Annotated in this window: 42 protein-coding genes, 2 tRNA genes and 1 riboswitch (1 of these 45 cut by a window edge); of the genes, 22 read left to right on the plus strand and 22 right to left on the minus strand. The window is 71.0% G+C overall.

Annotation, left to right across the window (positions count from 1 at the left end; all coding sequences use genetic code 11):
- The first annotated feature begins 204 nt into the window (after nt 1–204).
- The 3 genes from BJ981_RS21170 to BJ981_RS21180 all read left to right on the plus strand — a co-directional run bounded on the left by BJ981_RS21170 (nt 205) and on the right by BJ981_RS21180 (nt 4,473).
- Nucleotides 205–1,779, plus strand: coding sequence for an NsdA family TPR-like regulatory protein (locus BJ981_RS21170; RefSeq protein WP_184613022.1), 1,575 nt, complete (start codon nt 205–207; stop codon nt 1,777–1,779).
- Nucleotides 1,776–2,279 carry a GNAT family N-acetyltransferase gene (locus BJ981_RS21175; protein WP_184613023.1) on the plus strand — a complete coding sequence of 168 codons (504 nt, stop codon included), beginning with the start codon at nt 1,776–1,778 and terminating at the stop codon, nt 2,277–2,279. The genes BJ981_RS21170 and BJ981_RS21175 overlap by 4 nt, the downstream gene beginning before the upstream one ends.
- Before the next feature lie 175 nt (nt 2,280–2,454).
- On the plus strand, nt 2,455–4,473 hold the full coding sequence (locus BJ981_RS21180; protein ID WP_184613024.1) for a tetratricopeptide repeat protein: 2,019 nt from the start codon (nt 2,455–2,457) through the stop codon (nt 4,471–4,473).
- Between the two features lie 9 nt (nt 4,474–4,482).
- On the opposite strand, the gene BJ981_RS21185 is transcribed toward BJ981_RS21180, so the two are convergent.
- The 3 genes from BJ981_RS21185 to BJ981_RS21195 all read right to left on the minus strand — a co-directional run bounded on the left by BJ981_RS21185 (nt 4,483) and on the right by BJ981_RS21195 (nt 5,632).
- On the minus strand, nt 4,483–4,935 hold the full coding sequence (locus BJ981_RS21185) for an NUDIX hydrolase (protein WP_184613025.1): 453 nt from the start codon (nt 4,933–4,935) through the stop codon (nt 4,483–4,485).
- Between the two features lie 57 nt (nt 4,936–4,992).
- Entirely contained in the window at nt 4,993–5,409 is a 417-nt protein-coding gene (locus BJ981_RS21190) for a hypothetical protein (RefSeq protein ID WP_184613026.1), read from the minus strand.
- 61 nt (nt 5,410–5,470) lie between these two features.
- The gene (locus BJ981_RS21195) at nt 5,471–5,632 is read right to left on the minus strand and encodes a hypothetical protein (protein ID WP_184613027.1); all 162 of its coding nucleotides are present in this window, start codon (nt 5,630–5,632) and stop codon (nt 5,471–5,473) included.
- 227 nt (nt 5,633–5,859) lie between these two features.
- On the opposite strand from BJ981_RS21195, the gene purU reads away from it, so the two are divergent.
- A complete protein-coding gene (purU, locus tag BJ981_RS21200) occupies nt 5,860–6,708 on the plus strand; it encodes a formyltetrahydrofolate deformylase (protein WP_184613028.1) in 849 nt (282 codons plus the stop codon).
- Nucleotides 6,709–6,714: 6 nt separating this feature from the next.
- On the opposite strand, the gene BJ981_RS21205 is transcribed toward purU, so the two are convergent.
- A complete protein-coding gene (locus BJ981_RS21205; protein ID WP_184613029.1) occupies nt 6,715–8,787 on the minus strand; it encodes a prolyl oligopeptidase family serine peptidase in 2,073 nt (690 codons plus the stop codon).
- A 367-nt stretch (nt 8,788–9,154) separates the two neighbouring features.
- On the opposite strand from BJ981_RS21205, the gene BJ981_RS21210 reads away from it, so the two are divergent.
- Nucleotides 9,155–9,664 (plus strand): HNH endonuclease, encoded by a 510-nt coding sequence (locus BJ981_RS21210; protein ID WP_184613030.1) that lies wholly within the window; start codon nt 9,155–9,157, stop codon nt 9,662–9,664.
- A gap of 63 nt (nt 9,665–9,727) precedes the next feature.
- Nucleotides 9,728–9,931 carry an FmdB family zinc ribbon protein gene (locus tag BJ981_RS21215; protein ID WP_184613031.1) on the plus strand — a complete coding sequence of 68 codons (204 nt, stop codon included), beginning with the start codon at nt 9,728–9,730 and terminating at the stop codon, nt 9,929–9,931.
- A gap of 18 nt (nt 9,932–9,949) precedes the next feature.
- Here the strand turns inward: BJ981_RS21215 and BJ981_RS21220 are convergent, their stop codons facing one another.
- The 3 genes from BJ981_RS21220 to BJ981_RS21230 all read right to left on the minus strand — a co-directional run bounded on the left by BJ981_RS21220 (nt 9,950) and on the right by BJ981_RS21230 (nt 13,354).
- The gene (locus BJ981_RS21220; RefSeq protein WP_184613032.1) at nt 9,950–10,426 is read right to left on the minus strand and encodes a helix-turn-helix transcriptional regulator; all 477 of its coding nucleotides are present in this window, start codon (nt 10,424–10,426) and stop codon (nt 9,950–9,952) included.
- Between the two features lie 116 nt (nt 10,427–10,542).
- Nucleotides 10,543–12,381 (minus strand): dihydroxy-acid dehydratase, encoded by a 1,839-nt coding sequence (gene ilvD / locus BJ981_RS21225; protein ID WP_184613033.1) that lies wholly within the window; start codon nt 12,379–12,381, stop codon nt 10,543–10,545.
- A 205-nt stretch (nt 12,382–12,586) separates the two neighbouring features.
- A complete protein-coding gene (locus BJ981_RS21230) occupies nt 12,587–13,354 on the minus strand; it encodes a nuclease-related domain-containing protein (protein ID WP_239139779.1) in 768 nt (255 codons plus the stop codon).
- 203 nt (nt 13,355–13,557) lie between these two features.
- On the opposite strand from BJ981_RS21230, the gene BJ981_RS21235 reads away from it, so the two are divergent.
- The gene (locus BJ981_RS21235; protein WP_184613035.1) at nt 13,558–14,976 is read left to right on the plus strand and encodes an amidase; all 1,419 of its coding nucleotides are present in this window, start codon (nt 13,558–13,560) and stop codon (nt 14,974–14,976) included.
- Between the two features lie 3 nt (nt 14,977–14,979).
- On the opposite strand, the gene BJ981_RS21240 is transcribed toward BJ981_RS21235, so the two are convergent.
- The 4 genes from BJ981_RS21240 to pepN all read right to left on the minus strand — a co-directional run bounded on the left by BJ981_RS21240 (nt 14,980) and on the right by pepN (nt 21,151).
- Entirely contained in the window at nt 14,980–15,960 is a 981-nt protein-coding gene (locus tag BJ981_RS21240) for a hypothetical protein (RefSeq protein WP_184613036.1), read from the minus strand.
- Between the two features lie 13 nt (nt 15,961–15,973).
- Nucleotides 15,974–17,833, minus strand: coding sequence for a DUF2207 family protein (locus tag BJ981_RS21245; protein WP_184613037.1), 1,860 nt, complete (start codon nt 17,831–17,833; stop codon nt 15,974–15,976).
- A 15-nt stretch (nt 17,834–17,848) separates the two neighbouring features.
- Complete coding sequence (locus BJ981_RS21250; protein WP_204070745.1) at nt 17,849–18,409, minus strand: LemA family protein; 561 nt, start codon at nt 18,407–18,409, stop codon at nt 17,849–17,851.
- 174 nt (nt 18,410–18,583) lie between these two features.
- Nucleotides 18,584–21,151, minus strand: a complete 2,568-nt coding sequence (gene pepN / locus BJ981_RS21255) for an aminopeptidase N (RefSeq protein ID WP_184613038.1) — start codon at nt 21,149–21,151, stop codon at nt 18,584–18,586.
- A 360-nt stretch (nt 21,152–21,511) separates the two neighbouring features.
- Here pepN and BJ981_RS21260 point away from each other — a divergent pair, with 360 nt between their 5' ends.
- Nucleotides 21,512–22,168, plus strand: coding sequence for a mycothiol-dependent nitroreductase Rv2466c family protein (locus BJ981_RS21260; RefSeq protein WP_184613039.1), 657 nt, complete (start codon nt 21,512–21,514; stop codon nt 22,166–22,168).
- A gap of 128 nt (nt 22,169–22,296) precedes the next feature.
- Nucleotides 22,297–22,743 (plus strand): hypothetical protein, encoded by a 447-nt coding sequence (locus tag BJ981_RS21265; protein WP_184613040.1) that lies wholly within the window; start codon nt 22,297–22,299, stop codon nt 22,741–22,743.
- Nucleotides 22,744–22,746: 3 nt separating this feature from the next.
- Here BJ981_RS21265 and def read toward each other — a convergent pair whose 3' ends face one another.
- On the minus strand, nt 22,747–23,235 hold the full coding sequence (gene def, locus BJ981_RS21270) for a peptide deformylase (protein WP_204070747.1): 489 nt from the start codon (nt 23,233–23,235) through the stop codon (nt 22,747–22,749).
- 136 nt (nt 23,236–23,371) lie between these two features.
- Between def and BJ981_RS21275 the strand changes: the two genes are divergently transcribed.
- Entirely contained in the window at nt 23,372–23,839 is a 468-nt protein-coding gene (locus BJ981_RS21275) for a ribose-5-phosphate isomerase (protein ID WP_184613041.1), read from the plus strand.
- Between the two features lie 59 nt (nt 23,840–23,898).
- Here BJ981_RS21275 and BJ981_RS21280 read toward each other — a convergent pair whose 3' ends face one another.
- Nucleotides 23,899–24,096 (minus strand): hypothetical protein, encoded by a 198-nt coding sequence (locus tag BJ981_RS21280; protein WP_184613042.1) that lies wholly within the window; start codon nt 24,094–24,096, stop codon nt 23,899–23,901.
- Nucleotides 24,097–24,146: 50 nt separating this feature from the next.
- A complete protein-coding gene (locus BJ981_RS21285; RefSeq protein ID WP_184613043.1) occupies nt 24,147–25,400 on the minus strand; it encodes a GNAT family N-acetyltransferase in 1,254 nt (417 codons plus the stop codon).
- 119 nt (nt 25,401–25,519) lie between these two features.
- Here BJ981_RS21285 and BJ981_RS21290 point away from each other — a divergent pair, with 119 nt between their 5' ends.
- A complete protein-coding gene (locus tag BJ981_RS21290; protein ID WP_184613044.1) occupies nt 25,520–26,635 on the plus strand; it encodes a PP2C family protein-serine/threonine phosphatase in 1,116 nt (371 codons plus the stop codon).
- Nucleotides 26,636–26,642: 7 nt separating this feature from the next.
- Here BJ981_RS21290 and BJ981_RS21295 read toward each other — a convergent pair whose 3' ends face one another.
- Nucleotides 26,643–27,248, minus strand: a complete 606-nt coding sequence (locus BJ981_RS21295; protein WP_184613045.1) for a response regulator transcription factor — start codon at nt 27,246–27,248, stop codon at nt 26,643–26,645.
- Between the two features lie 249 nt (nt 27,249–27,497).
- On the opposite strand from BJ981_RS21295, the gene BJ981_RS21300 reads away from it, so the two are divergent.
- Complete coding sequence (locus BJ981_RS21300; protein WP_184613046.1) at nt 27,498–28,805, plus strand: M50 family metallopeptidase; 1,308 nt, start codon at nt 27,498–27,500, stop codon at nt 28,803–28,805.
- Nucleotides 28,806–28,890: 85 nt separating this feature from the next.
- Here BJ981_RS21300 and BJ981_RS21305 read toward each other — a convergent pair whose 3' ends face one another.
- From BJ981_RS21305 to BJ981_RS21315, 3 genes are all read right to left on the minus strand, one after another.
- Entirely contained in the window at nt 28,891–29,835 is a 945-nt protein-coding gene (locus BJ981_RS21305; RefSeq protein WP_184613047.1) for a coiled-coil domain-containing protein, read from the minus strand.
- Between the two features lie 34 nt (nt 29,836–29,869).
- Nucleotides 29,870–30,006: riboswitch (cyclic di-AMP (ydaO/yuaA leader) on the minus strand.
- 67 nt (nt 30,007–30,073) lie between these two features.
- Nucleotides 30,074–31,153, minus strand: coding sequence for a galactose-1-phosphate uridylyltransferase (gene galT, locus BJ981_RS21310; RefSeq protein ID WP_184613048.1), 1,080 nt, complete (start codon nt 31,151–31,153; stop codon nt 30,074–30,076).
- The gene (locus BJ981_RS21315) at nt 31,150–31,950 is read right to left on the minus strand and encodes a DeoR/GlpR family DNA-binding transcription regulator (protein WP_184613049.1); all 801 of its coding nucleotides are present in this window, start codon (nt 31,948–31,950) and stop codon (nt 31,150–31,152) included. The genes galT and BJ981_RS21315 overlap by 4 nt, the downstream gene beginning before the upstream one ends.
- Before the next feature lie 174 nt (nt 31,951–32,124).
- Here BJ981_RS21315 and BJ981_RS39680 point away from each other — a divergent pair, with 174 nt between their 5' ends.
- Nucleotides 32,125–32,202 (plus strand): 50S ribosomal protein bL37, encoded by a 78-nt coding sequence (locus tag BJ981_RS39680; RefSeq protein WP_372437254.1) that lies wholly within the window; start codon nt 32,125–32,127, stop codon nt 32,200–32,202.
- A 16-nt stretch (nt 32,203–32,218) separates the two neighbouring features.
- Here the strand turns inward: BJ981_RS39680 and BJ981_RS21320 are convergent, their stop codons facing one another.
- Together BJ981_RS21320 and BJ981_RS21325 are read right to left on the minus strand one after the other, a co-directional pair.
- Nucleotides 32,219–32,809 carry a TIGR03086 family metal-binding protein gene (locus BJ981_RS21320; RefSeq protein ID WP_239139780.1) on the minus strand — a complete coding sequence of 197 codons (591 nt, stop codon included), beginning with the start codon at nt 32,807–32,809 and terminating at the stop codon, nt 32,219–32,221.
- Nucleotides 32,810–32,900: 91 nt separating this feature from the next.
- Nucleotides 32,901–34,256: a dihydrolipoyl dehydrogenase family protein gene (locus BJ981_RS21325; RefSeq protein ID WP_184613050.1), complete on the minus strand. Its 1,356-nt coding sequence runs from the start codon at nt 34,254–34,256 to the stop codon at nt 32,901–32,903.
- Nucleotides 34,257–34,469: 213 nt separating this feature from the next.
- On the opposite strand from BJ981_RS21325, the gene BJ981_RS21330 reads away from it, so the two are divergent.
- Nucleotides 34,470–35,126 (plus strand): class I SAM-dependent methyltransferase family protein, encoded by a 657-nt coding sequence (locus BJ981_RS21330; RefSeq protein ID WP_184613051.1) that lies wholly within the window; start codon nt 34,470–34,472, stop codon nt 35,124–35,126.
- A gap of 139 nt (nt 35,127–35,265) precedes the next feature.
- Here the strand turns inward: BJ981_RS21330 and BJ981_RS21335 are convergent.
- Nucleotides 35,266–35,336: transfer RNA gene (locus tag BJ981_RS21335), tRNA-Gly, on the minus strand.
- A 90-nt stretch (nt 35,337–35,426) separates the two neighbouring features.
- Here BJ981_RS21335 and BJ981_RS21340 point away from each other — a divergent pair.
- Nucleotides 35,427–35,500, plus strand: a tRNA-Pro gene (locus BJ981_RS21340).
- Between the two features lie 276 nt (nt 35,501–35,776).
- Here the strand turns inward: BJ981_RS21340 and BJ981_RS21345 are convergent.
- Nucleotides 35,777–36,193 (minus strand): ATP-binding protein, encoded by a 417-nt coding sequence (locus tag BJ981_RS21345; protein WP_239139781.1) that lies wholly within the window; start codon nt 36,191–36,193, stop codon nt 35,777–35,779.
- Nucleotides 36,194–36,555: 362 nt separating this feature from the next.
- Here BJ981_RS21345 and BJ981_RS21350 point away from each other — a divergent pair, with 362 nt between their 5' ends.
- The 7 genes from BJ981_RS21350 to BJ981_RS21380 form a co-directional block, all read left to right on the plus strand.
- The gene (locus BJ981_RS21350) at nt 36,556–37,425 is read left to right on the plus strand and encodes a Sco1979 family transcriptional regulator (protein ID WP_184613053.1); all 870 of its coding nucleotides are present in this window, start codon (nt 36,556–36,558) and stop codon (nt 37,423–37,425) included.
- A 207-nt stretch (nt 37,426–37,632) separates the two neighbouring features.
- Nucleotides 37,633–39,006, plus strand: coding sequence for a trigger factor (gene tig / locus BJ981_RS21355; protein WP_184613054.1), 1,374 nt, complete (start codon nt 37,633–37,635; stop codon nt 39,004–39,006).
- A 183-nt stretch (nt 39,007–39,189) separates the two neighbouring features.
- A complete protein-coding gene (locus BJ981_RS21360; RefSeq protein ID WP_184613055.1) occupies nt 39,190–40,764 on the plus strand; it encodes a Na+/H+ antiporter in 1,575 nt (524 codons plus the stop codon).
- A 116-nt stretch (nt 40,765–40,880) separates the two neighbouring features.
- Entirely contained in the window at nt 40,881–41,525 is a 645-nt protein-coding gene (locus tag BJ981_RS21365; RefSeq protein WP_184613056.1) for a ClpP family protease, read from the plus strand.
- A gap of 11 nt (nt 41,526–41,536) precedes the next feature.
- On the plus strand, nt 41,537–42,181 hold the full coding sequence (locus BJ981_RS21370) for an ATP-dependent Clp protease proteolytic subunit (protein ID WP_184613057.1): 645 nt from the start codon (nt 41,537–41,539) through the stop codon (nt 42,179–42,181).
- Between the two features lie 180 nt (nt 42,182–42,361).
- Nucleotides 42,362–43,645 carry an ATP-dependent Clp protease ATP-binding subunit ClpX gene (gene clpX / locus BJ981_RS21375; protein WP_184613058.1) on the plus strand — a complete coding sequence of 428 codons (1,284 nt, stop codon included), beginning with the start codon at nt 42,362–42,364 and terminating at the stop codon, nt 43,643–43,645.
- 242 nt (nt 43,646–43,887) lie between these two features.
- A protein-coding gene (locus tag BJ981_RS21380; RefSeq protein ID WP_184613062.1) for a valine--tRNA ligase crosses the window boundary here: on the plus strand, nt 43,888–45,207 show its 5' portion. 1,281 nt of this gene lie beyond the right edge of the window; the window shows 1,320 of its 2,601 coding nt (coding positions 1–1,320); its start codon is at nt 43,888–43,890; its stop codon lies off the right edge, out of view.

The following is a 45,207-nucleotide window of genomic DNA, read 5'->3' on the forward strand; positions in this document are numbered from 1 at the left end:
TTTCAAGTGGGTTGAAAGAACGTCCCCGGCGGGGGACGATTCTATGCCAGCAGCTTCTAACGTCCTTTCACGGGCGGTCATAACTGGTCCATCATTCTCAATAGACGCAGCGTAACCCGGCAGTGATGCTGCGTCATCACAGGTGTAGGGACCGGTCGGGATATGTGACCAGCATGAGCGGCTGGCCGCAAGGGAGGGGCCGGGATGTCCGGCAGACAGCACAAGGAAACGGAGACGGCCCGGCGCGCCCGGGCCCGCGGCCTCGCGGTCGGCCGTAGCACGGCCCGAATCGCCGAGGAGATTTATGAAGAGTGTTCCCCCCATTTCGGGACAACTCGAATCAAATCACACCGTCTCGCGCACGGGGTCGCCCTTGCCGATGTGATCGAACAGGTGCGCGCCCTGTTCGATCGTGACGGCAAGCCCGCTCCCGGCATCGGGGAAACGCTTCTCAGCGCGTACGAAAGCGGGCTGAAGCGCCCCGGGCCCGAGTACCTCCACTATCTGTGTTCCGTCTACCGGGTCGAGCCGGCCGCCCTCGGATACGACGGCCCGTGCATCTGTGGCCATGGCCACCGAATGCCGGGCGTCGTGCGGGGCGGCCTCAAAGAGGTCAAACCCGAAAATTCCCCCGATACGCGTGAGCTGTGGACAAAACCGCTCAGCGACTCCTCCGCGGACGGGGGTGAGGAGGACGAGAACGTGTTACGTAGGACGCTGCTGGCGATGATCGCCGGATCGACGCTCCCGCTGAACGACTCCGTGCTCGGCGCGGCCGACAACATCCGCAGGCGCATGGACGAGACCCTGGTGTCGACCACCGTGTCCCCGGCGATGCTCGATCACTGGGAAGAGGCGGCTGCCTCTTTCGGACGGCAGTACATGAACACCCCGCCGCTCCGCCAGCTCTGCGACGTGCTCCTGGAGTTCAGCACCGTCCGGCAGGCGATGGAGCGCCACCAGCCGATCGACCTCCAGGAGCGGCTGTGCGCCCTGGCCGCCCGTCTGGCGGGGCTGGCCGGCATCATCATGATCGACCTGGGCGACCAGCGCCTGGCCCGCTCGTTCTTCCGCACCTCCCGCACCGCGGCGGACGAGACGGGCGACCGCGCGCTGCGCGCCTGGGTCACCGCCCGCGAGGCCCTCGTGCCCCTGTTCTACGGAGACCCGCGCGAGGCCCTCAACCTGGCCAAGAAGAGCCGCGACCTCGCCGGCCAGACCCCGTGCGCGGCCAAGGCCATGGCCCCCGTCGTGGAGGCCAGGGCGCTGTCCATGCTCGCGAACGCCGGCGGCAAGAAGGACGTGGTCGACCAGGCCAAGCGCGCGCTCGCCCGGGCCCGCGCGGCCTTCGCCCAGATGACCCCCGCCCAGCAGGAGGACACCGTCTTCGGCTACACCGAGCGGCAACTCTACTTCCACCAGGGCGACGCGCTCACGCGCCTCGGCCAGACCGTCGAGGCCGACCTGATCCTGGAGCAGGCGCTGGAGAAGTACGACGGCGACCTGCTCGACCAGACGCTCATCAGGTTCGACCAGGCGCACTGCCGGCTCCTCGAAGGCGACGGCGCGGAGGCGCTGCGGCTCGGCCAGAAGGCGGTCCAGCAGGTCGGGGAGGACTTCCGCACGGACATCATCGTGCGCCGCGCCGCCGACCTCGCCCGCGCGATCGAGGCCAAGTGCGGCGCCGTGGACGGGTTGCGCGACTTCGTCGACCAGCTCGCGAAGCTCACCCCCCCGGCCACGGACGCGTCCTCCGCTGCCGCGGAGGTCGATGCATGACGCTTGTGCTCAGGCGGTATCGCTGGTCGGATCGGGACGCCGTCTGGGAGCTGCACCGCACCTGTCTCGCCCAGGTCGGGATCATCCTGGGGGACGGGGTCTACTACGAGGACGACATCCCTCGGATCACCGAGATCTACCTGGCCGACCGGGGCGAGTTCCTGGTCGGCGAGGTGGAGGGCGCCGGCATCGTGGCCATGGGCGGCCTGCGGCGCGTCGACGACGAGACCGCCGAGCTGTGCCGGCTGCGCGTGCACCCCGACTTCCAGCGGCGCGGGTTCGGCACGCGGATCATCGACGCGCTGGAGGCGTCGGCCCTGCGCCTCGGCTATGGCAGGCTGCGCGGGGACACGACGCTGTCCCAGGGCGCGGCGCTGGAGCTATATCGGAAGTACGGCTGGCGTGAAGTGCGCCGCGAGGAGAGGGGCGGGCAGGTGGTCGTTTACGGCGAGAAGACGCTGGCGCCGGACCGGTCATCGCAACTTACCGGTAAGGCGTAATATATGCACTATATCCGGGTGATTTCGACCGTAATGCTTGCGGATTTATAGATGTGTTCCATAATTAGGTCTTTGTAGCCGGAGACCTGATGAGAGGGCACCCGATGAAGAAGATCGTCGTCCGCAAGCCTGGCATGGTCCATCTCACCGGCAGCGCCAGCGCGATCCACAAGGGGTGAGGGCCCGTCCCGGTCACCTCTGGGTCCACGGCGGAACCTCGCGGGACCGCCGGAGGGTCCTGGACGGGCTCGGGCTGCCCGGATGGCCGGTCCCCGTGCTGGACGCGCACCGGCGGCCGCGCGGGCCGTACGGCTTCGGGGGAGCGCTGCTCCAGGCCCTGGTGCCCGCGGCCCTCGCCCGCGCGCCCGGCGTCGTGGCGGCGCACGACATCGAGATCCGAGCGGCGGCACCCGATCTGCGCGACCGGGTGCCCGCCCGCCGTGCCCCGCTCTACACCCGGCTGCCGGACGAGGAGCGCATCCTCGTGCCCGCCCCGCGCCGCACGCTGCGGATCGCGAACGGTATCGCCGAACTCATCCGGGACTGCGGCGTACGGCTCCGGACGGTCGTGGCGGACAACGTGGACGAGGCCGACGAGACCGATCGCGAACTTCTCCAGACGCTCGCGCGGCGTTTCGATCCGGACCGTGTGACGATTGTCGCGTGCTCGTATGAAGCGCCGCCGGATTGGTTTATGGGACATGCGATAAAAGCCGATTTATCGGTCGAGGGGAAATCGGGCGATCTCGCGGGCCGATATGTCGCCTCCGACGGCGCCCTGGACGATCCGCGCGCCCTCGCCGCCTACCACGCGCTGTCCCCGGAGGAGCGCGCCCGCCTGCACGACGGCCGTGCCGACCTGCTGGCCGCCACCGGCGGGCGGTCCTCCCATCTAGGGGCGATTCCCTACCACCGCGAGCACGGGAGCGACCCCTCCGGAGCCGGCGTCGAGGCGCTGTGGGCGGCCCTCGACCACTGCCTCGGCGAGGGGTTCCTGGACGCCGCCGCCGATTTCGGGCTGCGCGGGCTGGCACTGGCCGAACCCGCCACGGGCCGCTGGTGGAACCTCATCCAGGGCGCGGCCACCGCGCTGGCCGGGATCGGCCGCAGGGACGAGGCGCGGGACCTGTACGAGCGGGCCCGCCGCACGAGCCTGGACCCCGAGGTCCACTCGGCGTCGGCCTACGGCGCCGCGATGCTGGACGCGCGGCACCCCGACCCCGCGCGCCGCGACATCGGCCGAGCCCAGGGCTGGGTCAACGAGGCCATCGCGATCTCGACGCTGCTGCCCGACCGGACCGTGCGGGCCTTCAAGCTCGGCTTCGACCTCAACGGCAAGGCCCTGATCGAGATGCGCGCCGGCCGGCCCGACCAGGCGCTGACGCTGGTGGAGTCGGCCATCAAGCTCGCCGAGACGGACCTGCCCCCCGGCAGGCACCTCGTCCACCGCATGATCCTGCACGCCAACCGCGCGCAGCTCCTCGGCGTGCTGGGGCACCCGGAGGAGGCCCTGGAGGACCTGGACACCGCGGTGGCCATGGACCCCGACTACCCGGACTACCACCTGGACCGCGGCAACCTGCTGTTCCAGATGGGCCGCACGGACGACGCGCTCGCCGACTACGACGCCGCGATCCGGCTCAGCCCGCCCCTGCCCGAGGGCCACTACAACCGCGCGCAGGTCCTGCTGGCCGTGGGCGACCTCGGACGCGCCCGCGCCGACCTGGACCGTGTGCTGGAGCTCGACCCCGCCTACCTGGACGCCTACATCAACCGGGCGGGCCTGCTGGCCGAGCTCGGACTGGACGAGGCCGCCAGGGCCGATGTCACGGCCGGGCTCTCCCTGGCCCCGGGCAACCCGCACCTGCTCTGCGTGCTCGGCCAGCTCGAAACCTCGGCGGAGGACTTCACCCGGGCGCGCGAGGCTTTCGACGCGGCACTGGCGTCCGCGCCCGCCCTCGTCGCGGCCTGGGCGGGCCGCGCGGGCCTGCGATACGAGACCGGGGACCTCGACGGCGCGGTGGCGGACCTGTCCCGCGCGATCGAGCTGGGCGAGGACGCTGCCCTCTATTTCAACCGGGCCGTCGCGCGCAGAGGGCTCGGCAGGGAGGCCGAGGCGCTGGCCGACCTGCGCCGCGCCCACGACCTCGACCCGGAGGACCAGGACGTCGTCACGGCCCTGCGCGAGGCCTGAACCGGCCGGTCACCCCTGCGGGTCGCACAGCAGGCGCGTGACCTCCACGAGAGTGGGCGGTTCGAGGGCATCGGGCAGGGCCGCGATCTCGTCCAGGGTGTGCCAGGCGTGACCGAGGAGGGTGTCCCGCTCCTCGTGGGTCAGCGTGGCCGGGGCGACCCGCGGGGTGCCGGCGAAGCGGGCGAGGTAGAACGGCTCCACCTTGACGTAGTGGACGCCGAGCCAGTGGTAGTCGCGCTCGACCGGCACCCACATGTCGATCACCGCGTCGCCGGGGAGGCCGGTCTCCTCCGCGAGTTCCCTGCGCGCGGCCTCTAGCGGAGTCTCCCCGGGATCGATCCCGCCGCCCGGCGGCTCCCAGAACGTCCGGCCGCTGACGACGTCATGCCAGTGGAGCAGCAGCACCCGTCCCCACCCGTCCACGCACACCACCCGCGCGGCCGGCCGGTCGCTGATCCCCATTCGCCCCTCGCTCACCTAGACCGCCCAGCCGCCCTCTCTCTGACGGCCGTCACCACGCTACGGCGTGGGTTCGTCGGAGATGTCGGGCCAGGTGTTGGCGTTGACGATCTCCCAGAAGTCCGAGTCCCGCGCGCCGCGCCGGGTGCGGCGGGGTGTTTCCCGTGCCTCCAGTTCGGCGGCGATGGCGCGCTGCTCCTCGTAGGCGCCCTTCATCGCGTCGAGCCACTCCACGGGATCCACGCCGGCCCGTCTGGCGGATCTGAGGGCCATGTCGGCGTACTGCTCCGGGGTGGCGTTGAAGGCCCAGCCGGTGCGTTCGAGCAACTGCTCGTCGGTGAGTTCGCCGCGGCGCCAGGCGATCGCCTCGGCGAGGTGTTCGGCGACGAAGACGGCGTTGACATAACCGGGGAGCATCGCCGCGAGGGCGACCGCCGCTCTTTTCTCCCCCGGTGACAGAGTGTCCCACTTCAGCACCCGCGGCTCCTCCCTCTCCTCCGGGCGCCACTGTACGTCCCGGCCGCGTCCGCCGCGAAGATCAGTCGCTCCGGACCAGGTCGGCGAGGTCGAGGTGCCGGGACAACTCGGCCACATCGGTGTAGTAGGCGACGTACTCCCGCCCCCTGCGCACGCGCAGCCAAGGCCGGTTGCCGAGAACCAGGGCCTCGACCTCGAATCCTCTGCTGTCGACCCATTTCACGTCATAGAGGCTATGAAGCGGTAGGTCAATAGGGCGCCATGGGTGGTGTGGATTTGTCCCTCGGTCCCCTCGGACGACGGCGATCCGCCCTCCCGGGGTGTCCGGACGCCGCGCCGCGCTCCGGATACGGGCGGACGAGAGGTGCGTGGCCGCCCGGCCCGGAAGGGGACGCCCGCGGGGCCGGGGAGCGGTAATCTGCTCACGCGAAGACGAAAGGGTGAGACCCGGTGAGCGCGGAGTTCGTACTGACCTTGTCGTGTCCGGACCGGCCGGGCGTGGTGGCCGCCGTCTCCGGGGTCCTGGCCGCGCACGGCTGCAACATCACCGAGAGCCAGCAGTTCGGCGACCCGTTCGCCGGGCGCTTCTTCATGCGCGTCCAGTTCACCTCCACCCTCCCCGAGGACGAGCTCCGGGCGGCGTTCGCCGCGCTGGTCCCCGAGCTGGCGATGGAGTTCCGGCTGCACGATCTCGCGGTGAAGCCCCGCGTGCTCGTGATGGTGAGCAAGCTCGGCCACTGCCTGAACGACCTGCTGTACCGCACGCGCTCGGGGCTGCTGGACATCGAGATCGTCGGCGTCGTCTCCAACCACCCCGACATGCGCCCGCTCACCCAGTCGTACGGCATCGACTACCACCACCTGCCGATCACGCCCGAGACCAAGCAGCGCCAGGAGGCCGAGATCCTCACGCTGGTGGAGTACTACCGCGCCGACCTGGTGGTGCTGGCCCGGTACATGCAGGTCCTGTCGGAGGAGCTGTGCGCCAAGCTCACCGGCAAGGTGATCAACATCCACCACTCGTTCCTGCCGTCGTTCAAGGGCGCCAAGCCCTACCACCAGGCGTACTCGCGCGGGGTCAAGCTGATCGGCGCGACCGCGCACTACGTGACCGCCGATCTGGACGAGGGGCCGATCATCGAGCAGGAGGTCGCCCGCGTGGACCACACGCACTCGCCCGACGACCTCGCCGCGATGGGCAGGGACGTCGAGCGGCTGGCGCTCGCCCGGGCCGTCCGCTGGCACGCGGAGCAGCGCGTGGTGCTGGACGGCCACAAGACGATCGTCTTCCAGAGGTAGCGCGCCTCAGCCGGTGAGCCCGGTGTGCTGGGCCAGGAAGGCGTACTGGTCGGCCATCAGGTCGACCGAGCGGCTGACCGCCCGGGCCCCGTGGCCCACCTCGCTCTCGTTGCGCAGCAGGATCGGCGGGCCGTCCGGCGCCTGGGCATGCTGGAGGGCGGCGCACATCTTCCAGGCGTGCAGAGGATGCACCCGGGTGTCGGAGCCGAAGACCATGAACAGCGTCGCCGGGTAGCGCACGCCCTCGCGGACGTGGTGGTACGGCGAGTAACCCCACAGCCAGGAGAACTCCTGCGGGTCGTCGACGGTGCCGTACTCGACGTTCCAGGTGGCGCCGAGGCCGAACTTCTCGTACCTGACCATGTCCAGCAGCGGCGCCGAGCACGCCACGGCGGCGTACAGCTCGGGGCGCTGGGTGAGGGCCGCGCCGACCAGCAGCCCGCCGTTGGAGCCCCCGGAGATCGCGAGCCGGTCCGGGGTGGTGACCCCGGTGGCGATCAGGTGCTCGGCCGCGGCGTGCAGGTCGTCGAAGACGTTCTGCTTGTGGGCGAGCATGCCCGCGCGGTGCCACTGCTCGCCCTGCTCGCCGCCGCCGCGCAGCTGGGCGATGGCGTAGACCCCGCCGGCCTCGACCCAGGCCAGGGTGGCCCCGGAGAAGCCCGGCGTCATGGACAGGCCGAAGCCGCCGTAGCCGTACAGGATGGTCGGGCGGGGCCCCTCGCCGGGCCGGGACACCACGATCATGTGGACCTCGGTGCCGTCGGCGGAGTGGTACACGACCTGCTCGGTGGTGACCTCGGGCAGCTCCACGGCGCCGGGGGACGCCGCCCACAGCGTGGTCTCGCCGGTGCGGGCGTCGTAGCGCTGGATGCTCGGGGGAGTGGTGTGGTCGGTGTAGCCGAACCAGGCCTCGTGACCGCCCTCGGGACGCTCGGTGATGCCGCCGATCGCGCCGAGGCCGGGAGTGGGGACCTCGCCGACCTTCTCGCCGGTGGTCAGGTCGTGCACGGAGATCTCGCTGATGGCGTGGCGGGTCCAGCCCACCAGCATGACCGGGCGCTCCAGGTCGTCCAGGATCGCGAAGTCGGTGAGCACGGCCTCGGGGTCCTCGGGGACGAGCTCGCGCCAGCCCTCGTAGGCCGGGGCGTCCGGGGAGGTCACGCACATGCGGCCGCGCGGGGCGTCGCGGTCGGTGAAGACGTACAGCAGGCCGTCACGGCCGAACAGCAGCGCCGTCTGCGCGTCCACCCCCTCCTGGACGGTGACGAACCGGGGGGACTCCAGGGGCGAGGCGGCGAGGTCGGCGACCCAGACGTCGTTGCGCGGCGCGGTGCCCCGCGACGCCGAGACCGTCAGCCACCGGCCGTCCCGGGACACCGAGATGCCGTAGTAGTTGGTCTTCTCCATGCCCTCGCCGAAGATCATGACGTCCTCGTCGGTGGGCGTGCCGAGGCGGTGCAGGTAGACGCGGCGGTGGTACTGCTCCTCGCCTCCGGGGACCTCGCCGGGGTGGAGCCGGCGGACGTAGTAGAACGCCTCGCCGCCCGGCAGCCAGGCGATGGGGGAGTAGCGGCAGCGGTCGATCGGGCCGTCCAGCCGCTCGCCGGTCGCGATGTCGATGACGTGCAGCCGGGACTCCTCGTCGCCGCCCACCGAGATCTGGTACGCCAGGCGCCGGCCCTCCTTGTCCGGCTGCCAGGAGTCGATCGTGGTCAGGCCGGAGGAGTCGAACGCCATCGGGTCGAGCAGGACGTGCTCGACCTCGTCGGGGCCGACGGTGTAGAGCACGGCATGCTCCTGGTCGGGCTCGCGGCGCATGAAGAAGCGGCGGTCGCCGCGCCAGGCCGGTGGGCCGACCGTGCCGGAGCGGACCAGCTCGGCGATGCGCTCGCGAAAGGTGTCCCGCAGGGGTGACGCGGCCATGGCCTTGGCGAACAGCTCGCCCTGCGCCTCGAGCCACTCCTTGGTCGCGGGATCCTCCGCGCCCTCCAGCCAGCGGTACGGATCGGGCACGGGCGTGCCGTGATAGTGGTCGACCACGGAGTCACGGCGTGCGTTCGGGTACGGCACTCGCGTCATGTAGTGAGCTTATGGCACCCCTGTTACCGCTCGTGAGTCACCGTTTTGTCAAGCTCCGCGTCGGCACCGGATCCGGGCGATCGTGTACGAACAACAGTGATCTTTGCCTAATAGGTTTGCTTAGCCGGGCTAACCGGACATAAAACGGGAGGCGGGGTCTGGACGACACGGCCGTTAATTGGGGTGGCGGGAGGGTCGTCTGAAAGGCCACACTTGCTGAAGGGCGGTGCCGTGGAACCCATCCGCTGGGCCGTCCGGCGGAGGTCCACGTGACGGAAGCATCCGGGGCCCAAGACGACGGGCCGCAAGTCGGGGTGCGCTGCGGCGCATCCCTTTCGACGACGTCCATGGCGGGAAGGGCCCGCTGATGCGCCAGGTCCTGCTGCTGAACGCCACCTTCGAGCCGTTGACCACCCTCAACCTGCACCGGGCCGTCGTGCTCGTGATCAGGGAGAAGGCCGATGTCGTGCACCGTGACGGGCGGGGCGCCGTGCTCCGCTCCGCCTCGCGCACGGTGGACGTGCCATCGGTCATCAGGCTCCGGCGATATGTCCGCATTCCTTACCGCTCGCGCATCCCGCTGACCCGGGCCGCGCTCATGCGCAGGGACGACTACCGGTGCGCGTACTGCGGTCAGCGCGCGGAGACGATCGACCACGTCCTGCCCCGGTCCAGGGGCGGGCTCCACACGTGGGAGAACTGCGTCGCCTCGTGCATGCAGTGCAACCACCGCAAGGCGGACCGCCTGCTGGAAGAGATCGGCTGGTCGCTGCGCGTCGCGCCCGTGGTGCCGCGAGGCGTCCACTGGCGGCTCATCGGGGCGCAGTTCGACGGCGACCCCCAGTGGGCGCCCTATCTCGCCGAGACGGCCGCCTGAGGAGCGTGACGGGCGGCCCCGGCCCGGTGCCGTGGGCCGCCCGGTTCGTCGTACCCTGAGGACATGCCGCGTTATGACTACCGCTGCCGCGCCTGCGGATCGACCTTCGAGCTCTCGCGCCCCATGTCCGCCGCGGGCGACGCCGCCGTCTGCCCGCAGGGCCACGACGACACGGTCAAACTGCTGTCGACGGTCGCCGTCACGGGCGGCGCGCAGGCCCCCCGGTCCGCCGGGGGAGGCTGCTGCGGCGGCGGGTGCTGCGGCTGACGCGCGCCCGCCGCCCGGTCACGCTGCCCTTCTCCGCTGGAAGGGCAGGTAGCGCTCGGCGCGGTGCGCCCGCGCGGGGACCAGCGTCGGCTCCACCGCCACGATGCGGTCGAACCGGAACGCCCTGATGCCGGCCGCCGTGCGGCACCAGCCCACCAGGTACCAGTGGTCCCGGTGCACCAGGCAGGTGACGGGCTCGACGTCGCGCGAGCTCACCCGCCCGGAGGCGTCGCGGTAGTGCAGGCGCACCACCTGACGGCCGGTCACGGCGCCCGCGATCGTGCGGGCGCGCCGGGCGACGTCCGGGGGCAGGGGAGTGGTCAGGGTGTCGAGCGTCTCGGCCACGACCTCGTCGTCGAGGGCCAGCTGTTCGAAAACCGAGCGCAGGCCCCGGCGGGCGGTCACCGCCTGGGGACCCTCGCCCAGATGGGCCAGAGACAGGGCGAGAGCGGCGATTTCGGCGGTCGTCAAAGGGGGCGTGGTGACGTTTGCCATGCCTCAAGACTACCGCCGCACACCGACATTTTTCGAACACCAGATCGCCGTACGGGCATCCCGGGGGCGACTCTTCCCGACCCCCGGGTGACGTCCGTCTAACCCCCGCGACGTGGTCAGCGGGAGAGCTGGGACAGGTCGCGGGACGCGCCCGTGGAGGCCGAGGTCGTGAGCGCGGCGTAGGCCTGCAGGGCGGCGCTCACCGGGCGGGTGCGCTCGCGCGGGCGGTAGCCGCCCAGGGACGACAGCAGGCGCTCGCGCCGCGCGGCCAGCTCGGTCTCGGGGACCCGCAGCTCCATGCTCCGCCCGGGGATGTCGATCTCGATGAGGTCGCCGTCCTCGACCAGCGCGATGACGCCGCCCTCGGCGGCCTCGGGGGAGGCGTGGCCGATGGACAGGCCGGAGGTGCCGCCGGAGAAGCGGCCGTCGGTGACCAGCGCGCACGCCTTGCCGAGACCCTTGCCCTTCAGGAAGCTGGTCGGGTAGAGCATCTCCTGCATGCCGGGGCCGCCCTTGGGGCCCTCGTAGCGGATCACCACGACGTCGCCCGCCGACACCTTGCCGCCCAGGATGCCGTCGACGGCGTCCTCCTGCGACTCGAACACCACCGCGGGGCCGCTGAACCGCCAGATCGACTCGTCGACGCCCGCCGTCTTGACGATGGCGCCGTCGGGCGAGATGTTGCCGTACAGGACGGCCAGGCCGCCGTCGCGGGTGTAGGCGTGCTCCAGGTCGCGGACGCAGCCCTCGGCGCGGTCCAGGTCCAGGGAGTCCCACCGGGCGTCCTGCGAGTAGGCCTTGACCGTGCGCACGTTGCCGGGGGCGGCGTGCCACAGCTCCAGGGCCTCCTCGGTGACGCCGGGGGACTGCGGGTCCCAGGCGCCGAGGAACTCGGTCAGGGAGGAGGCGTGCACGCTGTGGGCGTCGCGGTGGAGCAGACCCGCGCGGTCCAGCTCGCCCAGGATGGCCGGGATGCCGCCGGCGCGGTGCACGTCCTCGACGTGGTACTTCGCCGTGGCGGGCGCGACCTTGCACAGGCAGGGGACGCGCAGCGACAGCTCGTTGATCTCTTTGAGGCCGAAGTCCACGCCGGCCTCACGGGCCGCGGCCAGCAGGTGGAGGATGGTGTTGGTCGAGCCGCCCATGGCGACGTCCAGCGCCATGGCGTTCTCGAAGGCGTCGCGGGTGGCGATGGCGCGCGGCAGCACCGACGCGTCGTCCTGCTCGTAGTAGCGGCGGGCGATCTCGACGACCTGGCGCCCGGCCTTCTCGAACAGGGCCTTGCGCGCCGTGTGGGTGGCGAGGGTGGTGCCGTTGCCCGGCAGGGCCAGGCCGAGCGCCTCGGTGAGACAGTTCATGGAGTTGGCGGTGAACATGCCGCTGCACGAGCCGCAGGTGGGGCAGGCGTTCTCCTCCATCTCGAGGAGCTCGGCGTCGGAGACGGCGTCGTCGGCCGCGGCGATCATCGGGTCGATGAGGTCGAGCTTGCGGCCGGGGGTCTTGCCGGCCTCCATGGGGCCGCCGGAGACGAAGACGGTCGGGATGTTGAGCCGGAACGCGGCCAGCAGCATGCCCGGGGTGATCTTGTCGCAGTTGGAGACGCAGACCAGCGCGTCGGCGCAGTGGGCGTTCACCATGTACTCGACGGCGTCGGCGATCAGCTCGCGGGAGGGCAGGGAGTAGAGCATGCCCCCGTGGCCCATGGCGATGCCGTCGTCGACGGCGATGGTGTTGAACTCGCGGGGGATGGCCCCGGCCTCGCGGACGGCGCCGGCGACCACGTCGGCGACCTCGCGCAGATGGACGTGGCCGGGGACGAACTGGGTGAAGCTGTTGGCCACCGCGACGATCGGCTTGCCGAAGTCGGAGCCGGCCACGCCCGTGGCCCGGAGGAGGGCGCGGGCGCCCGCCATGTTCCTGCCGTGAGTGACCGTGCGTGACCTGAGGGCCGGCATGTCCGTATCTCCCATCCGACGACCGCGGCGGGCCTTTCCGCGAAGGCTTCGCGCCTGAGTCTTCAAATGGTACGGCCACCGCCCGCCTGTCAAGACACGTGGTCCACAGGACGGACGGCGCCGGACCGGCACGAGACAAGGTCCTTCGGGGCTCCCGGGGGCAGTGGTGTTCGGTGACGGGAACCCCGAAGGACCCTCTCGACGGTCAGTTCTCGGGGTAGCGCGCGGGCAGCACCTGCTCGGCCGCGGCGAAGATCTGCTCGATCTCCTCGTCGGTGAGGGAGCGCTCGCGGTTGGTGATCCACTTGCGCGTCCGCGAGCCGTCGAAGACGTCCACCTCGCGGATGTTGAGGATCTTCCAGGGGATGGCGGGGCCGTAGATGGCCAGGGACGGCACGACGGTGATCTCGCGGCCGAGTGCCTTGCCGATCAGCTCGCCGGCCTGCGAGGCCTCCCAGCGGGCCTCGTCCAGGCGCGGCTTCTGGTTGAAGGGCCCGTGGAAGAGCTTGCGGTGCGACTGGACCCGGACGGGCAGGCGCTTGTCCCACTTCTCGGAGTCGACCGCGTACACGCCGGTGGGCCCGACGACCAGGTGGTCGATCTGGGCGTCGCTGCCGGGGAAGCCGCGCGCGTGCAGCGTGAGGTAGCCGTTGCGCTCCAGCTTCTTCAGCTGGGCCTCGGTGCGCCGCTCGGCCGCCGAGGCGCGCCGCCAGGGCGCGACCGAGGACGACGTGCGCGCGCGGTAGACCGTGTCGGCGATCGCGGCGATGATCGCGGCGACCAGCCCGAGGCGCCAGCTCCACATGGGTATGCCCACCAGCAGCGCCGCGCCGGCGGCGATGAGGGCGCGCACCCGCAGATGCCGGTATCTGGGCTGCTGGAGCAACCCGGCGAGGGAGACGCGCTCGATGGGCGTATAGGTCGCCTCGGGAGCTGAAGGCCGAGATTTCGGCTCCGAGGAACGGTCACTCACCCATATAGGTGACGTATTGTGACCGTCGTCAGGTTCTGGCCCGGAATCCACGTAACTCACGGTAGTTGACGCCCAAGGGTGTGCCTAGTGTTGGCTAGTTCACATTTTTGTGGCCGCACGTTCTCGCATCGTAGGGCGAAAAGCCGGGTATCTATCTCTTTTCTCTCTAGATAACTCGAAGCGCGGGCCCTACTGTGCGGATCGTGGCGCAGATACATGATCTCACAGCCCTGGAACTCGCGGCGGCCGTACGGTCCAGGGAGCTGTCCCCGGTAGAGGTCACCAAGCACTATCTGGAGCGCGTCGAACGGCTCGGTCCCGAGGTCGGGGCCTTCGTCACCCCGACCCCCGAGCGGGCCCTGGAGCAGGCGCGCGACGCCGAGGAGACGGTCATGCGCGGCGGCGACCTGCCCCCGCTGCTCGGCGTCCCCGTCCCGATCAAGGACCTCAACCTGGTCAAGGACGTCCCCGTCCTGTTCGGCTCCGCCACCTACGAGGGGTTCGTCGCGCCCCTGGACGACAGCGTGGTCGAGCGCCTGCGCGACGCCGGGACGATCATGATCGGCAAGACGGCCACACCCGAGTTCGGCCTCCCCTGCTACACCGAGACCGACGTCTCGCCCCCGGCGCGCACTCCGTGGGACCTGAGCAGGTCCGCGGGCGGTTCGAGCGGCGGGGCCGCGGCGGCGGTCGCCGCGGGGCTGGCCCCGGCCGCGCACGGCAGCGACGGCGCGGGCTCGATCCGCATCCCCGCCTCGGTGTGCGGCCTGTACGGCATCAAGCCCACCCGCGGGCGCATCTCGTTCGCCCCGATCGTCCCCGACCTCGCGGGACTGTCCACCAACGGCCCGCTGGCCCGCACGGTCGCCGACGCCGCCGCGCTGCTGGACGTCATGGCGCACAACCAGCCGGGCGACCTGTACGTCGCCCCTCCGTCCCCGATCGGCTTCGCCGAGGCCGCAACCCGGCCGCCGGGCCGCCTCAGGATCGGCCGCTACGCCACGCCGGTCGTGCCGGGCGCCGAGGTCCACCCGGACGTCCTCGCCGCCTACGAGGACGCCTCGCGCCTGCTGGCCTCGCTCGGCCACGAGATCGTGGACATGCCCGCGCCGTTCGACTCCTCGATCGTCGCCGAGTTCGAGAAGCTGTGGTTCTGCTTCGCCTGCATGCACCCGGTGGACCCGTCGCTGGAACCCCGGCTCCGGCCCTTGACGCGATGGCTGCGCGAGCGCGGCTTCGCCACCAGCGCCCCGGACTTCCTGCAGGCCCAGGCGGCTCTCCAGACGGCCACCCGCTTCGCGTTCCTGGTCATGAACGAGTTCGACGCGGTGCTGACGCCCACCGTCACCCAGCCGCCCGCGCCGGTCGGCTGGTTCGAGGACGCCGACGACCCCCAGGTCACATTCGAGCGCATGGAGCGTTTCGCCCCCTTCGCCGCGACCTGCAACGTCAGCGGCCAGCCGGCCGTCAACCTCCCCCTGCACTGGACGGAGGCCGGGCTGCCCATCGGCGTGATGCTCGCCGGGCGCTTCGGCGACGAGGCCACGCTGATCTCGCTGTCGGCCCAGGTCGAGGCGGCCGTCGGCGGGTTCTGGGGCGAGCGGCGCCCCGCGCTGTGGTGACGGTCACCGCGGGCGCGGCACGCCGATCAGCCTGACCAGCTCGGCCGAGACGTCCGCCAGGAGCGTCGCCGGGCGGATCGGCGCGCCGGCGACCGCGCCGAACAGGCTCGGCAGGCCCGGCAGCGGGAAGCCGTCGTCCCGGGTGGCCCGGTGGCCGACGCCGTTCTTGTCCAGGAGCGCCCGGCTCCTGGCCCAGGCGTCCAGCACCTCCTCGGGCGAGGGCACCCCGAAGCCGTGGCCGACCGGCGCGGCGTGGCGCAGCCGCACCACCGGGGTGTCGGCGAAGGTCAGCGCCACCTTGCAGCGCAGGGCCAGGCCGTGGCGTGCCTCCTCGGGGATCCAGTCCATCGCCGTGCAGGGCTTGCGGCACTTGGCCACGCACGTGGCGAGCGCCCCGGCGAGCTGGCTGTGCTGGCGGTCGAAGTACGTCCGCCAGCCCTCCGGCGGCTCCTGCGCCACCCGCAGCGTGCGCTCGGCGGCGGACTTCTCCGACTTGGTGTGGTCGCACTCCCGGTCGCCGATCGCCCCGAAGCGGCTGCCCTCGGCGCGCAGGCCCTCCGGCCAGCGCGCCGGGTCGCCCGAGTGGCCGAGCACCGGCTCGAAGGCCAGCAAGGGCAGGTACTCGCCGGCGATGTGCAGGGCCGCGATCATCGAGCTGAGCTCCCGCCGCTCCCAGCGGATCTTGATCACTTCCAGCAGCAGCCCGTAGGCCGGCCTGAGCGAGGCCAGGGCCCCGCGGGGCCGCTCGCGCGGCGTCTGCGGCATGTGACAGTCGCGCGCCCGCCTGCGCAGGTCGCTCCGCACGGCCGCGGCGTCGGCCTCGGCGGCGAAGTCCTCGGCGTCCAGCGTCAGCAGGCGCTGCCCGAACTCGCACAGGGCGGGGACCAGCACCGCATGGGGGACGACCATGGGGGCCAGGGCGCCGAGATCGGCGAAGGCGTACCTGCGCGCGAGCGCGGTGAGCAGGTCGAGAGGGGAGTTCACCCTGGACACCTTCTCACGCGACCGGTGAGGTTCCCTCGGCCCGCGCGACCACCGCGCGGGCGAGCCCGATCAGCGCCCCGGGAGGCGGCGGCCCCGCGGGCGATCGGACGTGGACGGCGAAGGCGCCCTGGGACGTCCGCGCCGCCACCACGCCCGGGTAGAGCATGGCGCGCCCGCCCATGCCGGGGACCGGCCGCCCCTTCTCGCGGCTGAGCGTCCCGCCGAGGGCGATCAGGAAGACGGCCCGGGGCCCGGCGGCGGCGTGCACGTCCACGGTCACCGGGGTGGCCCCGGTCGCCTCGTACCGGCACGAGCGCACGGCGAGCCAGGGCGGCATGGGCGTGTCGCCCGCCCACGCCCCGGCGGGGCCGAAGGGGACGCCGAGCGCCCGGCGCAGGTCGGCGGGGGTGACGAGCGAGGCCGGGCCGCCGGGCTCCTCCTCGTCCCGGCGGCGGGACGCGGCGCCGAACACGGAGACCTCCCCGAGGTTCTCCGGGGCCTCCAGCAGGTGCTCGCCGGTGTCGTCGTAGGACGCGGCGCCGCGGTGGCGTGAGCCGGTGAGCACCTCCACGGCCTCGACCCAGCCGGTCCTGCGTCCCACGCGCGCCCGCACCAGGTCCCCCTCGGCGAGGGGCCGCCACAGCTCCTCGGCGATGCCGTACGCCTTCACCTCGCGCGTGCGGCCGTCGTCCAGCGCGAGCCAGTAGGCGTACTTCGGATCGTCGTCGCCGCCCACCCGGAACCGGCGCAGCCGCACGATCTGCCCCTCGGCCTCCGCCTTGGTGGTGAGGTCCGCCAGGACGCGGTAGATCGGCACGCCGGCCGTCAGCCCGGCGGCCAGGACGGCCACGGGCAGGTTCAGGGACCCCGGCCAGTCGAACACGGCGGAGCCGACGACGCCGAGCAGCCAGGTCCAGAAGCCGCAGAAGAACGCGGCGGCGAGCGCGGCGAACACGATCGGGCCCGGCGGGCGGCCCCACAGGAACCGGCGAGGGTAGGTCACCGTGACCACGTGCCACATGCCGCCGAAATCGGACCAGGCGCGCCGGTCGTCGGCGGGACGGCCGATCGGCAGGCTCGCCACGGCCCGGCCCGCCAAGCCCAGGGCGGCGGCGTAGGCCAGGTGCCGCCCCCAGATCGTGACGGCGGCGGCGGGCCGCTCGGCGAACCCCTCGCCCGCCGCCAGGTGCGCGCGCACGCCCATCCAGTACCCGGCCACGCGCGCGCCCTCGGCGGTGCCGCGCTCGCCGTTCAGCCTGCCCATCAGCGCGACCAGCGCGCCGAACCCCAGGACCGCCGCGGCGAAGCCCCCGTCGCCGTCCGAGGAGGAGGAGTGCGTGGTGACGCTCACGGCGACCCCGAGCGCTCCGGCGGGCACGGCCGCGGCGGCGGTCAGCACGGCCGCCTGGACCCGGTTCCAGCGCGGGCGCGACAGGCCCTTCTCGCGCGCCTCCGCGATCACCTTCTTCCTGAAGCTCTTCCACCAGCGGCCGAGGTTGCGGGAGCCCTCCGCGAGCGCTCCCGTGGCCACCACGCCGTCGGTCGCCAGGGACCGCACATGGTCGTACACGAGCTTCTCGTAGGGCCGCAGCGGCGTCCCGGGCACGCGGAGCCGCACCAGGGACAGTTCGGGCCCGATCTCCTCGATCTGGACGGCCCCCCGCGCCGCCAGGTCCAGCAGGGTGGCCGCCACGGCCTCGTCGCCGAGCCGCACGCCGCCGGTGATCAGGCCGACCAGCGCGGGCGACTCCTCGCGCAGCTCCGCGGTGGCGGGGCCGGGGACGACGGCCGGGGTGCGGGTGGCGGCGGCCAGCGCCGCCAGAAGCAGCAGCCACAGGCCGGCGGCGACCGCGGCGGCGACGAAGAAGACCATGGTCGGGGAAACGGCCTAGAAGCGGACCTGGACCGGGCCGCGCTCCTCGCCGGGAGCCTGGAAGTACTCCCGTTCCCGGAAGCCCGCCATGCCCGCCACGACGTTCGCGGGAACGGTCTGGATGCCGTTGTTGTAGGCCAGGACGGCGTCGTTGTAGTACTGCCGCGCGTAGGCGATGCGGTTCTCGCCGTTGGCCAGCTCGTCCTGCAGGGCCGCGAAGTTCCGGTCCGCCTTCAGCGCGGGGTAGGCCTCCGAGACGGCGAAGAGGCCGCGCAGCGCGCCGGTCAGCATGTTCTCGGCCACGGCCTGGTCCTGGGGGCCGTGGGCGGAGGCCGCCTGACGCCGGGCCGCGGTCACGGCCTCCAGGGTGCCGCGCTCGTGCGCCGCGTACCCCTTGACGGTCTCGACCAGGTTCGGGATCAGGTCGTGGCGGCGCTTGAGCTGCACGTCGATCTGCGCCCAGGCGTTGTCGACGGCTCCCCGCCTCCGGACCAGGCCGTTGTAGGCGCCGACGGCGGCGAAGACGAGGAGGGCGAAGAGGAGGGCGAGGGCGCCGGCGGCGACGAGGGCGATCAAGGAGGGCCTCCCGGGCGTACGGGACGGCGCGCACATCCGCCGTATCCGGCCGTGCGGCGGGCCGCCGTCCTGCTCGGCTCCCATGAGACCCGCCCGGGCTTGCAGCGTGCTTACAGCGCGCTGAAGCCGTCACCGCCCGCCCGGCTCATGGCCGGGCGGGCAGGGCTCGGGCGGTCAGGCCGCCGAGGCGTCGCGGGCTCGGGCGCGCAGCGCGCGGCTGATGCCGTCCGCACCCTCCAGCAGCAGGCGGCGCAGGGCGTGCGGCGGCTCCTCGGCGGAGATGTAGTCCTGCGTGCGGGCGACCGTGGACGGCTCGATCAGCAGCATGGGGTAGCAGCCCATGGCGAAGCGCTGCGCGGTGTCGAACGTCCACTCCTTGTAGATGCGGCCGACCTCGGAGAAGAACAGCTCGCCGTACGGCTGGAGCAGCTCGGTGTGGTGGGGGTCCATGAAGCCGACGATCGTGGAGCGCAGCACCGCGCCGCTCAGCGTGCCGCCGACGATGGACGCCCACGCCTCGGCCTTGCCCTCGGCCGTCGGGATCGCCGCACGGCACAGCGCCGCGGAGCGCTCGCCGGTGGCCGTCGGGTCGCGCCGCAGCTCCTCGGCGATGTCGGCGTCGCCGTAGACACCGCCGGACACCAGGGCGTGGATCAGCGTCCAGCGGAGGTCGGCGTCGACGGTCAGGCCCTCGGGCGCCGCCTCGCCGTCCAGGATCGCCTTCACGAAGGCGAGGTCCTCGGGGGAGGTGGCGCCCGCGGTGAAGGCGTTGACGTAGGCGAGCTGGTGGTCGGAGCCCGGCTCGGCCGTGGCGATCAGGTCGCGCAGGGCACGCGACAGCCCGGCCAGGCCGGTGTCGCGCCAGGCCGGGTCGGCGTACTGCTGGACGGCCAGGCGGGCCTGGCGCAGCACCGTCTGCAGCACGGTGATGTCGGTGATCGAGTGGACGCCCGAGATGACGAGCCTGACGTAGTCGCGGGTCGCCATCTCGGCGTCGCGGGTCATGTCCCAGGCGGCCGACCAGCACAGGGCCCGCGGCAGGGACTCGGTGACCGCCGCGATGCCGCCGTCGACGAGCGTGCGCAGCGAGCGCTCGTCCAGGCGGATCTTGGCGTAGGTCAGGTCGTCGTCGTTGATGAGGATCAGGTCCGGCTGGGGCTCGCCGACCAGCTCGTGCACGGGAGTGCGGGCGCCGACGACGTCCAGCTCGACGCGCTTGACCCGCGTGAGGGTCTCGCCCTGCCGGGAGTACAGGCCGATGGCGACGCGGTGCGAGCGCAGCGTCGGGTAGTCGGCCGGGGCCTCCTGCAGCACGTCGAAGCCGAGGAAGCGCCCCTGCTCGTCGACGGTGAAGGACGGGCGCAGGGTGTTGACCCAGGAGGTCTCCAGCCATTCCTTCGACCAGGAGGACAGGTCGCGGCCGGAGGTGCGCTCCAGCGCCGACAGCAGGTCCTTCAGCTCGGTGTTGCCCCAGGCGTGCTCGCCGAAGTAGTCGCGCACGCCCGCCAGGAAGTTGTCCAGGCCGACGTAGGCGACGAGCTGCTTGAGCACCGCCGCGCCCTTGGCGTAGGTGATGCCGTCGAAGTTGACCTCGACCGCCTGCATGTCGGGGATGTCGGCGGCGATGGGGTGGGTGGAGGGGAGCTGGTCCTGGCGGTAGGCCCAGGACTTCTCGACGTTGGCGAACGTGGTCCAGGCGCCCTGCCCCCAGCGGGTGGCCTCGGCCTGGCACAGCACCGACATGTAGGTGGCGAAGGACTCGTTGAGCCACAGGTCGTCCCACCAGCGCATGGTGACCAGGTCGCCGAACCACATGTGCGCCATCTCGTGCAGGATCGTCTCGGCGCGGCGCTCCACCATGGCGTCGGTGACGCGGGAGCGGAAGATGTAGTCCTCCAGGAAGGTGACCGCGCCGGCGTTCTCCATGGCGCCCGCGTTGAACTCGGGCACGAAGATCTGGTCGTACTTGCCGAAGGCGTAGCGCAGGCCGAACACCCGGTGGAAGAAGTCGAAGCCCTGCTTGGTGAGCTCCAGCACGTTGCCGGCGTCGAGGTGCTCGGCCAGGGACGCGCGGCAGTAGACGCCGAGCGGGATGCCGTCGTGCTCGTCGCGGACGACCTCGTACGGCCCGGCGATGAGGGCGGTGATGTAGGTGGACATCACCGGGGTGGGCGGGAAGTGCCAGCGCTTGGCCGTCTGGAGGGTGCCGTGGCGGCCGCGGTGCTCCTCCAGGTCGTCGACGGAGTCGGGGGCGGCGTTGGAGACGACCTGCCAGTCGGCGGGGGCGAGCACGGACAGCTCGAAGGTCGCCTTCAGGTCGGGCTGGTCGAAGCAGGCGTACATGCGGTGGGCGTCGGCGGTCTCGAACTGCGAGTGCAGGTAGACCTTCTGGTCGACGGGGTCGACGAAGCGGTGGAGGCCCTCGCCGGTGCGCATGTAGGTGAGGTCGGCGTCGAGGCGCAGTTCGTTGTGCGCGGCGAGCCCGGGCAGGGGCAGGCGGCCGGTCTCGGCGTCGTAGGCGGTGACGTCGAGCTCGGTGCCGTTGAGCACGGCGGAGCGGACCTTGGCGCCCGCCAGGTCGATGAAGGTAGAGGCGCCGGGGTCGGCGCTGGAGAAGCGGACGGTCGTGACGCTCTCGAACCGTTCGTCGCCCTCGGTGAGATCGAGCTCGACGGAGTAGGACTCGACCTTGAGCAGTCGGGCCCGCTCCCGGGCTTCGTCACGGGTCAGGTTGCCAGCCACATCCGCTCCTCTTCACAAATCTCCCCCGCCCCTTCGCGAGAGGAATGCATGAATCCTGCCACGTCGGTCGCGCGAATGCCGCACCGGAAGGGGCTCTTTCCCCCGGTGAGGGGCTTACGCCGACCGCGAAGCACGCTCCGGGAGACTCCTTCCCGACCGGGAGGAGTGAGGAAAGTCAGGAATTGGGCAAGCCGTCACCGCTCCTCACGGGGTATCGGTCACTGTCCGATACCGGTGATGTCAGTGGTACAGAAGGGACGATCACCGCCATTTCCATTCCCTATCAAATTTGCAGGGAATAGAGTCGTGGTGCTAGGGGTTGTCGCACGTGCTACTGGAACAACGAGCAGGAAGACGGCCATGACTGAACGAATCCCGGTGGACTTCTGGTTCGATCCGATCTGCCCATGGGCGTGGATGACGTCGCGCTGGGTCCACGAGGTCGCCGCCGTGCGGCCGATCGAACCGCGCTGGCACATCATGAGCCTCGCCGTGCTGAACGAGGGCAAGGACGTCTCCCCGGAGTACAAGGAGATCCTCAAGCACGCCATCAAGCCCGTCCGCGTGCTCCAGGCCGCGGCCGAGAAGTACGGCGAGGGCGTCCTCGGCTCCCTGTACACCGAGCTCGGGACCCGCATCCACAACCAGGGACGGCTCAAGTCCGCCGAGATCGGCGGCGCGGAGGAGGGCTCCGGCGTCTCCGAGGTGTTCCGCGAGGTCGTCGGGGAGGCCCTGGAGGCCGCGGGACTGGACCCGGCCCTCACCGAGGCCGCGACCACCACCCAGTACGACGAGGCCGTGCGCCGGTCGCACGAGCGCGGCATCGGACTCGTCGGCCAGGAGGTCGGCACCCCCGTCATCGCCGTGGACGAGGTGGCCTTCTTCGGGCCCGTCGTCTCCCCGGCTCCCAAGGGCGAGGACGCCGCCAAGCTCTGGGACGGGGTGCTGCTCGTCGCGCGGACCGACGGCTTCTTCGAACTGAAGCGCTCGCGCACCCGCTCCCCGATCTTCGACTGACCCGCCCGGGCGCGCCGGAGGGTTGCGGCGCTCCGGCGCCCATGGTCGACTCCGCAACAGAGCCCGCGGACGGCGGTTCCGATCAGGGATACGAGCCGGCCGGGCGGGCGACAGGGAAGGGCGGTGCCATGGAGCGGGGCGGGCGGCGGGCGGGCGCGTTCGAGGTCGCGCTGGCGCTGGGCGGCCTGCTGCTGGTGGTGCTCGCCCTGCAGAGCGCGGGCCCCGCGCTCGCGGCGCTGCGCGGCGACGGCACGCACGGCACCTTCACCGCGCGCCGGCTGGAGTGCGTCCAGCACCCGGGCCACGAGCAGTGCGCCTGGCTCGGCGCCTTCCGGCCCGCCGGCGGCGGGACCCTGCGGGAGGACGTCGCGTTCTACGGCGCCGAGCGGGACACCTTCACGGCCGGGGCATCCTCGCCCGCGTTCGACACCGGCAGGCGCGGCCACGTGTACGGCCCCGGGGGCTCCAACGAGTGGGTGGTCGTCGCGGCGATGCTGCTCGCCGGCCTGGCCCTCATGGCGTGGCCCCTGCTGCGCCCGCGCCGCCGCCGGCCCGCGCCGGCGGTGGACTCCTGAGCGTCAGGGCGCCTGCAGCAGGATCTTGCGCGCCGCGTCCTTGGTCAGGCGGTCGACGTACAGGACGCCTTCGAGGTGGTCGAACTCGTGCTGGAAGCAGCGGGCCAGCAGGCCGCGCGCCTTCACCCGCAGCGGCCGCCCGAGCCGGTCGTACCCGGTGACGGTCACGCCCGCGGCGCGCGGCGTGCGCGCGTAGAGGGGCTTGCCGGTCGCGCGGCCGGGCACCGATAGGCACCCCTCCTCGTCCAGCACCTCCTCGGCGTCGTCGACGGTCAGCTCGGGGTTGATCACGTGCCCCTTGCGCCCGGCGGCGTCGTAGACGAAGAGCCGCCGGGACACGCCGATCTGCGGCGCGGCGAGCCCGACGCCGTCGGCGGCGTACATGGCCTCCATCATCTCGTCGACGAGCCTGCGAAGATCTCTGTCGAACTCCGTGACCGGCTCGGCGGGGGTGCGCAGGACGGGGTCGCCGATCACGCGGATCTCGCGCATGAAGATCTCCTGTAAGAGGTCAACCAGCCTAGTGGCTCTTACTGTATCGGAATAAGCGCCGGTCCAGGGCCCCGCGCCGAAGCGGGACGGCGCGGCCCGGCGGCTCGTTCCGCGGCGAGGATGCGAGAATGGGCCCGTGCGCGTCTACATCGCCGCCGACCACGCCGGCTATGAACTCAAGAACCATCTGGTCTCGACACTGAAGGAGCGTGGCCACGAGGTCGTAGACGAAGGCCCCTTCGTCTACGACGCCGAGGACGACTATCCGATCTTCATCCTCCGCGCCGCCGAGGCGGTCTCCAGCGACGAGGGCAGCCTCGGCGTGGTGATCGGCGGCTCCGGCAACGGCGAGCAGATCGCGGCGAACAAGGTGCGCGGCATCCGGGCGGCCCTGGCCTGGAGCGCCGAGACCGCCGAGCTCGCCCGCCGCCACAACGACGCGAACGTCATCAGCCTGGGCGCGCGCATGCACTCCGCGGAGGAGGCCGCGCGGTTCGTGCAGGTCTTCCTGGACACCCCGTTCTCCGGCGACGAGCGCCACCGGCGGCGCATCGCCCAGATCGCCGCCTACGAGGCCACCGGCACGATTCCGCCGCTCCCCTAGAGCGGTCCCCGCCTGCTACCGAGGGCGCCTCGCGGTCCGCGGGGCGCCCTCAGGCGTGTTCAGCCGCGGCGGCGGCCCTCGGCCCTGCGCGCGGGCTCGGCGCCGCGCTCGCCCCTCTTCTGGACGTCCGCCTTGCGCGCGGCCTCGTCCCGCAGCGGCCGGCGGTCGGCGGCGTCCTGCTGCTCGTCGGAGGGACGCGACACGTCACGTGCCCGCATCGCCGTGATCGGGGTGATCTGCAAGCTCTGGAGTGCCATGTCCAGATCGTATGCCTCCGTACTGGATCGGCCCGGGTAGCGGCGGGGGCTCAGAAGATGAGCCCTCCCCAGGGGCGGGTCTCCCACTGCATCGCCGCCGACAGCGCGCGGACGGCCCCCGGGCGGACCTCGCGGACGACACCCGCGGACAGGAAGGCGCCGAGCGCGCGCCCGCCCAGGTAGGCGGCCCCGAGCACGTCCACGGGCAGCTCGACGTCGGCGGGGTCGCCGGTCCTCTCGCACGTGGCGCCGGTGGTGTCGGCCGACAGCCGCCAGCGCCCGGCGTTCCACGGGCAGACCGGGTCGGCGACGTCGATGACGACGTCCACGGGCGCGGAGTAGGCCCGGTACGGCATCGCCCGCCCGACGTCCACCACGCGCGCCCACAGCTCGTCCAGCCATCCGGCGTTCAGCGCGCGGGGTTCGGCGAGCAGGTGGATGATCGGGTCGTCCACGGGCCGGTTGCGCGCGAAGACCCTGGAGCACAGGTCGCGGTCCAGCACGTGCCGCCACAGCAGCGCGTACGCCGCCGGGTCCACACCGAACAGGTCGTCCACCTGCACCTCGCCGTCGGGCACGTCGTGCTCGGTGAAGCTCGGCTTGATGCGGAACAGGGCGTAGCCGCGCGGCCCGGCGTCGTCCTCGGCCACCACGCAGCGCAGCGAGTTCCTGCCCCTGCGGGCCTCCTCGTCGTCGGCCAGCACCGCGTCCCACATCGCCGGGCCCCGGGCGTACAGGCCGGGACGGCTCGGCATCACGGCCTCGAACACCTTCTCGAGGTCGGCGCGCGCCTCGGCCGGGCGTACGACGCGCAACCGCAGCCCGGGATCATTCGGGGCGTGCGGCGCGAACTCCGAGCCGCGCCGCGGGATGTGGAAGAACAGGCTGTCGGCGGCCCTGCCGTAGCCGAACCTGCCGTAGATGGCCGCCTCGGCGGCGTACAGCAGCGCGACCGGCTCGCCCCCCTCGTGCAGGTCGGTGAGCTGGCGTCGCATGAGCCGGCTGAGGATCCCCTGACGCCGGTGGGAGGGCAGTACGCATACCGCCGTCACCCCGCACACCGGGCGGGGGCCGCCGGGCAGCGTCATCGTGAAGCTCAGGCCCCCCGCCGTGCCCACCAGCCGGTCGCCGTCGAAGGCGCCGAGCGAGCGCTCGAACTCCGTCACGGCCTTGAACCGGTCCCTTCTGGCGGGGCCGAAGTCGGCCCCGAAGGCCTCCTCGTCCACCTCGATCCAGCGGTCCCATTCCGACTCTTGGATGGGGCGGATGACCGGTTCCGGCCGGGGATTTGGTTCGGTGTTCATCCGATTAACGTTAGGACCGGGCAAACCGGATCGGCCACCTAATATCCCCGTTTAATGATCAAGGTCTTGGTCAAGTCGGCTGCCCAAAGGGCCTGCTTGCGGATAGAGTCGAGCCCATCATGAGTTCCCGTCCGGCGCCGCTGATCCCCCCGCGGCTCCGCGCGATCTTGGTACGGGTCCCGTTCCTCGTGCGGATCGTGCGATTCCTCCGCAGGGGGCCGCTGGCGCGTGACCGGAACCTTCTCATCACCCTGAGCGTCCTCACGCTGCTCCTCGGCGCGCTCGCCGCCCGGGTCTCCAGCGAGCTGTTCTCGCCCAGCCTCCTCGTCCTGGTCACCCTCGTCGGGGGGCTCCAGCTCCGGTTGCGCAGCCTGGTCGTCCTCATCGGCGCGGTCGGCGTCGCCCTGACCTACATCGGCGTCGCGCTCGGGCCGCGCTCGGTCAGCCTCGGCCTGCTCGTCACCATCGGCTTCACCAGCGTGCTCGCGTTCCTGATGGCGCGCACGCGCGGCAAGCTCGGCGTCCAGGGGCTGCGCGGAGACGCCATGCTGCTGGAGCTGCGCGACCGGCTCAAGAGGCAGGGCGACCTGCCCGCGCTCTCCAAGGACTGGGGCCAGCGCGTCGTGCTCAAGCAGGCGGGCGGCTCCTCCTTCGGCGGCGACTTCCTGGTCTCCACGCGCCACGACGACATCCTGGAGGTCGCGCTCGTCGACGTCTCGGGCAAGGGCGTGGACGCCGGCACGCGCGCCCTCATGCTCTCGGGCACCTTCGGCGGGCTGCTCGGCTCGGTGGAGTCGTTCCTTCCCGCCTGCAACGCCTACCTCCACCGCCAGCCCGAGGGGGAGGGGTTCGTCACGGCCGTCCACCTCCGGCTGGACCTGTCCACCGGGGCCTACGAGATCACCTCGGCCGGTCACCCTCCCGTGGTCAAGTTCGACGCGGGCACGGGCACCTGGCAGGTCTCGGCCGCCAAGGGGGTCGTGCTCGGCGTCGTCCCCGACCTGCACTGCGAGCCCGACAACGGCGTGCTCCACAAGGGCGACGCGCTCATGCTCTACACCGACGGGCTCATCGAGCAGCCCGGGCGCGACATCGACTCCGGCCTCGACCGCCTGCTCGGCGAGGCCGAGCGCCTGGTGCCGTCGGGCTTCTACGACGGCGCGCGGCCCCTGGTCAACTCCATGTCGGCGGGCCACAACGACGACTGCGCGCTGATCCTCATCTGGCGCCCCTGAGCCGGGCTCACAGCCAGCCGGCCTCCACGGCGATCCGCACCGCGTCGACGCGGTTGCGCGCCCCCGTCTTGCAGATGATTCGGGACAGGTGGTTGCGGACCGTTCCCACGGATAAGTACAGCTTCTCCGCGATCTCCTTGGACGCCGCCCCCTGCGCCGCGATGCGCAGCACGTCGAGCTCGCGGGGCGTCAAGGGGTTGTCGGCGGAGGCCAGCGCGGCGATGGCCAGGTCGGCGTCGACGGCCTTGCGCCCGGCGGCGACGCGGCGTATGCCCTCCGCGAGGTGCTCGGGCGCCACGTCGATGCTCAGGAAGCCGAGCGCGTGGGCGGCGAAGGCGCGCCGGACCTGCCCCGGGTTCGGCTGGCCTGACAGGAGCAGCACCCTGCACCGCGGGGCCTTCTCGTACAGGCGCGCGGCGGCGGTGAGGCCGTCCACGTCGGGAAGGTCCACGTCGATGACCGCCGCGTCCGGGTTGAGTTCCAGCGCCGCTGGGACGATGTACTCACCGGAGGCGACATCGGCGATCACCATGAGGTCCTTCTCCCCGTTCAGGGAAGCAACCAGGCCCCGCCGTACCAGCGGGAGATGTTCGGCGACCAGGATCCGTATCAAGGTGCTCCCTTGAGTGGCTTTGGAACAGACCCGGCATATGTCGCTTTGCCGGTCCATATCCCACGGTGTCTAGATGATTGCTGACCGTCAATGCAGTCTCTCGATTCGGTCCACGCCGCGCAAGTCACTCCTACGCTTGGTCGTTGATGCCCTTTTCCCGGCCCGGCGGGAGCCCGCGCGGAGTTCGGTTAGGCTCAGAGAGGGCATTGCACGCCGAAGCCGTCTTCTCCGCAGGTGGGGGTAGGGTCTATGAGCTGGCTCATCGTGGCCGGGTTTCTCATCTTCTTCCTCGGGATGGCCTTGTCCATTGCCCTGCACGAGCTCGGGCACCTCGTTCCCGCCAAGCTCTTCGGGGTGAAGGTCACGCAGTACATGGTCGGTTTCGGGCCCACGGTCTGGTCCCGGCGGCGCGGCGAAACCGAATACGGCCTCAAGTGGATTCCCTTCGGCGGTTACATCCGCATGATCGGCCCCCTTCCTCCCCGGCCCACCGACGATCCGAACAAACTGCGCAACCTGCCCACCGGCCCGTGGCAGGGGCTCATCGAGACCGCCAGGCAGGCGTCCCTGGAGGAGGTCCGGCCCGGCGACGAGAACCGCGTGCTGTACCGCAAGCCGTGGTGGCAGAGGTTCATCATCTTCCTCGGCGGGCCGCTCATGAACTTCCTCCTCGCGTTCGCCCTGTTCGCGGTGGTGTTCATGGGCTTCGGCGTCGAGGTCGCCAAGCCCGTGGTGGCCAAGGTGTCGCAGTGCGTCATGACCGTCGCGCAGGAGTCCAAGGGCCAGAAGTGCGACTCCACCTTCAAGCCCACCCCCGCCGCGCTCGCCGGGCTCCGCCCCAACGACGCCATCGTCTCCTTCGACGGCAAGCCGGTGCGCACGTGGGAGGACGCGACCGGCTACATCCGGTCGCACGGCGCGGGCCCCGTCACCATCGGCATCCGCCGCGACGGCGCGCCGATGACGCTCACCACCAGCCTCATCGCCCAGGACCGCCCCTCCGTCGAGGAGCCGGGCAAGGTCGACAAGGGCGTCGGCTTCCTGGGCGTCACCCCGGTCAGCGTGGTCGAGAAGCAGGGCCTCGGCTACACCGTCGGCGCCATGTGGAACATCACCTCCCGCACGGCCCACGCGCTGTCGCAGTTCCCGCAACGCCTGGTCGGCGTGTGGCAGGCCGCCTTCGGCGGGGCCGAGCGCCAGCTCGACAGCCCGCAGAGCATCGTCGGCGCGGGCCGCATCGGCGGCGAGATCGCCGCGTCCGCGCTGCCCATGGAAGGCAAGATCGTGGCGTTCATCCAGCTCCTCGCGGGCGTGAACCTGGCGATCGGCATGTTCAACCTCATCCCGCTGCTGCCCCTGGACGGCGGCCAGATCGCGGGCGCGGTCTGGGAGGGCCTCAAGCGCGGGTACGCCCGCGTGCGGCGCCGCTCGATGCCTGGACACGTGGACATCGCCAAGGCCCTACCCCTGACCTACGCGATGGTCGCGATCCTGCTCGTCGTCGGCGGACTGCTGGTCTACGCCGACATCGTCGCCCCGATCCGCCTCACCGGCTGAGCCTGCGGGCCCCGGCTCCGGCAGGAGCGGAGGGCCGGCGCCCACCCGAGGTGAGACGGCCCTGCCCGCGCGTCGCGGGCGGGGCTCAGTACATCGAGATGTGCACGTGGTCGAAGTGGTTGGCCGTGATGCCGCCGCGGTTCTCCATCGCGCGCCAGCCGGGGAAGCCCATGTTGTAGATGCGCTGCCGGTAGATCACGTACTTGACGCCCAGCTTGCCGCCGTTCTTGATCGCCCAGGCGGCGACCTGCTCGCCGAGCGCGACCTGGGGGGCGGACGGCATCGCGCCGCCGGAGCTGAGCATGAAGTCGCAGGCCCGGCCGAGGGGGTGCTCGCCGGAGTTCTCGGCGCGGTAGCAGCCGATCGGGAACCGCATGGCGAAGTGGTCCTTGATCTCGGCGCGGATCAGCCGCATGCGCGGGGTGATGTTGTCGCCCCCCGCGGGCAGCTCCGGCGCCCACGACCCGTTGGCCCTCTTGCCGGGCGCGGTCGGCACGAGCGTGTCGAGCTTGTCGGTGATCTGGTCGATCAGCTTCTCGGCCTCCTCGCGCCGGTCCTTCACCTCGGCCATGTCGGCGCGGAGCCGTTCGGTGAGCAGGGCGGCGTCGTCGGAGGCCTTCTTGCGCTCGTCCCGCACGGCGGCGAACCTGGCGATCTTCGCCTCCTGCTCGTCGCGCAGCTGGGTCAGCAGCGCGGCGCCGCCGTAGCCGGGGGACAGGAGCTGGCCGGCCATGCCGAGGTTGCCCGCCTGGTACTGGAGCTGGGCCAGGTCGCCCACCTGCGCCTGCGCGGCCTGCAAGCCCTTCTCGGAGGCCTTCAGGCGCGAGCGCGCGGCCTTCTCCGCGGTCTTGGCCTCGGCCGCCGCGACGCGCTTGGCGTTGTACTGCCCGATCAGCTTGTCGACCTGCTTGCCGAGCGACTCCAGTTGCGCCTTGAGCTGCTTCTCGGACGGCTTCGGCGCGGCGCCCGCCGTCGCCGTGCCGAGCAGGAGCCCGGCGGTGGTGAACGTGGCCAGCACGGCTGCGGCCACGCCGGCATGGCGGCGTGTCGTCGGGGGCAGAGCCCTCTCCTCTCCATCTGCCGACCGGGTTAGCTGACGGGTTCGGGCCGGAGAAGCCCTACCACGGACGTGGATTCACCCCAAGAACCTGTGGGTCCCCGGTTCCCAGGCGGGGCGCCTGGGATTTGGCGTACCGGCTGTTTCGGCCGGTGTTGGATGGATGTTAGTACCTGACCGCGGCCTGCGGGGAGTTTGGGGCGAAATGTCGCTAAAAATCACCTGATGTCCGAAGTTGCCGGGCGGCCTCCTCCGGGAGCACGTCGTTCACGAACGCGCCCATCGCCGACTCCGACCCGGCCAGGTACTTCAGCTTCTCCGCCGCCCTGCGGATGCTGAAGAGCTGGAGATGCAGGTAGGCCAGGTCGCGCCCCTGGCGCACCGGCGCCTGGTGCCAGGCGGCGACGTACGGCATCGCCACGCCGAACAGGCCGTCCAGCCGCCGCAGCACCCCGGTGTACAGCGGGCCGAACGACGCCCGCTCGCCGGCGTCCAGCGCCGTCAGGTCCGGCACCCGCCGGTTGGGGTAGACGTGCACCTCGAACGGCCAGCGCGCCGCGGCGGGGACGAACGCCGTCCAGTGCTCGTTCTCGGCCACCACGCGCACCCCGGCCTTGCGCTCGGCGGCGAGCACGTCGGCGAACAGGTCGCCGCCCGTGCGCTCCCGGTGGCGCGCCGCCGAGGCCAGCATGCGCCGGGTCCGCGGGGTCACGTACGGGTAGGCGTAGATCTGCCCGTGCGGGTGGGCGAGCGTGATGCCGATCTCCGCGCCGCGGTTCTCGAAGCAGAACACCTGCTCCACGCCCGGCAGCCGCGACAGCTCGGCGGTGCGGTCCGCCCACGCCGCGAGCACGAGCTCGACCTGGTCGGGGGAGAGGGCGGCGAAGGAGGAGTCGTGCGCGGAGGTGAAGCACACCACCTCGCACCGCCCGGCGCCCGCCCGCGCCTCGCTCAGCCCGCCCGGATCCTCATGCGCGCCCGCGTGCCCGCCGAAGGACGGGAAGCGGTTCTCGAAGACGGCGACGTCGTAGTCCGGGGACGGGATCTCGGTCGCCCGGCCGGGCGCGGAGGGGCACAGCGGGCACTGGTCGGCGGGCGGCAGGAACGTGCGGCCCTGGCGGTGCCCGGCGACGGCGACCCACTCGTCCAGGACGGGGTCGTGCCGCAGCTCCGAGGCCGGGGGGCGCGGCGGCAGCTCGCGGGTGTCGGCCGCGGAGCGGTCGGCGTCCTCGCGCCGGTCGAAGTAGATCAGCTCCCTGCCGTCCGCGAGGCGGGTGGTCGTGCGCCTCACTGGGCCGCCGCCTCGGCCGCCTCGCGTGGGTCGGCGAGCACCAGCGCGCCCACCTGGTCGGCGAGGAGGGGACGCGCGTCCTCCGGCAGGCCCGTGTCGCTGATCAGCACGTGCGCCTCCTCCAGTTTGGCGATCGTGCTGATGCCGACCGTGCCCCACTTGGTGTGGTCGGCCAGCACGACGAGTTGCTGCGCGGCGGCGACCAGCTCTCTGTTGGTCTCGGCCTCCAGCAGGTTCGGCGTGGTGAAGCCCGCCCTGAGGTTCATGCCGTGCACACCGAGCATGAGCGTGTCGACGTTCAGCTCGCGGATGGCGGCCACCGCGACCGGGCCGACGAGCGCGTCCGAGGGCGTGCGCACCCCGCCGGTGAGCACCACGGTCTGGTCCTGCCTGCCCGAGCGGTGGAAGACGTCGGCCACCTGCAGGGAGTTGGTGATGACGGTCAGCTCGGGGACGTCGGTCAGGAAGTGGGCGAGCGTCCAGGTCGTCGTGCCCGCCGACAGCGCGACGGCGGTGCCGGGGCGCACCAGCTCGGCGGCGCTGCGCGCGATGGCCTCCTTCTCGGCCTGCTGGCGCACGGACTTGGCGGCGAACCCGGGCTCCTCGGTGGAGCCGGCGCCGGTGGCCGTGGCGCCGCCGTGCACCTTCTCGACGAGCCCCCGCTCGGCGAGCACCTCCAGGTCCCTGCGGATCGTCATGTCCGAGACGCCGAGCTCGCGCACGAGGTCGGCGACGCGCGCCGCGCCGTTCCTGCGCACCCGCTCCAGGATCGCCTGCTGCCGCTGCTGGGCCAGCATCCCCCACCCCTTTCCACACATTCCACCAAATTATTACACATACCACCGCACCACTGTTGGAACATGGTGGGCTCGTGTCGCCGCGCCCGCGGTTCCTTTGACGTTTGGGCCTTGTACGCCCCCCGTTCACCGGGCGAGGGTGGGAGCACGGGACGAACGCGAAGGGACGCCGAGATGGCCAGACGCGCGCGCAAGAGCCGGGCACGCAAGAAGAAGAAGGCCAACCACGGCAGGCGCCCCGCGTCACGCTGAGACGCGCGGCCGCGGTCTAGGGGGTCTCCGGCGGGCGGGCGCCCCGCCCCCAGGCGGCGAGCAGGCGCGTCTGCGCGTCGGCGTCCTCCGGCAACGGCGGGCGATCTCCTATCACGCCCGCCTGCCGGTAGGCGTCCTCCGCCCCCGCGAACCACGCCGCGCAGACCTCGACCAGCTCGGGATCCAGGCGATCGCCGGCGCCGATGGCCGTCGCCAGGTCCCAGGTGTGGATCAGCGTGTCGGCGAACAACTCGGTGATGTACTCCTCGCCGGGGACGTCGCCGAACGACAGGCGCACCGTCCTCGCGAGCACGTCCGCCGGCTCCGTGGCGCGCACGGCCGCCGCCGCGGCGACGTCGAACGCCTTCACCGGGTCGTCGCCGAGCAGGTCCCCCTCCAGCAGGTCCTGCACCTCGGCCGCCGACCGGCCGGAGAAGAGCTCCGGAGCGCATAAGCTCTCGCCCACCAGATGCTCGACCAGCGTGCGCACGTCCCAGTCCCCGCACGCCGTGGGAAGCCGCCACTGGTCGGCTCTGACCCGGTGCACGTACCCGCCGAAGTGGTGCAGAGCCCGGCGGTACGCCTCGCGGATGTCCATCGTCATCATGCCCCTCCCGCGTCCTCGCCCTGACGTTAACCCGGCGGGCAAGATCTCGTCAGGGGGCGGGGGTCACCAGGGGCGGCACGGGCGCGGTGGCTCAGCCGAGCCCGGCGAGGGCGTCCTCGACGGCGCGGTGGAAGGTGGGGTAGGCGTAGATCATGCTCCGGAGCCGCTCGACCGGGATCCGTTCGTGGACGGCGAGGGTGAGCAGGGCGAGCACCTCGCCGCCGGACGGCCCCGCCACCGTCGCGCCCGCCAGCACGTTGCCGTCCGCCACGAGCTTCACGAATCCCTCGGCGCCCGCGATCCACCCCCGCGCGGAGGACTCTAGCGGGACCGTCGAGACGCGCACGTCCAGCCCCTTCTCCCGGGACTCCCGCTCGGTCGGCCCCACCGAGCCGACCTCGGGATCGGTGAAGGTCACGCGGGGCACGGCGTGATACTCCGCCGGAGGCCCCGGCTTGCCGAGGATGTCGGCGAGCGCGATCCTTGCCTGGTACATCGCTATATGGGTGAAAGGTCCCTTGCCGGTCACGTCCCCGACCGCCCAGACGCCGTCGGCCGCCCGCATGTGGCCGTCCACGGCGAGTGCGGGGGCCGACTCGTCCAGCCCCGCCGCCCCGGCGCCGAGCGCGGCCAGGTCCGAGCGGCGTCCCGTGGCCACCAGCAGCCGCTCGGCGCGGTGGCTGCCGGTGTCGGTCATCACGGTGAAGGCCGCGCCGTGGTGGTCGACGCGGGAGATCTCGGTCCCGGTGCGCACGGTGACGCCCTCGCCGGCGAACACCTTCGCGAGCAGGTCGCCCGCCTCCGGCTCCTCCTGGGGGAGCAGCCGGTCGGCCGCCTCGACGACGGTGACCTCGGCGCCGAAACGGCGGAACACCTGCGCCAGTTCGAGACCGACCGCGCCCCCGCCGAGCACGACCAGGGACTCGGGCACCTCCGTGGCCTCGACGGCCTGATGGTTGGTCCAGTACGGGGTGCCGGCCAGCCCCGGGATCGGCGGCACGGCGGCCTGTGAGCCGGTCGCGACGACGACGCCCCTGCGGGCGCGCAGCAGGCGGGCGCCGTCCACCAGGACCTCCCGCGGCCCGGTCAGCCTGCCGTGGCCGCGCACCAGGGTGCCGCCCTTGCCCGTGAAACGGGCGGCGGCGGTCGTGTCGTCCCAGCCGTCGGTCGCCTCCTCGCGGACGCGGCGCGCCACGGGCGTCCAGTCGGGGATCACGGCGGCCCGTCCGGCGGTCCCGCGGATCCGGCGGGCCTCGGCGAGCAGGTCGGCGGCGCGGATCATCATCTTGGACGGCACGCACCCCCAGTACGGGCATTCGCCGCCCACGAGCCGCGCCTCGACCCCGGCCACGGCGAGCCCCGCCTCGGCGAGCCGCCCCGCGACCTCCTCACCCCCAGGTCCCAGCCCCAGCACGATGACGTCGAACTCTTCCGCTTGCACACCCATGGCGTTCCTCTGCCCCACCCGATATCCAGCGAACGCCGACACGTCAAAACATGTCCGAATAGTCGTAATTCCCTGACGCGTCCCCCGGCGACCGCGCCTTTCCAACAACGCCCTGGATATCCTCCCTGCCCCCAGTAATTCCGCGGAGGTGAGCCCCCCGCCGGAGGCGACAAGGGTATGGGCGCTTGATCGTTCCCCTTGTAGTGTGCGGTCATGGACTGGCGGACCTGGCACGATGGTTACGACGTACCCGATTCGCCGTTGGCGCGTCGCTTGCGGGTCGTCCAGGAAAGGACCCGGCTGGCGCTCGACCGATGCCCTCCCGGCCCCCTGCGGGTCGTGAGCTTGTGTTCTGGTCAAGGGCGTGACGTGCTGGGAGTGTTGGCGGATCATCCACGCCGCGACGACGTCCACGCGCGGCTGGTCGAACTGGACCCGGGCAACACCGCGATCGCCGAAGAGGCGGTGAGGGTCGCGGGGCTCTCCCAGGTCGAGGTGATCACAGCCGATGCCGCGCTCACCGACCATTACCGGGACGTGGTGCCGGCAGACGTCGTGCTCATCTGCGGCTTGTTCGGCAACATCACCGACGAGGGCATCGAGCGCACCGTCGACACCTGCCGCCAATTGTGCAAGACCGGCGGTGTGGTGATCTGGACTCGGCATCGCGTGAAACCCGACCGGGTGCCGTTGATCTGCCGTTGGTTCGAGGATCGCGGGTTCGATCGCGAGTGGCTGTCGGAACCGGACGCCGGCTTCGGGGTCGGCGTGCATCGCTACGCAGGCCGACCGCAGCCTCTGCTGCCGGGACGGCGCATGTTCACCTTCGTCGGCTCCGACGTCCTGGAAGCCGAAGACGGCGACGCTTGAGGCGTCCCTCGAGGTCGTGGTGCCGCGCGGGTCACGAAATAGGGAACGGGCACGTAACGGGCACGACATCAAAATCCGGCCGTGAATGACGTGAGGCCCAGGTCGGGATCGTATCCTCTGCCTGGGCCTTCGTGGTGAGAGCGGACGACGGGAATCGAACCCGCGTAGCCAGTTTGGAAGACTGGGGCTCTACCATTGAGCTACGTCCGCGCGAGCCGGTCGCCGTCTGGTCTAGACTTCATCCGGTCGTCAGGACGTAAGCGTACCGGAGTTTCCGAGTGCGCGAGCGGCCAGGCGTTCCGGGGTGTAGCGCAGCTTGGTAGCGCGCCTGCTTTGGGTGCAGGAGATCATCGGTTCAAATCCGGTCACCCCGACACACGAGCCCAGGCTCGCCCGCGGCGGCGGGGGAGCGGCCCGGTGGACGTCGTGGCGGTCGTCCGGGGCGGCAGGGCGGCGGGTCCCCGGCCGGACGGCCGGCCCGTTCGATGCGGCGTCCGTCGCGCGACACCTATTCAAAAGGTGAGATCGCCGTTTGGGCGGGTGCGCACCGTGAGCGCCTGTGCAGACGTCTCCGGCTCGACATCAGCGCGTAACCGGGCCGAAATTTCGACGTAGGCCCAAGGACGTTTTCGTGGCGTTCCAGACGGGGGTCAAGCGGAGCCGAAAAGCGCCCAGACGGCCTTGCCGCCCTCGTCCAGGGCGTCCCATCCCCAGCGCGTGCTGTAGGTCTCCACGATGTGCAGCCCGCGCCCGTGCTCGGAGATGAAATCCGGCTCCTTGGGCGTCGGGATCTCGTCGCTGGGGTCGGAGACGGCGAGCAGCACGTGCGGCGAGAGGCGCAGCAGGATCAGCGTGATCGGCTGGGCGTCCAGGCGTCGCGGCCCGCAGATGCCGTAGCGCACGGCGTTGGTGACCAGCTCGGATACGACGAGGACCGCGTCGTCGCAGAGCGGGGCCAGTCCCCAGCGGCCGAGGGTGGTCCTCGTGACGTCGCGGGCCGTTTTCACGGAATCGGCCTGGGGCCGCAGCGGGCAGGTGGCGGTGTCGCGGCGGAGCGCGGAGCGCATGAGCCGCTGGAAACCCACGTCACCGGTCGGTTCGAGACATCGGGCTGCGGATACCGGCTCCAGCATCCCGCTGATACCTCCCGCCGTCATTGTGAGTCTCCGCGCCCTGTCGTCTCTTTACGAGTTAGTGCACCTTTAGCCCAATATGCACTAGGCCATCATGGGTCAGTATTGCGGCTCATGCAAGACCCAAATGCACGTGCAGCTGCGTCGTGCAAACGCAAGAGCCGCACCGTTCGCGCTCCGTGAGCACCGGTCACCCGGCCGTCGGAAGGGCGCGCGCACCAGACCTTGTCACGCGGGCCGGAAGTGGTGACACTGTGTTGGCTGGCCGCGTAGACCCTAGAAGAGAAGGAGGCCGAATGACTCAGTACCAGCCTGGCTCCGGTCCGACGGCCCTCCGCATTCTTCTCGGCACCCAGCTGCGCCGCCTGCGCGAGGAGAAGGGCATCACACGCGAGGACGCCGGCCACGTGATCCGCGGCTCCGAGTCCAAGATCAGCAGGATGGAGCTCGGCCGGGTCGGGTTCAAGGAGCGCGACGTCGCCGATCTGCTGGCCTACTACGGGGTCGCCGAGGGCGAGGCGCGCACCGCCGTCATGAACCTGCTGGAGAGGGCCAACGAACCCGGCTGGTGGCACCGCTTCAACGACCTCCTCCCCTCGTGGTTCCAGGCGTACGTCGGCCTTGAGGAGGCGGCGGCCCGCATCCGCACCTACGAGGTGCAGTTCATCCCGGGCCTGCTGCAGACCAAGGAGTACGCCCGCGCCGTCATCACCGCGGGCGCCGCGGGCATCGGCCCCGCCGAGATCTCGCGTCGCGTCGACCTGCGCATGGAGCGCCAGCGCGTCCTCGACCGCGACGACGGCCCCATCTTCTGGGCCGTCATCGACGAGGCCGCGCTGCGGCGTCCCATCGGGGGGACCGACGTGATGCGCGGCCAGCTGGAGCATCTGCTCGAACTCATGCGCCAGCCGAAGATCACCATCCAGGTCATGCCGTTCAGCTTCGGCGGTCACAGCGCCGAGGGCGGCGCCTTCAGCATCCTGCGCTTCCACGACAACGACCTGCCGGACGTGGTGTACGTCGAGCAACTCGCGAGCGCGCTCTACCTCGACAAACGCGAGGAAGTGGACCGTTACAGCGAGGTGATGGAGCGGCTGTGCGCCGTCAGCACCACCCCCGAGGCCACCGTCGATATCTTGCAGAAGATCATCTCTGACCGAATGTGACGCCTGTCGATGACGCCGGAGGTGCCCGTCTGCCCTAGACTGGCATGCGGCGCTGGACACCCGCCACAGTTGAGCACGCCCGAGCCGGGCGTGCCCGCTGGCTGTGCACTGAGCCGCCCAAGTGGGCGCGGCGCGCGATCGTGTCGCGGTGGCCGTACGGCATGACGCGCCCGCGATCACCAGAAGCTTGATCAAGGAGACCACCCCGTGAAGACCGCTGTCGAGGAGCTCAGCCCCACCCGGGTGAAGCTCACCGTCGAGGTGCCGTTCGAGGAGCTCGAGACGAGCATGCAGGCGGCGTACAAGAAGGTCGCGCAGCAGGTGCGCGTGCCCGGCTTCCGCCCCGGCAAGGTTCCCGCCCGCATCATCGAGCAGCGCTTCGGCCGCGCGGTGGTCCTGGAGGAGACGCTCAACGACGCCCTGCCGAAGCTGTACGGCAAGGCCGTCGACGAGAGCGACGTCTTCCCCGTCAGCCAGCCGGAGATCGAGGTCACCAAGATCGACGACGGCAAGGAGGTGGAGTTCACCGCCGAGGTGGACGTCCGCCCCGCCTTCGACGTCCCCGACTACAAGGACATCGAGGTGACCGTCCCCTCCTCGGAGGTCTCGGACGAGGACATCGACACGCAGGTCGACGCGCTGCGTCAGCGCTTCGCCACGCTGGCCGGCGTCGAGCGCGCCGCCGGCAACGGCGACTACGTCGTCATGGACCTCGCCGCCACGATCGACGGCAAGAACATCGAGGAGCAGCAGGCCTCCGACGTCTCCTACGAGGTCGGCGCGGGCTCGGTGCTCCAGGGCCTCGACGACGCCCTGGTCGGCATGGCCGCCGGCGACGAGAAGACCTTCACCACCACGCTGGTGGGCGGCGAGAACGCCGGCGAGGAGGCCGACGTCACCATCAAGGTCAAGAACGTCAAGGAGAAGGTCCTCCCCGAGCTCGACGACGAGTTCGCCGGTCTGGCGAGCGAGTTCGACACCCTGCAGGAGCTGCGCGACAGCATCCGCGAGCAGGCCCGCCGCAACAAGCTCATCGACCAGGTCGTGCAGGCCCGCGAGAACGCTCTGACGGCTCTGCTGGACCAGATCGACATCCCGCTGCCCGACAGCGCCCTCAGCGCCGAGGTGGACGCCCGCAAGCACAATCTGGAGCACCAGATCGGTGAGAGCGGTCTGAGCCGTGAGGCGTTCTTCCGGCTCTACCAGACCACCGAGGAAGAGCGCTTCGCCGAGTTCGACGAGAACTCCCGCAAGGCGATCAAGACCGGCTTCGTGCTCGACAAGATCGTCAAGCAGGAGGATCTGGGCGTCAGCGAGCAGGAGCTGACCAACTTCGTGGTGCGCCGCGCCGCCCAGCTCGGCGTCGCCCCGAACACGCTCGCTCAGCACCTCGCCGACAACGACCAGCTCACCCTGGCCATGGTCGAGATCGTCCGTGACAAGGCCAAGACCGTCATCGGCGACGCCGCCAAGGTGACCGACGAGGACGGCAACGAGGTCGACCTCAAGGCCATCTACGCCGAGCTGAACGCCGAGGAGGAGGCCGCGGAGGACGCCCCGGCCGCTCAGGGCGCCGAGTGACCTGCGCGTCCTGGCTCTGAGGCGCGGCCCGCGCCTCCGTGTGATCGTCCATGCCCTCACCGTGGTGCACGGTGAGGGCATTGGCGTTTAGCGCGACATACGCACCCTTGTGCAACCTTTGTGGTGATTGTTGCGGTATCCGGGGCAACTCCCGACTGTGGGAGCGGGCTACCGGGGGCGCCGGTGATAGAGGCATACCTCATCGTGGCGGTCGCGGTCGCCGTGATGATGCTGGTCGGACGGGCGGTGGCGCGCGGGACGGGCATACCGTCGGCGATCCCCCTCGTCCTGCTCGGCGTCGCGGCGAGCTTCGTGCCCACCATGTCCAAGGCCGTGGTGCCGCCCGAGTTCATCCTCAACCTGTACCTCCCCCTGCTGGTCTACCGCGCCGCCTTCCTCACCGCCCCCCGGGAGACCAAGGAGGACGCGGTCCCCATCTCGGTGATGGCCTTCGGCCTCACCTGCGCCACCGCCCTCGCGGTCATGGCCGCCGTACGCCTCGTCCTGCCGGAGGTCGGCTGGCCCGTGGCGCTCGCCCTCGGCGCCGCCGTCGCCCCCACCGACCCGGTGTCGGCCACGTCGATCATGCGCCGCCTCGGCACCCCGCGCCGCCTGGTGACGATCCTGGAGGGCGAGAGCCTCGTCAACGACGCCGTGGCGCTCACCCTGTTCGGCCTGGCCCTCACGGCGCTCATCGAGCCCGTCACGCTCGCCGCCGGCGCCCTGCTGCTCGTGCGCGTCGTCGCGGGCGGCGTGCTGTACGGCCTCGCGCTCGGCTGGGTGGTCGGCAGGCTCCGCGGCCGGATCACCGACCCGGGCGCGCAGATCGTGCTCTCGCTGATCACGCCGTTCGTCGCCTACCTGCCCGCCGAGCACTTCGGCCTCTCCGGCGTGCTCGCCACGATCAGCACCGGCTTCTATTTGGGCACGCGCGCCCACGGACTGCTCCAGCCCGCCTCCCGGCTCACCGGCAACGCCTTCTGGGAGGTGCTGGTGCTGCTCCTGGAGTCCAGCCTGTTCGTGTTGCTCGGGCTGGAGATCCGCCAGGTGATCGCCGGGGTGTCGAACTACTCGGTCGGCATGCTGGCCACGACGGCGGTGGTCGTCCTCGCCGCGGTGGTGGTGCTGCGTCTGCTGTGGACCATGATCGCCTTCCGGCTGGCTCGGTGGCTGCCGGGCAGGCACCTGTCGTTCGACCGCGTCGGCAGGCGTGAGCGGCTGGTGATGGGCTGGGCGGGCATGCGGGGCGCCATCACGCTCGCGGTCGCGCTGTCCATCCCGTTGAGCGTGGCCAACCGGCCGCTGATGATCTTCCTGGCCGCGGTGGTGGTCCTCGTGACCCTGCTCGGACAGGCGACCACGCTCGCGCCCCTGCTGCGACGCCTCGGGCTCGGCGAATCCAAGAAGGCCGTCCTCGAGGAGGCACGCGCCCGCCGGGCCACCGCCGAGGCCGCGCTGTCGCGCCTGGAGGACCTCGCCTCCGACGACCGGGTCGACGAGCACACCGCCGAGGTTTTCCGCCAGCTTTACGAACTTCGCCTCGACCGCGCCCGCGCCGTCCTGGAGGAGAGCGACGGCGACGAGGACAAGGGGCTCGACGAGCCGGGCCTGCGCTGGCTGCGCAAGCAACTCGCCCGTGCGCAACGGGAGGAAGTGGACGAGCTGTACGCCAAAGGCAAGATCAGCGCGACCACCCAGCGGCACCTCATCCACGAGCTTGACCTGGAGGAGCGCCGCCGCGCGTCGGATTCGCAGTGAGCTTTCGACACCTGCGCCGTCAGCGAACAGTGTTGAGACCGGGCCTGACCGGTGCTTGCCGCGCGTTAAGGTCACAAGCAACGCCCATCGATTACGACGCATCGGAAGGTGACGCTGTGACCAGCCCGCCGACCTCATACCAGCCCGCCAGCTTCGGGCCGGAGTCCCGGGGCCGTGAGAACGGCTCGTTCCGGCTGGAGGACCAGCTTTACAACCGTCTGTTGCGTGAGCGCATCGTGGTGCTCGGCACCCAGGTGGACGACGAGGTCGCCAACCGCATCTGCGCCGAGCTGCTGCTGCTGGCCGCCGACGATGCCGATCGCGACATCTGGCTCTACATCAACTCGCCAGGCGGTTCGGTGACGGCCGGCATGGCGATTTACGACATGATGGAGTATGTGCCGAACAATGTCTGCACGGTGGCCATGGGACTCGCCGCCTCGATGGGACAGTTCCTCCTGTGCGCCGGGGCACACGGCAAGCGCTACGCGCTTCCGCACGCCCGCATCATGATGCACCAGCCATCCGGCGGCATCGGCGGCACGGCCGCGGACATCGCGATCCAGGCGGAGCAGATGCTCTACGTCAAGAAGACCTTGGCCGAGCGCATCGCCCACCACACCGGCCAGCAGCTCGACCAGATCGAGAAGGATTCCGACCGGGACCGCTGGTTCACCGCCGAAGAGGCCAAGGACTACGGCTTCATCGACCACGTCGTGCGCAGCGCCCGGCAGGTGCCCTCTGAGGGCGCCGTCTCCTGAAGGGACAATTCGTGAGTGACCTGATCCGGCCGGGAGACATCAACGGCCGTTACATCATCCCTTCGTTCGTCGAACGCACCACGTACGGCGTCAAGGAGATGAACCCTTACAACAAGCTCTTCGAGGACCGCATCATCTTCCTCGGAGTGCAGATCGACGACGCGTCGGCGAACGACGTCATGGCCCAGCTCCTGACGCTGGAGTCGCTCGATCCCGACCGTGACATCAGCATCTACATCAACTCGCCCGGCGGCTCGTTCACGGCCATGACGGCGATCTACGACACGATGCAGTTCGTCAGGCCCGAGATCCAGACGGTCTGCCTCGGCCAGGCGGCGTCGGCCGCGGCCGTGCTGCTCGCCGGCGGCACGCCGGGCAAGCGCTTCGCGCTCCCGAACGCCCGCATGCTGATCCACCAGCCCTCCACCGAGGGCGGGGGCCAGGGCAGCGACATCGAGATCCAGGCCCGCGAGATCCTGCGCATGCGCTCGCTCCTGGAGGAGATCGTCGCCCGCCACTCGGGCAAGTCGCCCGAGCAGGTCCGCCGCGACATCGAGCGCGACAAGATTCTCAACGCCGACGAGGCCAAGGAGTACGGCCTCATCGACGACATCATCCCCTCACGGAAGAAGCGCGCTCAAGCGGTTGCTTCCTGAGGACGCGGATCGCACCGGAACGGTGCCCAATTGGGCACGTTCCGGTGCGACTCACCGCTAGGGGGCGCACTGAGGGCCCAGAAGACGGTAACGTCGAAACCTGAGCGGGATGACTTTTCGGACCGAGTCCGCAAGATTCGGATCGCGGAGCAGGCGGTCCCACGCAAAGGAGTATCTGGGGTGGCACGCATCGGCGACGGCGGAGACCTGCTGAAGTGCTCGTTCTGCGGGAAGAGCCAGAAGCAAGTCAAGAAGCTCATCGCCGGACCAGGCGTCTACATCTGCGATGAGTGCATCGATCTCTGCAACGAGATCATCGAGGAGGAGCTCTCCGAGTCCTCCGAGCTCAAGTGGGACAGTCTCCCCAAGCCGAGAGAGATCTTCGAGTTCCTGGACGCTTATGTCATCGGCCAGGACAAGGCGAAGAAGGCCCTCTCGGTGGCGGTGTACAACCACTACAAGCGGGTGCAGTCCGGCGAACGCGGCCGAGACGACGGTCTGGAGGTGGGCAAGTCCAACATCCTTCTCCTCGGCCCGACAGGCTCGGGCAAGACCTTGCTCGCGCAGACTCTCGCCAAGATGCTGAACGTGCCGTTCGCCATCGCGGACGCCACGGCGCTCACCGAGGCGGGTTACGTCGGCGAGGACGTCGAGAACATCCTCCTGAAACTGATCCAGGCCGCTGACTACGACGTCAAGAAGGCCGAGACGGGCATCATCTACATCGACGAGGTCGACAAGATAGCCCGGAAGAGCGAGAACCCTTCGATCACGCGCGACGTGTCCGGCGAAGGTGTGCAACAGGCCCTGCTGAAGATCCTCGAGGGCACGACCGCCTCGGTCCCGCCGCAGGGCGGCCGCAAGCACCCGCACCAGGAGTTCATCCAGATCGACACCACCAACGTGCTGTTCATCTGCGGTGGGGCGTTCGCGGGGCTTGAAAAGATCATCGAGTCGCGCATCGGCAAGAAGGGGATCGGCTTCAACGCCATCCTCCACTCCAAGGACGAGATCGACGCCTCGGACATCTTCTCGGACGTCATGCCCGAGGACCTGCTGAAGTTCGGCATGATCCCCGAGTTCGTCGGCCGTCTGCCGATCATCACGAGCGTGCACAACCTCGACCGCGACGCGCTGATCCAGATCCTCACCGAGCCGAGGAACGCTCTGGTCAAGCAGTACCGCCGGCTGTTCGAGCTCGACAACGTCGAGCTGGAGTTCACCGACGACGCCCTGGAGGCCATCGCCGACCAGGCCATCCTGCGGGGCACGGGCGCCCGCGGGCTGCGCGCCATCATGGAGGAGGTCCTCCTCTCGGTGATGTACGAGGTGCCGTCCCGCCAGGACGTCGCGCGGGTGGTCATCACCCGTGAGTCCGTGCTGGAGCACGTGAACCCCACGCTGGTCCCGCGGGACCAGCTCAATGCCAAGCAGCAGCGCGCTCCCCGGGAGAAGTCCGCCTGACCGGCGGCTCCCGCACGCGCACCAGGCCGCATGAACGCGTGAGCGGAGGGGCGACCGCTCACCGTCATGGCACGCGCCCGTGCCGTCTTACCGGCACGTGTCGATCGGGTGCCCGACAGGTTACGTAACGTAGTACAGGGCGTTATTGGTCCGCCGAATGCGCGTTTTTGTGCCTCGCGCCCGTATATCCGGTTACGGGCCTGTGCGGACGCGACACGGGCAAGGGGGCGGCCTCCCTACAATTGGTGACTGTGACAACGCCTGAGCTGCCTACTCAATACGCACCCGCCGACGTCGAGACCCGGAGCTACGAGCGCTGGGTATCCGAGGGCTACTTCCGGGCGGACGTAGACAGCGAGCGCGAGGCCTACAGCATCGTCCTGCCCCCGCCCAACGTCACCGGCGTCCTCCACATCGGCCACGCCCTCGACCACTCCATCCAGGACGCCCTCACCCGGCGGGCCCGCATGCGAGGCTTCGAGACCCTCTGGCTCCCCGGCATGGACCACGCCGGCATCGCCACGCAGAACGTCGTCGAGCGCGAGCTGGCCAAACAGGGCCTCTCCCGGCACGACCTCGGCCGCGAGGCGTTCGTCGAGCGCGTCTGGCAGTGGAAAGAGGAGTCCGGCGGCCGCATCCTCGGCCAGATGACCAAGCTCGGCGACGGCGTCGACTGGTCCCGCGAGCGCTTCACCATGGACGAGGGGCTGTCCCGCGCCGTCCAGACCATCTTCAAGCGCCTCTTCGACGACGGCCTCATCTACCGCGCCGAGCGCATCATCAACTGGTGCCCCCGCTGCCTGACCGCGCTGTCGGACATCGAGGTCGACCACTCCGACGACGAAGGCGAGCTCGTCTCCATCCGCTACGGCGACGGCGACGCGTCCATCGTGGTCGCCACCACCCGTGCCGAGACCATGCTCGGCGACACCGCCGTCGCCGTGCACCCCGCGGACGACCGCTACGCCCACCTCATCGGCACGATGGTCGAGGTGCCCTTCACCGGCCGGCTGATCCCCATCGTGGCCGACGAGCACGTCGACCCCGCGTTCGGCACCGGAGCCGTCAAGGTCACCCCCGCGCACGACCCCAACGACTTCGAGATCGGGCGCCGCCACGGCCTGCCGTCGCTCACCGTCATGGACGAGCGCGGCGTCATCACCGCCCACGGCCCGTTCCAGGGCCTCGACCGCTTCGAGGCCAGGCCCGCCGTGGTCGCCGCGCTGCGCGCGGAAGGGCGCATCGTCGCCGAGAAGCGCCCATACCTCCACGCCGTCGGCCACTGCTCCCGCTGCAAGACCGTCGTCGAGCCGCGCCTGTCCCTGCAGTGGTTCGTCAACGTCCAGCCCTTGGCGAAGGCCGCCGGCGACGCCGTGCGCGACGGCCGCACCCGTGTCCACCCGCCCGAGCTCGCCAAGCGCTACTTCGACTGGGTCGACGACATGCACGACTGGTGCATCTCGCGTCAGCTCTGGTGGGGGCACCGCATCCCCGTCTGGTACGGCCCCGAGGGCGAGGTCGTCTGCGTCGGCCCCGACGAGCAGGCCCCGCCCGGCTACGTC

It is taken from the genome of Sphaerisporangium krabiense (genome assembly GCF_014200435.1).
GTDB classification, from domain to species: Bacteria; Actinomycetota; Actinomycetes; order Streptosporangiales; family Streptosporangiaceae; genus Sphaerisporangium; species Sphaerisporangium krabiense.

Excerpts from the sequence above, each read along its gene's own strand:
- BJ981_RS21170 (WP_184613022.1), top strand. The coding sequence starts at position 205 with ATGTCCGGCAGACAGCACAAGGAAACGGAGACGGCCCGGCGCGCCCGG.
- BJ981_RS21175 (WP_184613023.1), top strand. The coding sequence starts at position 1,776 with ATGACGCTTGTGCTCAGGCGGTATCGCTGGTCGGATCGGGACGCCGTC.
- BJ981_RS21185 (WP_184613025.1), bottom strand. The coding sequence starts at position 4,935 with ATGGGGATCAGCGACCGGCCGGCCGCGCGGGTGGTGTGCGTGGACGGG.
- BJ981_RS21205 (WP_184613029.1), bottom strand. The coding sequence starts at position 8,787 with ATGACGCGAGTGCCGTACCCGAACGCACGCCGTGACTCCGTGGTCGAC.
- BJ981_RS21210 (WP_184613030.1), top strand. The coding sequence starts at position 9,155 with ATGCGCCAGGTCCTGCTGCTGAACGCCACCTTCGAGCCGTTGACCACC.
- BJ981_RS21215 (WP_184613031.1), top strand. The coding sequence starts at position 9,728 with ATGCCGCGTTATGACTACCGCTGCCGCGCCTGCGGATCGACCTTCGAG.
- BJ981_RS21220 (WP_184613032.1), bottom strand. The coding sequence starts at position 10,426 with ATGGCAAACGTCACCACGCCCCCTTTGACGACCGCCGAAATCGCCGCT.
- ilvD (WP_184613033.1), bottom strand. The coding sequence starts at position 12,381 with ATGCCGGCCCTCAGGTCACGCACGGTCACTCACGGCAGGAACATGGCG.
- BJ981_RS21245 (WP_184613037.1), bottom strand. The coding sequence starts at position 17,833 with ATGGTCTTCTTCGTCGCCGCCGCGGTCGCCGCCGGCCTGTGGCTGCTG.
- BJ981_RS21260 (WP_184613039.1), top strand. The coding sequence starts at position 21,512 with ATGACTGAACGAATCCCGGTGGACTTCTGGTTCGATCCGATCTGCCCA.
- BJ981_RS21265 (WP_184613040.1), top strand. The coding sequence starts at position 22,297 with ATGGAGCGGGGCGGGCGGCGGGCGGGCGCGTTCGAGGTCGCGCTGGCG.
- def (WP_204070747.1), bottom strand. The coding sequence starts at position 23,235 with ATGCGCGAGATCCGCGTGATCGGCGACCCCGTCCTGCGCACCCCCGCC.
- BJ981_RS21280 (WP_184613042.1), bottom strand. The coding sequence starts at position 24,096 with ATGGCACTCCAGAGCTTGCAGATCACCCCGATCACGGCGATGCGGGCA.
- BJ981_RS21285 (WP_184613043.1), bottom strand. The coding sequence starts at position 25,400 with ATGAACACCGAACCAAATCCCCGGCCGGAACCGGTCATCCGCCCCATC.
- BJ981_RS21290 (WP_184613044.1), top strand. The coding sequence starts at position 25,520 with ATGAGTTCCCGTCCGGCGCCGCTGATCCCCCCGCGGCTCCGCGCGATC.
- BJ981_RS21300 (WP_184613046.1), top strand. The coding sequence starts at position 27,498 with ATGAGCTGGCTCATCGTGGCCGGGTTTCTCATCTTCTTCCTCGGGATG.
- BJ981_RS21315 (WP_184613049.1), bottom strand. The coding sequence starts at position 31,950 with ATGCTGGCCCAGCAGCGGCAGCAGGCGATCCTGGAGCGGGTGCGCAGG.
- BJ981_RS39680 (WP_372437254.1), top strand. The coding sequence starts at position 32,125 with ATGGCCAGACGCGCGCGCAAGAGCCGGGCACGCAAGAAGAAGAAGGCC.
- BJ981_RS21320 (WP_239139780.1), bottom strand. The coding sequence starts at position 32,809 with ATGATGACGATGGACATCCGCGAGGCGTACCGCCGGGCTCTGCACCAC.
- BJ981_RS21325 (WP_184613050.1), bottom strand. The coding sequence starts at position 34,256 with ATGGGTGTGCAAGCGGAAGAGTTCGACGTCATCGTGCTGGGGCTGGGA.
- BJ981_RS21330 (WP_184613051.1), top strand. The coding sequence starts at position 34,470 with ATGGACTGGCGGACCTGGCACGATGGTTACGACGTACCCGATTCGCCG.
- BJ981_RS21345 (WP_239139781.1), bottom strand. The coding sequence starts at position 36,193 with ATGCGCTCCGCGCTCCGCCGCGACACCGCCACCTGCCCGCTGCGGCCC.
- BJ981_RS21350 (WP_184613053.1), top strand. The coding sequence starts at position 36,556 with ATGACTCAGTACCAGCCTGGCTCCGGTCCGACGGCCCTCCGCATTCTT.